Annotated in this window: 48 protein-coding genes (1 of these 48 cut by a window edge); 26 read left to right on the top strand and 22 right to left on the bottom strand. The window is 72.5% G+C overall.

The genetic code is table 11. The annotated features are described in order from the left end of the window. From Q392_RS29755 to Q392_RS29790, 8 genes are all read left to right on the top strand, one after another. Positions 1-634 carry the end of an ABC transporter permease gene (locus tag Q392_RS29755; RefSeq protein WP_038217947.1) on the top strand. 1,334 nt of this gene lie to the left of the window's left edge, so the window shows 634 of its 1,968 coding nt (coding positions 1,335-1,968); its start codon lies beyond the left edge, outside the window; it ends in the stop codon at positions 632-634. Next, positions 631-1,410 carry an ABC transporter ATP-binding protein gene (locus Q392_RS29760; RefSeq protein WP_038217949.1) on the top strand — a complete coding sequence of 260 codons (780 nt, stop codon included), beginning with the start codon at positions 631-633 and terminating at the stop codon, positions 1,408-1,410. Before Q392_RS29755 ends, Q392_RS29760 begins: the two co-directional genes overlap by 4 nt. After that, on the top strand, positions 1,407-2,144 hold the full coding sequence (locus tag Q392_RS29765) for an ABC transporter ATP-binding protein (RefSeq protein ID WP_038217957.1): 738 nt from the start codon (positions 1,407-1,409) through the stop codon (positions 2,142-2,144). The genes Q392_RS29760 and Q392_RS29765 overlap by 4 nt, the downstream gene beginning before the upstream one ends. A gap of 189 nt (positions 2,145-2,333) precedes the next feature. After that, complete coding sequence (gene pncA, locus Q392_RS29770; protein ID WP_038217958.1) at positions 2,334-3,056, top strand: bifunctional nicotinamidase/pyrazinamidase; 723 nt, start codon at positions 2,334-2,336, stop codon at positions 3,054-3,056. A 13-nt stretch (positions 3,057-3,069) separates the two neighbouring features. Then, positions 3,070-4,239 carry an ABC transporter substrate-binding protein gene (locus Q392_RS29775; protein WP_051954093.1) on the top strand — a complete coding sequence of 390 codons (1,170 nt, stop codon included), beginning with the start codon at positions 3,070-3,072 and terminating at the stop codon, positions 4,237-4,239. Beyond that, a complete protein-coding gene (locus Q392_RS29780) occupies positions 4,217-4,723 on the top strand; it encodes a (2Fe-2S)-binding protein (protein WP_038217960.1) in 507 nt (168 codons plus the stop codon). The genes Q392_RS29775 and Q392_RS29780 overlap by 23 nt, the downstream gene beginning before the upstream one ends. Continuing rightward, positions 4,720-8,445 carry a molybdopterin cofactor-binding domain-containing protein gene (locus Q392_RS29785; protein WP_038217962.1) on the top strand — a complete coding sequence of 1,242 codons (3,726 nt, stop codon included), beginning with the start codon at positions 4,720-4,722 and terminating at the stop codon, positions 8,443-8,445. Before Q392_RS29780 ends, Q392_RS29785 begins: the two co-directional genes overlap by 4 nt. 184 nt (positions 8,446-8,629) lie before the next feature. Continuing rightward, positions 8,630-9,544, top strand: coding sequence for a ketopantoate reductase family protein (locus Q392_RS29790; protein ID WP_038218132.1), 915 nt, complete (start codon positions 8,630-8,632; stop codon positions 9,542-9,544). Positions 9,545-9,706: 162 nt separating this feature from the next. On the opposite strand, the gene Q392_RS29795 is transcribed toward Q392_RS29790, so the two are convergent. Further along, entirely contained in the window at positions 9,707-10,831 is a 1,125-nt protein-coding gene (locus tag Q392_RS29795; protein ID WP_211260337.1) for a citrate synthase/methylcitrate synthase, read from the bottom strand. An 80-nt stretch (positions 10,832-10,911) separates the two neighbouring features. Between Q392_RS29795 and Q392_RS29800 the strand changes: the two genes are divergently transcribed. Further along, entirely contained in the window at positions 10,912-12,078 is a 1,167-nt protein-coding gene (locus tag Q392_RS29800; RefSeq protein ID WP_038218134.1) for a citrate synthase, read from the top strand. Positions 12,079-12,149: 71 nt separating this feature from the next. Here Q392_RS29800 and Q392_RS29805 read toward each other — a convergent pair whose 3' ends face one another. Then, positions 12,150-13,049 carry a LysR family transcriptional regulator gene (locus Q392_RS29805; RefSeq protein WP_038217963.1) on the bottom strand — a complete coding sequence of 300 codons (900 nt, stop codon included), beginning with the start codon at positions 13,047-13,049 and terminating at the stop codon, positions 12,150-12,152. A gap of 114 nt (positions 13,050-13,163) precedes the next feature. Here Q392_RS29805 and Q392_RS29810 point away from each other — a divergent pair, with 114 nt between their 5' ends. After that, the gene (locus Q392_RS29810) at positions 13,164-13,367 is read left to right on the top strand and encodes a YjiS-like domain-containing protein (protein WP_038217964.1); all 204 of its coding nucleotides are present in this window, start codon (positions 13,164-13,166) and stop codon (positions 13,365-13,367) included. On the opposite strand, the gene bla is transcribed toward Q392_RS29810, so the two are convergent. Next, positions 13,364-14,230, bottom strand: coding sequence for a class A beta-lactamase (gene bla / locus Q392_RS29815; RefSeq protein WP_038218135.1), 867 nt, complete (start codon positions 14,228-14,230; stop codon positions 13,364-13,366). The genes Q392_RS29810 and bla overlap by 4 nt on opposite strands. Before the next feature lie 204 nt (positions 14,231-14,434). Here bla and Q392_RS29820 point away from each other — a divergent pair, with 204 nt between their 5' ends. Together Q392_RS29820 and Q392_RS29825 are read left to right on the top strand one after the other, a co-directional pair. Beyond that, positions 14,435-16,060 (top strand): hypothetical protein, encoded by a 1,626-nt coding sequence (locus tag Q392_RS29820; protein ID WP_038217965.1) that lies wholly within the window; start codon positions 14,435-14,437, stop codon positions 16,058-16,060. A 220-nt stretch (positions 16,061-16,280) separates the two neighbouring features. Then, positions 16,281-17,576, top strand: a complete 1,296-nt coding sequence (locus Q392_RS29825; protein ID WP_084217492.1) for an MFS transporter — start codon at positions 16,281-16,283, stop codon at positions 17,574-17,576. Between the two features lie 77 nt (positions 17,577-17,653). On the opposite strand, the gene acuI is transcribed toward Q392_RS29825, so the two are convergent. Genes acuI through Q392_RS29840 form a run of 3 tightly spaced genes read right to left on the bottom strand, consistent with a single transcriptional unit; the run spans position 17,654 to position 20,912 of the window. Continuing rightward, entirely contained in the window at positions 17,654-18,640 is a 987-nt protein-coding gene (gene acuI, locus Q392_RS29830; protein ID WP_038217974.1) for an acrylyl-CoA reductase (NADPH), read from the bottom strand. A gap of 25 nt (positions 18,641-18,665) precedes the next feature. After that, positions 18,666-19,901: a CaiB/BaiF CoA transferase family protein gene (locus Q392_RS29835; protein ID WP_038217981.1), complete on the bottom strand. Its 1,236-nt coding sequence runs from the start codon at positions 19,899-19,901 to the stop codon at positions 18,666-18,668. Positions 19,902-19,931: 30 nt separating this feature from the next. Beyond that, entirely contained in the window at positions 19,932-20,912 is a 981-nt protein-coding gene (locus tag Q392_RS29840) for a Bug family tripartite tricarboxylate transporter substrate binding protein (RefSeq protein ID WP_038217983.1), read from the bottom strand. A gap of 100 nt (positions 20,913-21,012) precedes the next feature. Between Q392_RS29840 and Q392_RS29845 the strand changes: the two genes are divergently transcribed. Then, complete coding sequence (locus Q392_RS29845) at positions 21,013-21,957, top strand: LysR family transcriptional regulator (RefSeq protein WP_038217990.1); 945 nt, start codon at positions 21,013-21,015, stop codon at positions 21,955-21,957. Positions 21,958-21,967: 10 nt separating this feature from the next. Here the strand turns inward: Q392_RS29845 and Q392_RS29850 are convergent, their stop codons facing one another. Beyond that, entirely contained in the window at positions 21,968-23,497 is a 1,530-nt protein-coding gene (locus Q392_RS29850; RefSeq protein ID WP_038217992.1) for a CYTH and CHAD domain-containing protein, read from the bottom strand. A gap of 130 nt (positions 23,498-23,627) precedes the next feature. Here Q392_RS29850 and Q392_RS29855 point away from each other — a divergent pair, with 130 nt between their 5' ends. Together Q392_RS29855 and Q392_RS29860 are read left to right on the top strand one after the other, a co-directional pair. After that, positions 23,628-24,107 carry an FKBP-type peptidyl-prolyl cis-trans isomerase gene (locus Q392_RS29855; protein ID WP_038217995.1) on the top strand — a complete coding sequence of 160 codons (480 nt, stop codon included), beginning with the start codon at positions 23,628-23,630 and terminating at the stop codon, positions 24,105-24,107. Between the two features lie 98 nt (positions 24,108-24,205). Further along, a complete protein-coding gene (locus Q392_RS29860; protein ID WP_038217997.1) occupies positions 24,206-24,619 on the top strand; it encodes an RcnB family protein in 414 nt (137 codons plus the stop codon). Positions 24,620-24,682: 63 nt separating this feature from the next. Here the strand turns inward: Q392_RS29860 and Q392_RS29865 are convergent, their stop codons facing one another. After that, positions 24,683-25,612: a LysR family transcriptional regulator gene (locus Q392_RS29865; RefSeq protein WP_038218001.1), complete on the bottom strand. Its 930-nt coding sequence runs from the start codon at positions 25,610-25,612 to the stop codon at positions 24,683-24,685. Positions 25,613-25,731: 119 nt separating this feature from the next. On the opposite strand from Q392_RS29865, the gene Q392_RS29870 reads away from it, so the two are divergent. After that, positions 25,732-26,946 carry an MFS transporter gene (locus Q392_RS29870; RefSeq protein ID WP_038218004.1) on the top strand — a complete coding sequence of 405 codons (1,215 nt, stop codon included), beginning with the start codon at positions 25,732-25,734 and terminating at the stop codon, positions 26,944-26,946. Here the strand turns inward: Q392_RS29870 and Q392_RS29875 are convergent. The 5 genes from Q392_RS29875 to ssb all read right to left on the bottom strand — a co-directional run bounded on the left by Q392_RS29875 (position 26,897) and on the right by ssb (position 31,845). Next, positions 26,897-28,072: an acyltransferase family protein gene (locus Q392_RS29875; protein WP_157008439.1), complete on the bottom strand. Its 1,176-nt coding sequence runs from the start codon at positions 28,070-28,072 to the stop codon at positions 26,897-26,899. The genes Q392_RS29870 and Q392_RS29875 overlap by 50 nt on opposite strands. Before the next feature lie 213 nt (positions 28,073-28,285). After that, positions 28,286-30,007 (bottom strand): sulfatase-like hydrolase/transferase, encoded by a 1,722-nt coding sequence (locus Q392_RS29880; RefSeq protein ID WP_038218009.1) that lies wholly within the window; start codon positions 30,005-30,007, stop codon positions 28,286-28,288. Positions 30,008-30,229: 222 nt separating this feature from the next. Beyond that, positions 30,230-30,817 (bottom strand): DNA-3-methyladenine glycosylase, encoded by a 588-nt coding sequence (locus tag Q392_RS29885; RefSeq protein WP_038218011.1) that lies wholly within the window; start codon positions 30,815-30,817, stop codon positions 30,230-30,232. After that, positions 30,814-31,206, bottom strand: a complete 393-nt coding sequence (locus tag Q392_RS29890; protein ID WP_038218014.1) for a response regulator — start codon at positions 31,204-31,206, stop codon at positions 30,814-30,816. The genes Q392_RS29885 and Q392_RS29890 overlap by 4 nt, the downstream gene beginning before the upstream one ends. A gap of 114 nt (positions 31,207-31,320) precedes the next feature. Further along, complete coding sequence (gene ssb, locus Q392_RS29895) at positions 31,321-31,845, bottom strand: single-stranded DNA-binding protein (protein WP_038218016.1); 525 nt, start codon at positions 31,843-31,845, stop codon at positions 31,321-31,323. Positions 31,846-31,943: 98 nt separating this feature from the next. On the opposite strand from ssb, the gene Q392_RS29900 reads away from it, so the two are divergent. Genes Q392_RS29900 through Q392_RS29910 form a run of 3 tightly spaced genes read left to right on the top strand, consistent with a single transcriptional unit; the run spans position 31,944 to position 37,331 of the window. Beyond that, entirely contained in the window at positions 31,944-33,317 is a 1,374-nt protein-coding gene (locus Q392_RS29900) for a chloride channel protein (protein ID WP_038218140.1), read from the top strand. Between the two features lie 55 nt (positions 33,318-33,372). Then, on the top strand, positions 33,373-36,483 hold the full coding sequence (locus Q392_RS29905; RefSeq protein ID WP_038218018.1) for an excinuclease ABC subunit UvrA: 3,111 nt from the start codon (positions 33,373-33,375) through the stop codon (positions 36,481-36,483). Positions 36,484-36,500: 17 nt separating this feature from the next. Next, a complete protein-coding gene (locus tag Q392_RS29910) occupies positions 36,501-37,331 on the top strand; it encodes an urease accessory protein UreD (protein WP_038218020.1) in 831 nt (276 codons plus the stop codon). A 146-nt stretch (positions 37,332-37,477) separates the two neighbouring features. Here the strand turns inward: Q392_RS29910 and urtE are convergent, their stop codons facing one another. The 7 genes from urtE to Q392_RS29945 form a co-directional block, all read right to left on the bottom strand. Next, positions 37,478-38,170, bottom strand: coding sequence for an urea ABC transporter ATP-binding subunit UrtE (gene urtE / locus Q392_RS29915; protein WP_038218022.1), 693 nt, complete (start codon positions 38,168-38,170; stop codon positions 37,478-37,480). Between the two features lie 171 nt (positions 38,171-38,341). Continuing rightward, positions 38,342-39,217: an urea ABC transporter ATP-binding protein UrtD gene (gene urtD / locus Q392_RS29920; RefSeq protein ID WP_038218025.1), complete on the bottom strand. Its 876-nt coding sequence runs from the start codon at positions 39,215-39,217 to the stop codon at positions 38,342-38,344. Continuing rightward, positions 39,214-40,365, bottom strand: a complete 1,152-nt coding sequence (urtC, locus tag Q392_RS29925) for an urea ABC transporter permease subunit UrtC (RefSeq protein ID WP_038218027.1) — start codon at positions 40,363-40,365, stop codon at positions 39,214-39,216. The genes urtD and urtC overlap by 4 nt, the downstream gene beginning before the upstream one ends. Before the next feature lie 127 nt (positions 40,366-40,492). Beyond that, positions 40,493-42,019 carry an urea ABC transporter permease subunit UrtB gene (gene urtB / locus Q392_RS29930; protein WP_038218145.1) on the bottom strand — a complete coding sequence of 509 codons (1,527 nt, stop codon included), beginning with the start codon at positions 42,017-42,019 and terminating at the stop codon, positions 40,493-40,495. Positions 42,020-42,238: 219 nt separating this feature from the next. Continuing rightward, positions 42,239-43,510, bottom strand: a complete 1,272-nt coding sequence (gene urtA / locus Q392_RS29935; protein ID WP_038218029.1) for an urea ABC transporter substrate-binding protein — start codon at positions 43,508-43,510, stop codon at positions 42,239-42,241. Between the two features lie 103 nt (positions 43,511-43,613). Beyond that, positions 43,614-44,627, bottom strand: a complete 1,014-nt coding sequence (locus tag Q392_RS29940) for a response regulator transcription factor (protein WP_038218032.1) — start codon at positions 44,625-44,627, stop codon at positions 43,614-43,616. Then, a complete protein-coding gene (locus Q392_RS29945; protein ID WP_245610864.1) occupies positions 44,624-48,148 on the bottom strand; it encodes an ATP-binding protein in 3,525 nt (1,174 codons plus the stop codon). Before Q392_RS29945 ends, Q392_RS29940 begins: the two co-directional genes overlap by 4 nt. Positions 48,149-48,220: 72 nt before the next feature. Between Q392_RS29945 and Q392_RS29950 the strand changes: the two genes are divergently transcribed. The 4 genes from Q392_RS29950 to Q392_RS29965 are packed head-to-tail and all read left to right on the top strand — an operon-like array spanning position 48,221 to position 51,204. Next, a complete protein-coding gene (locus Q392_RS29950; RefSeq protein ID WP_038218039.1) occupies positions 48,221-48,523 on the top strand; it encodes an urease subunit gamma in 303 nt (100 codons plus the stop codon). An 18-nt stretch (positions 48,524-48,541) separates the two neighbouring features. Further along, positions 48,542-49,138 (top strand): HupE/UreJ family protein, encoded by a 597-nt coding sequence (locus tag Q392_RS29955; protein WP_038218040.1) that lies wholly within the window; start codon positions 48,542-48,544, stop codon positions 49,136-49,138. 14 nt (positions 49,139-49,152) lie between these two features. Next, positions 49,153-49,458: an urease subunit beta gene (locus tag Q392_RS29960; RefSeq protein ID WP_038218041.1), complete on the top strand. Its 306-nt coding sequence runs from the start codon at positions 49,153-49,155 to the stop codon at positions 49,456-49,458. Further along, complete coding sequence (locus tag Q392_RS29965) at positions 49,459-51,204, top strand: urease subunit alpha (protein ID WP_038218042.1); 1,746 nt, start codon at positions 49,459-49,461, stop codon at positions 51,202-51,204. It begins immediately after the preceding gene. A 9-nt stretch (positions 51,205-51,213) separates the two neighbouring features. On the opposite strand, the gene Q392_RS29970 is transcribed toward Q392_RS29965, so the two are convergent. Next, on the bottom strand, positions 51,214-51,612 hold the full coding sequence (locus Q392_RS29970) for a type II toxin-antitoxin system death-on-curing family toxin (RefSeq protein WP_038218047.1): 399 nt from the start codon (positions 51,610-51,612) through the stop codon (positions 51,214-51,216). Next, positions 51,609-51,836, bottom strand: coding sequence for an AbrB/MazE/SpoVT family DNA-binding domain-containing protein (locus Q392_RS29975; protein ID WP_038218048.1), 228 nt, complete (start codon positions 51,834-51,836; stop codon positions 51,609-51,611). Before Q392_RS29975 ends, Q392_RS29970 begins: the two co-directional genes overlap by 4 nt. Before the next feature lie 70 nt (positions 51,837-51,906). Here Q392_RS29975 and ureE point away from each other — a divergent pair, with 70 nt between their 5' ends. From ureE to ureG, 3 genes are all read left to right on the top strand, one after another. Beyond that, complete coding sequence (gene ureE / locus Q392_RS29980; RefSeq protein ID WP_038218049.1) at positions 51,907-52,422, top strand: urease accessory protein UreE; 516 nt, start codon at positions 51,907-51,909, stop codon at positions 52,420-52,422. Positions 52,423-52,489: 67 nt separating this feature from the next. Then, positions 52,490-53,236, top strand: a complete 747-nt coding sequence (locus tag Q392_RS29985; protein ID WP_084217495.1) for an urease accessory protein UreF — start codon at positions 52,490-52,492, stop codon at positions 53,234-53,236. A gap of 8 nt (positions 53,237-53,244) precedes the next feature. After that, positions 53,245-53,765 (top strand): urease accessory protein UreG (gene ureG, locus Q392_RS29990; RefSeq protein WP_038218050.1); only part of this gene is annotated, 521 nt, incomplete at its 3' end.

Here is a 53,765-nt window from a genome sequence, read left to right on the forward strand (position 1 = left end):
CATCGTCTACCAGTGGGACAGCTTCACCGGCGGCAGCAACGGCCTCACGGGCGTGTGGCCCTCGGACTGGCTCTCGGACAAGCGCAACTACTACTGGCTGACGCTGGTGCTGGTGGGCGCGGGGCTGTGGTGGCTGCGCCGCGTGCTGTTCTCGCCCTTCGGCTACGCGCTGCGCGCCGGGCGCGACTCGGTGCTGCGCGCCGACGCCATCGGCATCGACGTCAAGCGCATGCAGTGGGCCGGCTTCATCGTCGCCGGGCTGGTGGCCGGCGCGGCGGGCGCGCTGTTCGCCTACTCCAAGGGCAGCATCTCGCCTGAGACGCTGGCCGTGGGCAAGTCGGTCGACGGCCTGGTGATGGTGCTGCTGGGCGGCCTGCAGACGCTGGCCGGGCCGGTGGTGGGCGCCTTCACCTTCACCTGGCTGCACGACACGGTGGCGCGCAACACCGACTACTGGCGCGCGATGCTGGGCGCCATCATCCTGATCCTGGTGCTGCTGTTCCCGCAGGGCATCGCGGGCTCGATCAAGCAGATCGCCGACCGCGTGCGCGGGCGCAAGGACGACGCCGCCGCCGACGAGGCGGCCCGGCATCCGATGCAGGCCGACGCCGCCGCGGGGGAGGCCGCACGATGAGCTTGTTGAAAGTCACCAATCTGGGCAAGTCCTTCGGCGGCGTGAAGGCCGTGGACGGCATCAGCTTCGAGCTGGCCAAGGGCGAGCTGCTGGCGCTGATCGGCCCCAACGGCGCCGGCAAGTCCACCACCTTCAACATGGTCAACGGCCAGCTCAAGGCCGACCAGGGCTCCATCACCCTGGACGGCACCGAACTCATCGGCCTGAAGCCGCGCGAGATCTGGCGCCTGGGCGTGGGCCGCACCTTCCAGATCGCCGAGACCTTCGCCTCGCTGACGGTGGTGGAGAACGTGCAGATGGCGCTGCTCTCGCACGACCACAAGCTGTTCTCGATGTGGCGCCGCGCCTCGGACCACAAGCGCGACGAGGCGCTGGCGCTGCTCGACCAGGTGGGCATGAAGAGCCAGGCCGACCGGCCCTGCAGCGTGCTCGCCTACGGCGACGTCAAGCGCGTCGAGCTGGCGATCGCCATGGCCAACGACCCGAAGCTGCTGCTGATGGACGAGCCCACCGCCGGCATGGCGCCCAAGGAGCGCAACTCGCTGATGGCGCTGACCAAGCAGCTCGTGATCGACCGCGGCATGGCGGTGCTGTTCACCGAGCACAGCATGGACGTGGTGTTCGCGTACGCCGACCGCATGATCGTGCTGGCGCGCGGGCGGCTGATCGCCGGCGGCAAGCCGCTGGAGATCCGCGACCACCCGAAGGTGCAGGAGGTGTACTTCGGCACCGGCAAGACCTTCGAGAAGAAGAAGCAGACGGAGCCGACGGCATGACGAGCACCCCCGAGATCCTGCTGGAAGCCAAGTCGCTGTGCGCCTGGTACGGCGCCGCGCAGATCCTGTACGACGTGCACCTCGAGGTGGGCCGCGGCGAGGTGGTGGCGCTGATGGGCCGCAACGGCGCGGGCAAGTCCACCACGCTGAAGGCGCTGATGGGCATGCTGGCCAAGCGGCGCGGCGCGATCCGCTTCCTGGGGCACGACCTCTCGAAGGCCGAGCCGCACCATGCCGCGCGGCTGGGCCTGGGCTTCGTGCCGGAGGACCGGCGCGTGTTCACCGACCTGACGGTGACGGAGAACCTGGAGGTGGGCCGCCAGGCCGGCCGCCAGTGGGCCGACGGCAGCGCCGCGCCGCTGTGGACGCCCGAGAAGCTGTTCAAGCTCTTCCCCAACCTGGGCGAGATGCCCGATCGCCCCGGCGGTCGCATGAGCGGTGGCGAGCAGCAGATGCTGACCGTCGCGCGCACGCTGATGGGCAACCCCTACCTCGTGCTGCTGGACGAGCCCTCCGAGGGCGTGGCGCCGGTCATCGTCGAGCAGATGGCGAACATGATCCTGGAGCTGAAGGCGCAGGGCGTTTCGATCCTGCTGTCGGAGCAGAACATGCACTTCGCCGAGCTGGTCTCCGACCGTGCCTACGTGCTGGAAAAAGGGCAGATCCGCTATCACGCCACCATGGCCGAGCTGGCGGCCAACGAGGACGTACGCCGCGCGTATTTAAGCGTATGACCCCCAGTCTTCGCGGACCTTGGCCTGCCCTGAGCCTGTCGAAGGGTTCCGCTTCGCCAACCCCCTTCCAGGGGGCACACCCAGCGGCCCGGCAGAGCCGGTTCCGCGGGTGTTCGCGCATGGCCTGCTCCGCGGCCTTCGGATCAGCAGGCTGATACGCATCCCCTTTTCAACCCGGAGGGCCTTGCCATGACGAACACACCTCAACGCCGCCGCTTCCTGCGCGCCGCCGCCGCGCTGGGCATCGCAGGCGCCGTACCGCCGCTGTGGGCGGCCGGTGCGGTCAAGCCCGACGCGAAGTCGGCGCTGATCGTGGTCGACGTGCAGAACTGCTTCGTCGACGGCGGCACGCTGCCTGTCAAGGGCGGCGCCGAGGTGGTGCCGGTCATCAACGCGCTGGCGCCGAAGTTCCGCAACATCGTCGTCACGCAGGACTGGCACACGCCCGGCCACGCCTCCTTCGCCAGCGCGCACGCGGGGCAGAAGGCCTTCTCCAGCATCAAGCTGAGCTACGGCAACCAGGTGCTGTGGCCCGACCACTGCGTGCAGGGCACCGACGACGCGGCCCTGCACAAGGACCTGAAGCTGCCCACCGCGCAACTCATCATCCGCAAGGGCTTCAACCCCGGCGTGGACAGTTATTCCGCCTTCCAGGAGGCCGACCGCAAGACGGTGACCGGCCTGGCCGGCTACCTGAAGGCGCGCGGCATCAGGACCGTGTACGTCACCGGCCTGGCGACCGACTTCTGCGTCGCCTGGACGGCGCTGGACGCGCGCGCCGCCGGCTTCGACGTCTACGTGATCGAGGACGCCACCCGCGCCATCGACCTCGACGGCTCACTGGCCAAGGCCTGGAAGAACATGGCGGCCAAGGGCGTCAAACGCATCCAGTCCGCCGATGTCGCTGCCTGAAAGGCCCGTGCCCATGACGCCGTCCCTTCGTGTTTCCAGGCGTCGCGCCCTCGCCGCAGGCGGCGCGTCGCTGGCCTTCGGGCCGGCCCTGGTGCGCCGCGCGGCCGCCGCCAACGGCGTCTCCGACGACACGATCCGGCTGGGCCAGTCGGCGGTGTTCAGCGGTCCCGCGCAGGACTTCGGCGTCGACTACCGCGCCGGCATCCAGTTGAGCTTCGACCGCATCAACAAGGCCGGCGGCGTCAACGGCCGGCGCATCGAGCTGGTCTCGCACGACGACGTGTACGAGCCGGCGAAGACCGCGGTGAACACCACGCGCCTGATCGAGCAGGACAAGGTCTTCGCGCTGACGGGCTACGTCGCCACCGGCAACCTGGCGGCCGCCATGCCGCTGTGCGAGAAGGCCGGCGTGCCCATGTTCGCGCCGCTGGTGGGCACCACCTCCTTCCGCACCAGCGTCAACCGCCTGCTGTTCCACGTGCGCGCCGGCTACGACCTGGAGCTGCGCAAGATCATCAGCCACCTCTCGACCATCGGCATCCGGAACATCGCGGTGGTGTTCCAGGACAGCGCCTTCGGCACCTCCAACCTCGCCACCTGCGAGCAGCTCGCGGCCGAGTACAAGGTCCCGGTGGTGAAGAAGCTGTCGATGGCCATCGCGGCCACCGACGCCAAGGAGGTGGCCGCCGGCCTCAAGGCCGCCGCGCCGGGCGCCGTCGTGATGATCATGGCCGGCCGCATGGTCGACGTGTTCATCCGCGACTACCGCGCCAGCGGCGCGGGCGCGCAGCTGTACACGCTGTCCGTCGGCATCACCGACGCCAAGGGCTCGGCCCAGCGGCTGGAAGGCAAGCTGGCCGGCCTGGTCACCGCCAGCATCGTGCCGCCGCCGCAGTCGCTGCGCGTGCCCATCGTGGCCGACTACCAGCGCGACCGCGCCGCCTTCGGCCAGAAGATCGACAGCTACACCGCGCTGGAGGGTTACATCGTCGGCCGCGTCATGACCGAAGGGCTGCGGCGCGGCGGCCAGGCGCTCACGCGCGACAGCTTCATCGCCGGCCTGGAAAGCATCGGGCGCGCCAGCTTCGGCGAATTCCCGGTCGAGTACAGCGCCAAGAACCACAACGGCTCCACCTTCGTGGACCTGGAGATGTACACCGGTGCCGGCCAGTTGCGGCGATAGCCTGCCGCTCGCTCTTCACGTCAATGGCCGGCCGCATGCGCTGGCCGCGCCGCGCGAAGCCTCGCTGCTGCACCTGCTGCGCAACGACCTGGGCCTGAACGGGCCCAAGTACGGCTGCGGGCTGGGCCAGTGCGGCGCGTGCACGGTGCACGTCGACGGCGTGGCGGCGCGCTCGTGCGTGATCCCGGCGCACGGCGTGGCCGGGCGCCACATCACCACGCTGGAGGGGCTTGGAAGCCGGGCAGCCTTCCATCCCGTGCAGCAGGCCTTCGAGGACGCGCAGGCCGCGCAGTGCGGCTACTGCCTGAACGGCATGGTGATGCAGGCGGCGGCGCTGCTGGCGCGCGAGCCGCGGCCCGACGAGGCGCGGATCCGCAGCGAGCTGTCGGGCAACCTGTGCCGCTGCGGCACGCACGTGGAGATCCTGCGCGCGGTGAGCCTGGCCGCCGCGCGCCTCGCCGGCGAGGACCGCAGCGCCCCATGACGGACCGGCGCCGCGCCAGCCGCCCGCGCACGCGGGCCGAATTCCTCTCGGCCGAGGGCGTGCTGGTGGTGGTGCGCGAGACGCCCGCGGCGGCGGCGCCGGCGCCCGGCCAGCCCCCCGCGGTGCCGCCGAACCCGGCCGAGGGCGACGAGGTCCTGCTCGCCGTCTGGGACGACGGCAGCGTCAGCGCGCTGAACGGCCACGTGGACCTGGGCACCGGCATCCAGACCGCGCTGGCGCAGATCGTGGCCGAGGAGCTGGACCTGACGCTGGCCTGCGTGAAGATGGTGCTGGGCCACACCGCCGCCGGGCCCAACCAGGGCGCCACCATCGCCAGCGCCTCCATCCAGATCCACGCGCAGCCGCTGCGCCTGGCCGCGGCCCAGGCGCGTGCCTGGCTGCTGGCGCGCGCCGCCGAGCAGTTGGGCGCGCCGGTCGACGCGCTCGACGTGCGGCTGGGCATCGTGCGCGTGCGCGAGGAACCGGCACGCCACCTGTCCTTCGCTGCGCTGGTCGCCGGGCAGCGCACCGTGCTGCGGCTGGACACGGAGGCGAAGACGAAGCGCCCCGAGGACTACCGCATCGTCGGCACCGCGCAGCCGCGCGTGGACATCCCCGCCAAGCTGGCGGGCGAGCTGGTCTTCGTGCATGACATGCGCCTGCCCGGCATGCTGCACGGCCGCGTGGTGCGCCCGCCGTATGCCGGCGCGGACCACGGCGAGTTCATCGGCAACACGCTGGCGTCGGTCGACGAAGCCTCCATCGCGCACATCCCCGGCATCCGCGCGGTGGTGGCGATCCGCGACTTCGTCGGCATCGTCGCCGAGCGCGAGGAGCACGCCGAGCAGGCGATGCGCGAGCTGCGCGTGCAGTGGAAACCCTGGCCCGGCATGCCCGACCTCGCGGGCGAGGGGCGCGTGGCCGACGCCATCCGCGCCAACCCGGCCACGCAGCGCCTGCTGGTGGACGAGGGCGACGTCGATGCCGCGCTGGCCGCCGGCGGCGCGATGCAGCGCACCTATCTGTGGCCTTACCAGCTGCACGCGTCCATAGGACCGTCGTGCGCCGTCGCGCTGTGGGAGCCGGAGGACGGCAATGCACGGCTTCGCGTCTGGGCCGGCTCGCAGAACCCCCATGTGCTGCGCGCCGACCTCGCGAAGCTGATGGGCCTGGCCGACGTCGAGGTGGACGTGGTGCGCATGGAGGCGGCCGGCTGCTACGGCCGCAACGGTGCCGACGACGTGGCGGCCGACGCCGCGCTGCTGGCCCGCGCCGCCGGCGCGCCGGTGCGCGTGCAGCTCAGCCGCGAGCAGGAGCACCAGTGGGAGCCCAAGGGCACGGCGCAGCTCATGGACGTGGCCGGTGCGCTCTCGCCCGAGGGCGGCATCGCGGCCTACGACTTCGAGACCTCCTACCCCAGCAACGGCGCGCCGCCGCTGGCGCTGCTGCTCACCCGCGCGGTCGAGCCCGCGGCGCAGGCCTTCGAGATGGGCGACCGCACTGCGCGCCCGCCCTACGCGTACGAGAACCTGCGCGTGAAGGTCAACGACATGGCGCCCATCGTGCGCGCCTCGTGGCTGCGCGGCGTGTCGGCGCTGCCCAACTCCTTCGCGCACGAGAGCTTCATCGACGAGCTGGCGACCGCCGCCGGCGTGGACCCGGTGCAGTTCCGCCTGCGCCACCTGCCCGACCCGCGCGCGGCCGAGCTGATCCAGGCCACCGCGCAGAAGGCCGGATGGCGCATGCGCACCGGCCCGCAGGAGAACGCCGACGGCGGCCTGGGGCCGGGCGGCGACATCCTGTTCGGCCAGGGCTTCGCCTATGCGCGCTATGTGCACAGCAAGTGGCCCGGCTTCGGCGCCGCCTGGGCCGCGTGGGTGGCCGACGTCGAGGTGAACCGCAGGACGGGCGAAGTGCACGTGCGCCGCGTGGTGGTCGGCCACGATGCGGGCCTGACCGTCAACCCGGCCGGCGTCGAGCACCAGGTGCACGGCAACGTGATCCAGACCACCAGCCGCGCGCTGAAGGAGGAGGTGAAGTTCGCGCCGGCGCCGCCGTCAGCGGCGAAGGAGACGCTGCCCGGCGTGCTGCAGACCGGCGCGCTCCCGCAGGGCGTGGTCGCCAGCCGCGAGTGGGGCAGCTACCCGATCATCCAGTTCCGCGAGGTGCCGGTCATCGAGGTGCTGCAGATGCCGCGCCCCGGCGAGCCGCCGCTGGGCGCGGGCGAATCGTCCTCGGTGCCGGGCACGGCCGCCATCGCCAACGCCATCTTCGACGCCACCGGCGTGCGCTTCCGCGAACCGCCCTTCACGCCCGAGAAGGTGCTGGCGGCGCTGCACCCGCTGCCGGACGGCACGGCGCCACCGGCGACGGCCCCTGCTGCCCCTTCTCTCGCGCCGGATCTGCCCGCCACCGCCCGCTGGCCGCGGCGCAAGAGCCTGTGGGCCGGCGCCGGCGCGCTCGTCGTCGGCGGGCTGGGCATGCTGGCCGGCCTGCTCGGCTGGCGCCCCGCCATCGCGCCGGTCAGCTTCACGCAGCCCGTCTTCAGCGACCAGACCATCGAGCGCGGCCGCCGGCTCGCCGCCCTGGGCGACTGTGCGGTGTGCCACACCGCGCCGGGCGGTGTGCCCAACGCGGGCGGCCGCGCGATGGAAACCCCCTTCGGCACCATCCACACCACCAACCTCACGCCCGACGCGGAGACGGGTCTGGGCCGCTGGTCCTTCAGCGCCTTCCAGCGCGCGATGCGCGAGGGCCTCTCGCGCGACGGGCGGCACCTGTACCCGGCCTTCCCCTACACCGCCTTCGCGAAGACCAGCGACGACGACCTGCAGGCGCTGTACGCGTACTTCATGTCGCTGCCGCCGGTGAAGGCGGAAACGCCGGCCAACGACCTGCGCTTCCCCTTCAACCTGCGCCCGCTGATGGCCGGCTGGAACGCGCTCTTCCACGACGCGGCGCCCTACCAGCCCGTCGCCACGCAGACCGCCGAATGGAACCGCGGCGCCTACCTCGTCAACGGCCTGGGCCACTGCGCCGCCTGCCACTCGCCGCGCAACGCGCTGGGCGCGGAGAAGACCGGCAAGCAGTTCCTGGCCGGCGCCTTCATCGACGGCTGGGAGGCGCCTGCGCTCACCGCCCTGTCGAAGAACCCCGTGCCCTGGGACGCCGAGAGCCTGTACGCCTACCTGCGCCATGGCCACTCGCCGCGCCACGGCATCGCCGGCGGCCCGATGGCCGAGGTGGTGCGCGAGCTGCAGCAGGTGCCGGATGCCGACGTGCGCGCGATGGCGACCTACCTCGCCAGCTTCAACCCCGCGCCCGCCGCCGATCCGCAGCAGCAGGCCCGCGCCGCCGTGCAGGCCGCCGCCGCGCAGCAGGGCCGCCTGCTCGGCCCGGCGCAGCGCATGTTCGATGCCGCCTGCGCCGCCTGCCACCACGACGGCGACGGCCCGACGCTGCTGGGCGTGAACACCCCACTGGCGCTGAACAGCCAGCTCGCCAGCGACCGGCCCGACAACCTGATCCGTACCATCCTCGACGGCGTGCGCGAGCCGGCGGCGAAGGACCTCGGCTTCATGCCCGCCTTCCGCGATGCGCTGAGCGATGCGCAGATCGCCGAGCTGGCCGGCTACATGCGCGCGCGCTTCGCGCCGCAGGCGGCGCCCTGGCCCGACCTGGCCGCGCAGGTGGCGCGCGTGCGCACGACGCCGGGGCACTGACACCGCAGCGGGACCGCCACGAACCGTTCAGGCTGAGCTTGGCCTGTCCTGAGCCTGTCGAAGGGTCGAAGCGCCGCGCAAGGCTTCGACAAGCTCAGCCCGAACGGTCTTCTGGGTCGACTGAACGTCGGTACGCATCAACCCCGTGCGCGCATTTCCGCCGCACCGCTCCGACAATCCCGCCATGACCTCCTCCATCGCCATCATGGGCGCCGGCGCCGTTGGCTGCTATTTCGGCGCGATGCTCGCGCGCGCCGGCCATGCCGTCACGCTCGTCGGACGGCCCGCGCACGTGGACGCCGTGCGCCAGCACGGCCTGCGCCTGCAGACCGCGGCCTTCGACGAGCACATCCCCATGGCCGCTTCCACCGGCGCCGCCGGCGTGGCCGGCGCGCAGATCGTGCTGTTCTGTGTCAAGTCCACCGACACGGAAAGCGCCGGCGCGCAGATGCGCGAGCACCTGCCGCCCGGCGCGCTGGTGCTGAGCCTGCAGAACGGCGTGGACAACGCCGCGCGCCTGCAGGCCGTGCTGCCGCAGCAAAGCGTGGTGCCGGCCGTCGTCTACGTCGCCACCGAGATGGCCGGCCCCGGCCACGTGCGGCACCACGGGCGCGGCGAGCTGGTCATCGGCCCCTCGGCCGGCAGCGATGCCGCGGCGCAGTTGCTGGCGGCCGCCGGCGTGCCCACGCAGGTGTCGGACAACGCGATCGGCGCGCTGTGGGCCAAGCTGGTGCTCAACTGCGCCTACAACGCCGTCTCGGCCATCACGCGCCGGCCGTACGGCGAGCTGTACCCGGTGTCGGGCATCCAGAAGACGCTGCATGCCGTGGCCGACGAATGCCTGGCCGTCGCGCGCGCCGACGGCATCACGGTGCCGGGCGACGTGCATGCCGCCGTCGAAGGCATCTTCCGCACCATGCCCGCGCAGTTCTCCTCCACAGCGCAGGACCTGATGCGCGGCAAGCCCACCGAGATCGACCATATCAACGGTTATGTCGTGCGGCGCGGCGGCGCGCTGGGCGTGCCAGTGCCGCTGAACCGGCTGCTGCACGGGCTGGTGAAGCTGATCGAAGAGAGGCGGCCGGACGCGAACGCCTGAGCGTTGCCACACCCGCGACGCATGACAAGCCACTGAGCCGAAGGCCGCGGAGCAGGCCATGCACGGACATCCGCGGGACTGGCTTCGCCAGACCGCAGGATGTGCCCCCGGAAGGGGGTTGGCGGAGCGCAACGAAGTCCGCGAAGACTGGGGGTGGTTCACTTACGCCGGCAGCGGCTCGGCGCACTCCTGTCGCGCATCCGGCGCCGGTCCCACATACACCGACTGCGGCCGGATCAGCCGCCCGCCGCGCACCTGCTCGCGCGCATGCGCGATCCAGCCGCCCACGCGGCCGGCGGCGAAGATGGCGGTGAAGGCCTCGCGCGGCAGGCCCAGTGCCTCCAGCAGCAGCGCGGTGTAAAACTCCACGTTCGTCTCCAGCACGCGGCCGGGCTTGCGCGCCTGCAGCGAGGCCAGCGCGGCGCGTTCCACCGCCTCGGCCAGCGCCACGCGCTCCGGCTGCATGCCGCCGGCCTCGGCAAGTCGATGCAGCGCGCCCTTGAGCGCATCGGCGCGCGGGTCGCGCACCCGGTAGATGCGATGGCCGAAGCCCATCAGCCGCTCGCCGCGGTCCAGCGCGGCGTCGAGCCAGCGGGCCGCCGCGCCGGCGCTGCCGATGGCGTCGAGCATGTCGAGCACCGGCCCCGGCGCACCGCCGTGCAGCGGGCCTTTCAGCGCACTCAGTCCGGCCAGCACCGCGGACGCGAGCCCGGCACCCGTGGAGGCCACGACGCGTGCCGCGAAGGTGGAGGCGTTCAGGCCGTGGTCCGCCACGGTGACGAGGTAGGCATCCAGCCCGGCCGCCTGCGCCGCGCTGGCCGGCGCGCCGTGCGCCAGGCGCAGCAGGTCGGCCGCGTGCGGCGCATCGGCCTGCGGCGCCAGCGCGGGCAGGCCGGCACGCCAGCGCAGCACCGCCGCCGTGAACACCGCCGTCGCGGCGACCAGGCGCAGCGCGGTGGGCAGGTCGTCGCCGTCCGGCACGCGCGCCAGCAGGGCGCGCATGGCTTCCACGGGCGGCAGCGCGGACAGGGCTTCGCGGTCGTCGGCGCGCAGCAGCGACGCAGCCTCCACGCGCGCGCGGCCGAGGGCGCCGGCCAGCGCATCCCCGTCGGGCGCGTCCTCGAAGAAGCCGCGCCACAGCAGCGCCAGCACCTGCTCGTAGCGCCAGCGGCCGGCCACCGCGTCCAGCGAATGCCCCCGCAGCACCAGCCGGCCGGCCGCGCCGTCCACCTCGGAGAGCACCGTGCGCGCCGCCACCACGCCTTCCAGGCCGTCGTCCATCTGCATGTCCTTTCGTTACTTCGTCGTTGAAGCCTTTCATTCTGGGATTCAGAATATTGACGTCAATCTTGATCCATTCCATCAACATGACCGAACCTGCTTCCCGCCTGCCCCTGTGGCTGCCCGCGCCCGACGCGCTGGCGCTGCTGAAGGTGCGTCCGCAGACGCTGTACGCCAACGTGAGCCGCGGCCGCATCCGCACGCGCGCGGACGGCGCCGACCCGCGCCGCAGCCTCTACCACCGCGACGACGTGCAGCGCCTGGCCGCGCGCCGCCAGGGGCGGCGCAGCAGCGCGGTGCTGGCCGGCGAGGCGATCCGGTGGGGCGAGCCGGTGCTCGCCTCGGGCCTCTCGACGGTGCTGGGTGGGCGCCTCTACTACCGCGGGCAGGACGCGTGCGCGCTGGCGGAGCACGCGACGCTGGAGTCGGTGGCCGGGCTGCTGTGGGAGGGGCCGGCCGAGCCCTTCCCTGCCGGCGGCGCCGCGCCGCCGCCGGCGCAGGCGCCGCTGGCCTCGGCCCTGCAGGTGCTGGCCCGGCGCGCCGCGTCCGACCCGCCGGCGCGCGGGCGCGGCCGGGCAGCGCTGCTGGACGAGGCGCGCACGCTGATGGGCGCCCTGGCCGACGCGATGGCCGGCCCGGGCCGCGGCGCCCACCTGCACCAGCGGCTGGCCGCCGCGTGGCGCCGGCCGCGCGCGGCCGACCTGCTGCGGCGCGCGCTGGTGCTGCTGGCGGACCACGAACTCAATGCCTCCACCTTCGCGGCGCGCGTCGCCGCCTCCACCGGCGCCTCGCTGGCGGCCAGCCTGCTCGGCGGGCTGGCGACACTGACCGGGCCGCTGCACGGCGGCGCGGCGGCGGCGGTGCAGGCGCTGGTGCGCGCCTCGGAGCGCGACGGCGCCGAGGCCGCGCTGCGCGAATGGCTGGCGCTCGGGCGCCCGCCCGCCGCCTTCGGCCACCCGCTCTATCCGCAGGGCGACGTACGCTGCGGCGCGCTGCTCGCGCACTTCGAGCCCAAGCCCGCGTTCGCCGGACTGCGCGAGGCCGGCGAGCGGCTGCTGGGCGAGCCGCCCAACGTGGACTTCGCCCTGGCCGCGCTGGCCGACGCGCACCGCCTGCCGGCCGAGGCGCCGCTGGTGCTGTTCGCGCTGGCGCGGGCGGTGGGCTGGATCGCGCACGCGCTGGAGCAGCAGGCCGCCGGCACGCTGATCCGCCCGCGCGCCCGCTACGTGGGGCCGCCGCCCGGTGCGGCATGAGCCCCCCCCGGCCGTTCCGAAGGGGGCTCGCACCGCAGTGCGAAGCACGGAGGCTATCCAATGAGCGCCGGTCACTCCTTCCCGGCGCGCTCGCGCATCACCTCCACCACGCGCGCGACCGGCCCGTCCTGCGCCTCCTGCGCGCGGTAGCCGATCACCAGGTGCCGCACCAGCCGCGGCGCCATCGGCAGCACGCGCACGCGCGAGCCGGCCGGCTCCACGTGGTCCTGCCGCAGCGGCAGCACGGCGGCGCCGTAGCCGGCCTCCACCAGCGCGCGCATGGCGACGTCGTAGTTGTGCTCGATGCGCGCGCGCGGCGAGAAGCCGGCGCGGCCGAACCATTCGAGCGTGAGCGTCTGCATGCGGGTGCCGGGCTCGTTCATGACCAGCGGCTGCTGCGCCAGCCAGGCGGGCGTGGCGCGCTTGGGCAGCGCGGGCCAGGCGGCGGGCACCAGCGCGCGCATCTCGTGGCGCACCCAGGGCGTGAAGCGCACGCCCGGCAGCGCCGGCTGCGGCAGGGCGACCACGGCCACGTCCACCGTGCCGGCCGCCAGGCCCAGCGCGGAATCGACGGAGCCGACGAACATCGGCGACAACTCGATGCCGGGGTAGCGCTGCGAGAGCGTCTCGAACACCGGCGGCAGGAGGTCGACCACCACGCTGGTGGTGGAGACGCCGATGCGCACGCGCCCCTCCAGCCCCGCATGGCGGCGGCGCGCGGCCTCCACCGCCTCGTCGGCGTCGCGCAGCAGGCGGCGGCCGCGCTCCACCAGCTCGCCGCCGGCCGGCGTGGGCTGCACCCGCCGGGCGCCGCGCACCAGCAGCGGCAGGCCCAGGCGCGACTCCAGTTCGCTCACGTGCAGGCTGACGGTGGGCTGCGCCAGGTGCAGCGCCTGCGCGGCGGCCGAGAAGGTGCCCAGGTCGGCGATGGCGACGAGGGTGCGGATCTGGTCGAGGTTGAGCTGGCGCATCAGCTATTCTGATTCCAGGCTTCAGAACTCTCAACTTCCCCGATGGCTCACCGCGGCGCATGATCCGTGCACCTTCACTCGAAGCCCCGTCGAAACACGCCTCAGGAGCCGATCATGACCGCCACCGCACTACACCACCCCTCGTTCCGTTCCGCCGCCCCGCTGCGCGGCCTGGCGCGCTGGTGGCAGGGCATGGCGGCCGCGCGCCGGCTGGCCGCCGAGCGGCGCGAACTGATGGCCCTGGGGCAGCACCAGCTCAACGACCTCGGCGTCGGCCGCAGCGAGCTGCCGCGCATGCTGCGCGCCGGACAGGACTAGCCCCGCCACTGCGCGACAGCGCGCGCCGCCTCGGCGATCACGTCGTTGCGCGCCTTCGCGTCGGGCTGCCGCTGCGTGGTGTAGACCGCCAGCACGATCGGCGCACGCCCCGGCGGCCAGAGCACGCCCACGTCGTTGTTGGTGCCGTAGTCGCCGGCGCCGGTCTTGTCGCCCACCGCCCACGTGGACGGCACGCCGGCGCGGATGCGCGTGGCGCCGGTGGTGTTGCCGCGCAGCCAGGCTTCGAGCTGCGCGCGCTGCGGCGCGGGCAGCGCATCGTCCAGCACCAGGCGGCGCACGGTCCGGGCCATCGCGGCCGGCGTGGTGGTGTCGCGCGGGTCGCCGGGGATCGCGGTGTTCAGTTCCGGCTCCCAGCGGTCGAGGCGGAAGGCCGCGTCGCCCAGGCCGCGTGCGTAGTCCGTCAGGGCGGCCGGGCCGCCCAGGCGCCTGAGCATCAGGTTGGCGGCCGTGTTGTCGCTGTACATCACCGCGGCGGCGCACAGTTCCTCGTAGGTCATGCCCCGGGCGACGTGCTTCTCGGCGACGGGCGACCAGCTGGCCAGCTCGGCGCGCGTGTAGTGCACGCGCTCGGACATCAGCCGCGGCTCGGCCGTGCTGCGCGCCAGCAGGGCCGCGGCCGCCACCAGCTTGAAGGTGCTGCACAGCGGGAAGCGTTCGTCGCCGCGGTGCGCCAGCGTGGCGCCGTCGGCGGTGTCGATCGCGAACACGCCCAGGCGGCCGTCGAAGCCGGATTCGATCGCGGCCAGGCGCTCGCGGGCGCCGTGGTCGCGTGGGCCGCGCCCGGCGCAGGCGGCGGCCAGCGGCGCCGCGAGGGCGGCGGCGAGCAGGGTGCGGCGGGGCATCGGAAGGCGCGCGGGCGCCAGCCAGTCGGTCATGCGGAAAGCTCCTTGGAAGAGGATGGCCGGGCCCGAGAATGCGGGCGCGGCATGCGTGGATGAAGAAGAAGAAAAACGTCGCGACGCTTCGCATCCTAGGAAGCGCGCCGTCGCCTACCAAGCTCGCCGCCGCACCGCCCGCGCACTGCCGTAACGCCTGTCACATCGCCCATGCCGCCGCCCGCCATCACGCTCGAACTCCGCTCGCCGCAGACCGTGGACGGCCGCCGCGCGCCCTACCAGTCGCTGTGGCTGCTGCTGCGCCTGCTGCACGGCCATGCGCAGGGCGAAGCCGTGCGGCTGGACGACCTGCGCGGCCGCCTGTGCGAGCCGGGCGCGCTGCGCATGGCGATCAGCCGCGCCTTCCGCGATTTCCAGCGCTGGGGCATCGTGGCCGGCTGGGGCGAGGACGGCACGCGCGACCCGCGCTTCCTCAACGCCGCCGGCCGCAGCCAGGGCCCGTTCTGGCTGCCGGCCGCGCAGGCACGCCGGCTGAAGCCTGTGGTGGACGGCCGGCGCGCCACCCGCGCCGAGGTCGCCGCCTTCCTCGGCCTGAAGCCGCAGCGCACGCGCGCCACCGCGCAGCCGCCGGCCGATGCAGTGCACCTGCAGGATGCGCATTTCTGGCAGCAGCTCGTGACGGCCCACCAGGCGATGCAGCAGGGCCGGCTGGCCGTCAGCCCCACCGCCGGCGGCGAGGCCGGCGGCCCGAGCGCGCTGGAGGCGATGCGCCGCGCCGGCCGGCTGGCGGGCAGCGGCTTCCAGCGCGCGCTGGTGACGCTGAACGAGGCGCTGCTGTGGCGCCGCCTGGGCGACGACGCCGAGGCGCGCAAGCGCCTCAAGTCCCTGCAGCGCCAGCGCCTGGCGGTGCAGGTGGCGGGGCACGAGTACCTGGGCGCGATGGCGGCCATCGTCGCGGCCTGGTGCGACTACGCGGCGCGCGACCTGGCCGGGGCGCAGGCGCAGCTGCGCGCCGTGGCCGAGGACCCGGCGCACGGGCCGCTGCTGCGCCACCACCCGCAGGTGCGCTTCGAGTGGCACAACCTGTGGGCGCTGGCCTGCCGCTCGCAGGCGCTGGCGATGGCCGCGGACACCGCGCGCCGCGAGGCCGCCGCCGCGCAGGCCGAGGAGGCGCTGCGCCACTTCGACCGCGCGCTGGCCGCGGCCTTCGAGTCGCACGCCTTCGACGCCGCGCAGCACGTGGCGGCCAACATGGGCATGGCGCTGTGGCTGTTCGACCGCGTGGGCCTCGCGGTGGATGGCACGCGCCGCGAGGGCGAGGCGCTGCGCCGGGCGGTGCAGTGGATCGCCTTCAGCGAGTGGCTGTGCCGCCAGGCCGAGGTGCAGGGCCGCTCGGCATGGAACGCGATCTACCTGCTGCGCATCGCCCGCGGCGGCTGCGCCACGGTGCCGCACCTGCCGCTGGCGGACTTCCGCGCGCTGCGGCCGCTGCGCATGGCGCAGGCAGCGGCGCTGGCGGGGCCGCTGGCCGACGGCTTCACGCCCGCGCAGTGGCCCGCCGACTGGGTGGCGGTGGCGCGCCAGCGGCTGGAGGAGCACGCCAGCGGCCGGCGCCGCTACCCGGGCCTGCAGCGCGCCAGCCTGCTGTTCGAGCTGGCCTGGCACGCGGCGCACGGCGGCGACCTGCGCGAGGCCGCGGCGGCGCTGGCCGCGCTGCGCGGCGAGCTGCCCGCCCTGCCCGCCGCCGACCGCGCCTACTTTCGCGAGGTGTGGAACGACGCACTGCCGGCCGAGCTGCTGGCGCTGGAGGCGCCGCCGCGCAGAGCCGGTCGATGAGATGAACCTCTTGCGCCCGATCCGCAAGAACCGTTCAGGCTGAGCTTGGCCTGTCCTGAGCCTGTCGAAGGATCGAAGCCCGGGACGGCACTTCGACAGGCTCAGTGCGAACGGCTTTGTTGCTTCTTGAAAGCAGCCACGTGAGCGGAGCGTCCCGCGCGCGACGAGCAGCTTTTCGCATGGGCGGTTAGGCTCTGCGCCGAGACACCCCCGCCGACCCATGAGCTTTCGCGCCGATTCCACGCGCGCCGACCCCGCCGGCGCCGCTTCCTCCCCAACATCCGACCACCGCACCGCGCGCGCCCTCGGCCCCTGGGCCTCCCTCTTGTTGCTGACCACCGGCTTCGCGCTGAGCCAGGCCTTCCGCACGGTGGCCGCCATCATGGCCGCGCCGCTGCAGGGGGAGTTCCACCTTTCGCCGCAGCAGCTGGGCCTGTTCGCCGGCGCCTTCCACTTCGCCTTCGGCGCGCTGCAGCTCTTCATGGGCATCGGCATCGACCTGCACGGCCTGCGGCGCACGGTGCTGTTCGCTTCACCGCTGATGGTGCTGGGCGCGGCGGTGTCGGCGCTGGCGACCAGCTTCCCGCTGCTGGTGGCGGGGCAGGTGCTGATCGGTGTGGGTTGCGCGCCGGCCTTCCTGGTGTGCACGGTGTACATCGCGCGGCACTTCCCGGCGGAGCGCTTCGCCGCCGTCTCCGGCACCATCCTCGCGGTGGGCAGCGTGGGCATGCTGGTCACGGGCACGCCGCTGGCCTGGCTGATCGAGGCCAGCTCGTGGCGCATGGGCTTCTGGGTGCTGGGGCTCGCGGCGGTGCTGTCGTGGGTGGCGATCGCGCTGTGGGTGCACGAGCCGATGCCCGCGGCCGCGCCCGGCGCGCCGCGCGAATCGCTGGGCCAGGCGGTGCGCACCTTCGGCCAGCTGTTCAGGCTGCCGCACACGCTGGGCATCGTGCTGTTCTCGCTGGTGACGTATGCCTCCTTCGTCGCGCTGCGCGGGCTGTGGCTGGGCCCGCTGATGATGCAGCGCCACGGCTGGAGCCTGGTGGCCGCGGGCAACCTGGCGATCGTGCTGTCGGTGGTCTCGCTGATCGGCCCGCCGCTGTTCGGCCGGCTCGACCCGGGGCCGCGCCCGCGCCGCCGCTGGCTGTTCTGGCTGTCGATCGTCGGGGCCGTGCTGCTCGCGGCGCTGGCGCTGGTCACGCGGCCGGCGGTGGACGTGGCGCTGGTGCTGGCCTTCGGCCTGCTGTCGGGCTACATGGTGCTGCAGTACCCGGACGTGAAGAACGCCTACGCGCCGGCCGTCACCGGCCGCGCGATGGCGCTGTTCACGATGGCGATGTTCATGGGCGTGGCGCTGATGCAGTGGCTCACCGGCGCCATCGCCTCGGCGGCGCAGGCGCACGGCGTCGAGCCCTTCTCCGCCGTGTTCGGCAGCATCGCCGCGATGCTGGTGGCCGGCGCGCTGGCGTTGCGCCTGCTGCCGCAGCCGGCGAGCGTGACGAACGACGCGCGCTGAGCCCGGCAGCGCTCATTGGATAACCTCCGTGCTTCGCACTGCGGTGCGAGCCCCCTTCGGGACGGCCGGGCGGGGGCTCAGGCCGCCACGTCCACCACCACCCGCCCGCGCACCTGCCCGGCGAGCAGGCGCGGCGCCAGGCCGATCGCATCGGCCAGGCCGATGGTCCCGGTGTTGGCCGCCAGCACCTCGCGCGGCAGTTCGCGCGCCAGGCGGTCCCAGGCGCTGACGCGGCGGGCCTGCGGGGCGTAGACGCTGTCCACGCCTGCCAGCGTGACGCCGCGCAGGATGAAGGGCGCGACGGTCGCGGGGAGGTCCATGCCCTGCGCCAGGCCGCAGGCGGCCACGGTGCCGCCGTACTTCAGGCTGGCGCAGACGTTGGCCAGGGTGTGGCTGCCGACGCTGTCCACGGCGGCGGCCCAGCGTTCCTTCTGCAGCGGCTTGCCCGGCGCCGAGAGGGTGGCGCGGTCGATCACCTCGGCCGCGCCCAGCGCCTTCAGGTGCGCGGCCTCGTTCGCACGGCCGGTGGAGGCGTGCACCTCGAAGCCCAGGCGCGACAGCAGCGCGATGGCGATGCTGCCGACGCCGCCGTTGGCGCCCGTCACCAGCACCGCGCCGGCATCGGGCGTCACACCGCGGTCCTGCAGCGCCATCACGCACAGCATGGCGGTGTAGCCGGCCGTGCCGATGGCCATGGCGTCGTGCGTGGTGAAGGCGGCCGGCAGCGGCACCAGCCAGTCGGCCTTCACGCGCGCCTGCTGCGCCAGGCCGCCCCAGTGCACCTCGCCCACGCCCCAGCCGTTGAGCAGCACGGCGTCGCCCGGCTTGAAGCGCGCGTCGGCGCTCTCGACCACGCTGCCGGCGAAGTCGATGCCGGGCACCATCGGGAAGCTGCGCACCACCGGCGACTTGCCGGTGATGGCCAGCGCGTCCTTGTAGTTGACGGTGGAGTGGGCCACCGCGACGCGCACCTCGCCCTCGGGCAGCTGCGCCTCGTCGAGCGGCTGCACGGCGGCGTGGGTGGCGCGGTCGTCGGACTGGGTGAGCAGGAGGGCCTGGAACATGGGTGTCCTTTCGTCGGTTCGGCAGTCAACGCAGGCCGGCAGCATCGCACAGCGCGGCGGACGCTGCATCCTGCACCTGCCGCTGCAGCGCGGCCGTGTCGGCGCCCAGCGCCGGGGCACCGCGCGGCGAGGGCCCGCCGTCGTGGCGGAAGCGGAAGCCCAGGCCCGGCGTGCGCACCTGCGCATCGCCCTGGGCGAAGACGGCCGGCGCGAGCGCGGCGCCCTCGCCGGCCGTCGCCTCGTCGAGGAACTCCCCCAGCCGCCGCACGCGCGCCGCGGGCACGCCGACGGCGTTGAGCCGCGATTCCATGTCGGCCGCCGAGCGCTGCGCGAATGCGTCGCGGAAGAGCCGCTGCAGCCGCGGCAGGTCGCGCGCCACGACGAAGCCGCCGCCCGGCGCGTTGAAGCTCTCCAGGTCCAGCGCCGCGGCGTCCTCGCACAGCGCCTCCATGCCGAGCACGGCGGCCAGCCTGCGGAACTGCGCCGGCGTGTTGGCCGCGGTGGCGAGCCAGCCGTCGGCGCAGCGGTACGTGTCGGCGGTGGGGCTGCCGGTGTAGCCGCGGTTGCCGGCGCGGCGCGGCGCGATGCCGTGCGTGAGGTAGCTGCTGGCGTTGGGGTACATCAGCATCAGCGAGGCCTGCACCATCGAGGCGTCGATGTACTGGCCGCGCGCCTCGCCCGTCTCGCGCTCGCGGCGGTGCAGCGCGGCGGTGATCGACAGCGCACCGAGCATGCCGACGGCCACGTCGATGGCCGGGAAGCCCACCTTCTGCGGCGGCGCGTCCTCGCTGTCGCCCGACATCATCATCATGCCGGTCAGGGCCTGGATGACGTGGTCGTAGGCGCCGCGGCCCGACCATGCGCCCTCCTGGCCGTAGCCGGAGATCGAGCAGTAGACGATGTCGGGCCGCAGCGCGCGGATGCTCTCGTAGTCCAGCCCGTACTTCGCCACCACGCCGGGACGGAAGTTCTCGATGAACACGTCGGCGCCCCGTGCCAGCGCGCGCACCAGCGCGGCGCCCTCGGGCGTGCGGATGTCGGCCACCAGCGAGCGCTTGCCGGCGTTGAGCGCGGCGAAGCCGGCGGGCGTGTCGCCGCAGCCGTCATCGTGCGGCGTGCGGCTGGCGCGCATCACCTCGCCCTGCGGCGGCTCGACCTTGATCACCTCCGCGCCCAGTTGCGCCAGGTACATCGAGGCCATCGGCCCCGCGATCACGTGCGACATGTCGATGACGCGCACGCCTTCCAGTGGCTTGGCCATGGACGCTTTCCTTTTTCCTTGCTGCGGGATTCAGCTGTTCACGGTGACACCGCCCAGCCGGACGATCTCGGCCCACTTGCGGTTCTCGCTGCGCACGAACGCGGCGAAGGCCTGGGGCGAATCGCCCAGCAGGCCCGCCTCGTTGCCGGCCGCCTCGAAGGCCGCCTGCACGGCGGGCGAGCGCACCGTCTTCGCCATGGCGGCATAGAGCGTGGCGGCGATGGCGTCGGGCGTCTTCGCCGGCGCCCACATGCCGAACCACGACTCCTGCACGGCCAGCTCGTTGTCCAGGCGCTCGTGCAGCGTCGGCACATCGGGCAGCAGCGGCAGCCGGCGCCGGCTCGTCACCGCCAGCGCGCGCAGCTTGCCGGCCTTGACCTGCGGCACGCCGGTGCCCGCGACGGGAAAGGCGAACTGCGTGTCGCCGCGCAGCAGCGAGGCGGCGATCTCGACCGAGCCCTTCAGCGGGATGTGCGTGACCGTCAGCCCCGCCAGCGAGGCCAGCGTGGCCCCGGCCAGGTGGGCCGAGGTGCCGATGCCGCCGGAGCCGTAGTTCATCTGCCCCGGCTTCGCCTTCGCATCGGCGATCAGCTCGTCCAGCGTCTTCCACGGCGCGTCGGCGCGCACGACCAGCACGGTGGGCGAGGAGGCGAGGTTCGCCACCGGCTTGAAGTCGGCGACCGGGTCGAACTTCAGGTCGGGCTGCAGCGCCTTCTGGATCAGGTGGGTGTTCGAACCCATGAGCAGCGTGTAGCCGTCTGGCGGCTGCTGGGCCACGTACTGCGCGGCCAGCACGCCGGCGGCGCCGACCTTGTTCTCGATCACCACCGGCTGGCCCAGCGCCTCGCCCAGCGCCGGGCCGGCCTGGCGCAACTGCACGTCGGGGCCGCCGCCGGCCGCGTAGGGCGAGATGACGCGCACCGGGCGCGAGGGATAGGGCTCGGCAGCGCGCGCGGCCAGCGGCAGCAGCCAGGCGGCGGATGCCGCCGTGCAGAAGGTCCTGCGGTCCATCGGCTTGTCTCCTTCGTTGTGGTGCCGCCAGCTTAGGAAGCCCGTGCGATATCCGATAGTGATATGTTTTGATCAGGTGAAAACTTCTGGAGATACCCCGATGCCGACCGACCCGAGGGCTTCCGGCTTCGATCCCCGGCGCCTGGTGGCCCGGCTGCGCTTCCGCCACCTGCAACTGCTGGTGGCGCTGCAGCGCGGCGGCAGCCTACGCGCGGCCGCGGCGGAGCTGAGCCTGACGCAGCCCGCGCTGTCGAAGGCGCTGGGCGAAGTGGAGGCAGCCTTCGGCGCGCGCCTGTTCACCCGCGGCCCGCGCGGCCTGTCGCCCACGCCGCGCGGCGAGATCGCGATCCGCGGCGCGGCGCTGCTGCTGGAGGAGCTGGCCCACGTGGGTGCGGAGACCTGGGCCGAGCCGGCGATCACGCTGGTGCGGGTGGGCGCGCCGCCCTTCGTGGCGCAGGGCGTCCTGCCCGAGGTGCTGGCCCGGCTGGTGGGCGACGGGCAGACGGTGCGCGCGCAGTTGATGGAGGAGCGCGTGCCGCTGCTGGTGACGGCCCTGCTGGACGGCCGGCTCGACGCGCTGGTGACGACCTACCCCGCCGAGATGCCGGAAGCGGCCGGCCAGCCGCTGCGTTTCGAGCGGCTGTTCGACGCGGACTTCGCCGTCATCGCGCCGGCGGACCACCCGGCGGCCCGTGCGCGCCGCATCACGTGGCCGCGCCTGGCCGGCGAGCCCTGGGTGATGCCGGCCCGCAGCTCGATGGTGCGGCGGATGATGGAGGGCGTGTTCCACCGCGAGGGGCTGGCGGCGCCGCAGCCGGTGGTGGAGTCGACCAGCCCGATGAGCAACGTGCGGCTGGTGGCGCAGGGGATCGGCCTGAGCGCGGTGCCTGCGGCGACGCTGCGCGGCGCGCCGGACGCGCAGCGCGTGCGGCGGGTGCGGGTCCATCCGCCGATTCCGCCCGGGCCGGTGGCGCTGGTCTACCGCGCGTCGCCGCTCAATCCGCGGCTGGCGCTGCTGCGCCGGGCGCTGGGCCTGGACGGATGAGGAACGCGGGTCAGCCGCGGCCCTTCCAGAAGGCCGGCGCGTCGGCGATGCGCGCCAGCGCGCGCTGCGCGCGGCGGGCCAGCGCATCGCGGCGGGCATCGAGCCAGCCGAGCGCGTACCAGGCGCGCGCATCGTGCGGCACCGCCTCGGCGAAGAGAGCGCGGGCGACGACGGCGTCGTTGTAGACGCCGAGCGCGTCCTGCGCGGGGCGCAGCGCATCGAGGAAGCGGCCGGCGCGGCGCGCGCCGAACAGCGGCGCGGTGAATTCGGCCAGGTAGCGCAGCCGCTTGAGGCGCTTGCGCACGCGGTGGCGGGCCTCGTCGTCCAGCGACTCGAAGCGCGCGCCATCGCGCAGCACCTGCCGGCGCAGGCGGCGCAGGCGCTGCTGCAGGTGCGCCAGGGCCGCCTCGGCGTCCAGCGCCGCCTGCCCTTGCGCGTCCGCCGCGGCCGGCGAGGCGGCGAAGCCGACCAGGGCCACCAGCGCGGCCTGCAGGGCCGGAGCCCGCACGACCTCGGCCACACGCACCGGGGCTTCGGCGGGCGGCGGCAGGTCGATGGCGGGGGCGCCGTCCGCCTGCAGCGCGGCGAGCGCCTCGGCCAGCACCAGGTCGCGGTCGCGCTGCGCGCCGAGGGCGCGGAAGGTCTCGACCAGCGGCGCCTCCCAGGCGGGATCGAGGCCGGGCGCCAGCGCCGCCAGCTCGCGCAGCGCCACGCGCAGGCGGCGGATGCCGATGCGCAACTGGTGCACCACCTCCGCGTCCTCGCTGCCTTCGGCCACCTCGGTGGCGTTGGGCAGGATCTGCGCCAGGCAGGCGGCGACGACGGCGCGCTGCACGGCGGGGCCGTCGGGGGCCTCGCCCGCCTGCGCGACGAAGGGCGCGAAGTCCGGCGGCGCGGCCTTGACCGGCGCCGCGGGCGGATCGCCGCGCATCAGCCGCTCGCCGCGCTCGGCCTTGGAGACGGTGCTCAGCCACAGGCCGTGGCGCTGCGCCCACTGCGCGGCCAGCGCCGCCAGCGCGCTCACCGGGCCGCGCAGCAGTTCCAGCTCCAGTTCGCAGACCGGCGCCGTGCGCGGCGGGCCGCCGGCCGGGCCGGGCGCGGCGATGCGGCCGGTGTCCAGCGCCAGCTCCACCGTGGCGCCGGCGTGGCGCACGATGCGGGTGAGGCGGCGCACGTCGGTGGCGTAGGTCTGCACCAGCGGCGCACCGCCGGCGGCGGCGAGCACCTCGGCCAGGCGGTCGCCCACCGGCGTGCCGGCATGCCGCGCCGGATCGGGCAGCGCGGGCGGGGCGCCGCCGCCGAGGTCGGCGTTGTGCTCCAGGCGCTGCACCGGGCCTGCGCCCGCGGCCTTGGCGGTCTGTACCCAGCGCCGGCCTTCCTTGCGCAGGCGCAGCGCCACGCCGGCCGCCGCCAGCGCACCATCGGCGGTGTCGTGGTAGCGCGCCTGCAGGCGCGTCGTCCCGACGGCGCCGCGGCGCAGCGCCGCCTCCACGGCCTTCAGGCGCTCGGGCGGGATGCGGAACTTGAACTCGATTTCCATCGCAGGCGGTCCGGGTGCAGGTGCCGGATGCTCGCATGCGCGGCGCCCGTGCGTGATGACACCGGGCAAGGCCGCGGCGGCGATGCGACGACAATCGTGCGCCTGCTCAACGCCTTTCGCGCCCTTCACCATGAACATCACCAAAGACACCGTCGTCACCCTGCGCTACAAGGTCTGGGACGCCGCCACCGGCCAGCTCATCGAGGCCGCGAAGGAGCCGATGACCTACCTGCACGGCGGCTACGAGAACACGCTGCCCGGGATCGAGGCGGCGCTGGACGGCCAGGCCGCCGGCTACCAGGCCACCGTGACCCTGGCGCCGGAAGAGGCCTTCGGCGCGCGCGACGAATCGCTGCTGCGCACCATCCCCAAGGCCGAGTTCCCGCCCGGCGTGAAGGTCGGCGGCCAGTTGCGCGGACGGCTCGACGACGGGCGCGAGCACGTCTTCAACGTGGTCAAGATCAAGGGCCCGCAGGTGCTGCTGGACGGCAACCATCCCTGGGCCGGCAAGGCGCTGAAGTTCCAGCTCACCGTGGCCGACGTGCGCGCCGCGAGCGAGGAGGAGATCGCGCACCGGCACGTGCACGGCGCGGGCGGGCACCACCACTGACGCGCCGGCCGGCGGCAGGGGTCGCGGGTTCGGCCTACGGCGGCGCGGCGCGCAGCGTTCCTAAGATGGGGCCTTCGCCCATACACGGAGAGAACCACATGAAGAACCGTACCCTGCTGATCGCCGCGCTGGCCGCCGCGCACGCCGCCGCCTTCGCGCAGCCCGGCCCGCCGCCGGGGCGGCACGGCCCGGGCGGGCCGCCGCACATGCAGGGCCACCGGCCGCCCATGGCCGGCCCGCAGCACGCGCCGATGCACCGGCCCGGCATGCGGCCGATGCCGCACCGCCCGCCGCCGCCGGTCGCCTACCCCGAGTACCGCCGCTACAACCGGGGCGACCGGCTGCCGCCCAACCTGCGCGCGCGCCAGTACGTGGTGCAGGACTGGCGCGGCCACGGCCTGCGGCAGCCGCCGCGCGGCTACCAGTGGGTGCAGAATGGCTCGGACTACGTGCTGGCCGCCGTCGCCACCGGCATCATCAGCGCGGTGGTGATCCACGCGCTGACGCAGTGAGCGCAGCCCGCCGGGGCGGAGCCATCCGCATCCGGTGAACCCCCGGGCCGCCGGCCCGGGGCCTCACCCCATCCCGTCCAGCGCCGACACGCGCCCGCGCATCCAGGCCACGAAGGCGCGCAGCCGCGGCGAATAGTGGCTGGCGTAGGGATACACCAGGGTGACGGGCAGCGCCTCGGCCTCCCACTGCGGCAGCAGCCGCACCAGCCGGCCGGCCGCGAGATCCTGCGCCACCACCCAGGCCGAGACCAGCGCGGCGCCCGCGCCGCCCAGCACCGCCCGGCGCGTCGCATAGACGCTGTCGGTGCTCAGCCGCGGTGCGACGGCCACGGCCTGCACCCGGCCGCCGGGGCCGACGAGGCGCAGTTCGTCGCGGTAGAACAGGCTCAGCGCCACCCAGGGCAGCGCCGCCAGCGCCTGCGGCTCGGCCGGCGGCGGGCCCTCGCCCCACAGGCCGGGCGCGGCCACCACGATGCGCGAGATGCGCGCCAGCCGCACGGCGACGACGCTCGGGTCGTCCACCGCGCCCACGCGGATGGCGCAGTCGATGCCCTCGGCGATGAAGTCCGGCGGGTGGTCGTGCAGCATCCAGTCGACGCTGATCTGCGGGTGCACCGCGAGGAAGTCCAGCAGCGGCGGCATCAGCTGGTCCTGCCCGAAGGCGTGCGGCACCAGCACGCGCAGGGTGCCGCGCGGCGTGCTGCGGGCGCCGCGCGCATCGGCCTCGAAGTCCTCCCAGCGCTCCAGCAGTTCCTTGGCGTGGGCGAAGCAGCGCTCACCGTCCTCGGTGAGCTTCATCGCGTGGGTGGAGCGCTGCAGCAGGCGCAGCCCGAGCGAACGCTCCAGCGCCTGCAGCCGGCGGCTGATGGTGGGCTGAGTGGTCGCCAGCAGCCGCGCCGCGGCCGACAGGCTGCCGGCCTCGACGATGCGCACGAAGGTCTGGAGCAGTTCGAGCCGGTCGGCAGCGGGCGAAGGCACTTCTTTCATACACATTACGTATAGCTGATCTTCGCCTCAGCCGTCTACGAAGCTCATTCATTCATCAGGAGAATTCATCCATCGGCAAATCAGGGGTTAACCCTGATCTATGCGGCACACGAAAGCACCCTCCCATGTCCTCCCTGACCCTTGCCTCCTCCGGCTCCCCCGTCCCGGCCGCCGCAGGCCTGCCGCGCCCGCTGGTACTGCTGCTCGCCAGCGGCGCGGCGTTCTCGGTCGCCTCGCTGTACTACGCCCAGCCGCTGCTCGGCGTGCTGGGCGCCGACCTGCAGGCCGGCGCGAAGGCGACCGGCCTGATCCCCACCCTGACCCAGCTCGGCTACGCCGCCGGCCTGCTGCTGCTGGCGCCGCTGGGCGACCGCTTCGACCGGCGGCGCATCATCCTGTGGAAGGTGGCGGCGCTGCTCCTGGCGCTGCTGGCCAGCGCCGCCGCGCCGGGGCTCGGCACGCTGCTGGCGGCCAGCCTGGCCATCGGGCTGGCCGCGACCCTGGCGCAAGACATCGTGCCCGCGGCCGCCGTGCTGGCGCCCGAGGCGCAGCGCGGGCGGACGGTGGGCACGGTGATGACCGGCCTGCTGCTGGGCGTGCTGCTGTCGCGCGTGGCCAGCGGGCTGGTGGCGCAGCAATGGGGATGGCGCGCGATGTACCTCGCGGCGGCGGTCTCGGTGGCGCTGGTGGGCGTGGCGCTGTGGCGCGGCCTGCCGCGCTTCGCGCCGACCACGCAGGTGGGCTACGGCGCGCTGATGGCTTCGCTGCGGGACCTGTGGCGCCGCCATGCCGCCCTGCGCCGCGCCGCGTGGGCGCAGGGCCTGCTGGCGGCCGGCTTCAGCGCCTTCTGGTCGACGCTGGCGGTGATGCTGCACGACGAATTCCACCTCGGCAGCGCGGCGGCGGGGGCCTTCGGCCTGGCCGGGGCGGCAGGCGCGCTGGCCGCGCCGCTGGCCGGCCGCCTGGCCGACCGGCGCGGGCCCGGGCGGGTGACGCAGATGGGCGCGGCGCTGACGATGGCCTCCTTCGCGCTGCTCCTGCCCGGCCCCTGGCTGCCGCCGCCGGTGCGGCTGGCGCTGCTGGCGGTGGCGGCCGTGGGCTTCGATCTCGGCATGCAGTCCACGCTGGTGGCGCACCAGACGCTGGTGTACGGGCTCGACGCGCAGGCGCGCAGCCGCCTCAACGCCCTGCTCTTCACGGGCATGTTCGTCGGCATGGCCGGCGGCGCGGCGATCGGCAGCCTGGCGCTGGCGCAGGCCGGGTGGCTGGGCGTGGTGGGCTTCGCCGTCCTCACATCCGGCGCAGCCCTGGCGATCCGGCTGGCGGCCGGCCGCCGCTGAGCCGCGGGCCGGCGCGGCGCGCGCCCGCTGCGCGCAGGCGCACGGCGCGCCGCTCGGCCAGCAGGGCCGCCCGCTTCCTGCCGAGCAGCCGGCGCACCGGCCGGTCGACCCAGACCAGCGTGGCCAGCGCGACGGCCACGCAGGCCGCGAAGGCCAGCGGCCCGGCCCCCGCCCCCAGGTCCGGCCAGGCCTTCTTCAGCACGAAGCCGGCCACCCACAGGGTCGGCATGTGGACGGCGTAGAGCGGATAGGACAGTTCGCCGAACCACCGGGCCGCCACCGCCCAGCGCCCTTCGAGCGCCAGTCCCCGGCCCAGGGCGACGAGCAGCGGGAACACGCCGACCACCGTCAGGAACAGCGCCGAGGTGCCGACCGCCGCCAGCGGCAGGGCGAACAGGCCCAGGCAGCCGGCCGCCAGCACGGCCGCCAGCGCGGGCGAGTCGATGCGCAGGACCCGCCCGCCCAGGCAGCGCGCCAGCAGCACGCCGGCCGGGAAGGCGAAGGCGATGCGGCTGGCGCCGTCCAGCAGCGAGACCTCGCGGCCCGGCGCCGCCGCACCCGCCGAATCGGCGGCCCACCCCAGCACGCCCGCCGCGCCGGCCAGCATGAGCAGCAGGCAGGCCAGGTTGCCGAAGCGCCGCGTCAGCACCGTGCAGTACACGACATAGGCAGCCACCTCGAACAGCAGCGACCAGTAGGGGATGTTCAGCGGGAAGGGCTCGCCCGCCAGGTGGGGGATCAGCAGCACCGTCCGGGCGTACTCGCCCAGCAGTTCGTCGAGCCCGCCGCCCTCGGCGGCCGCCTTGGCGGCGAAGCGCAGCAGGCCGAGGGTGGCGCCCACCAGGACGACCGGCCACAGCCGGATCGCGCGCCGCAGCAGGAAGTCGGCCCGCCCGCCGGGCGCCTGGATGCGGCCGTCGCAGGCGTGGGCGATGACGAAGCCGCTGAGCAGGAAGAAGAAGTCCACCGCCGTGGTGGCCATGCCGAAGGCCGCCCGATCGTGGCCGACGAACCAGTGCAGCCAGACGACCGCGATGGCGGCGCAGCCGCGCAGGAAGTCCAGGTACAGGAAGTGGCCGTCGCCGCCGGCGCGCCCTGCCCCCGAGAACACATCTCTCCCGATCACGGATCCCCCTGAGCGTTGCCGTGCCGGCCTCCGCGGGCCGGCGATCGCCTGTTTCTAGGTCTTTTGGCTTACTTCGACGTTGGGGGATGTAACGGCCGGGACGCCGGAATGCGCGCCACTTCCGTGGCACCGCGGGCCACGCAAGCGGGTCTCAGCGAAAGTCAGTGCTTACGATATTTAACGCAACGACCGCCTGGCACCGCCCGCGGCGGCTCAACGCGCGGGCACATCCGGCACGACGACCGCCCGCACGCGCATGGCCAGCGCTTCGTCCGGCCCGTCTCCGATGCCGCGCTGCTGGACCAGCGGGTTCACGCCGTGCCAGCCCGGCTGCGTGCCGAACAGGCCGAAGATGTCGTCGGAGGCGAACTGCGGGCGCGCCGGCGACAGGCCGTGCAGCAGCGAGTCCTCGTAGACCGCGGCGATGTCCGCCGGGGCGTAGCCCATCAGCTCCAGCAGCGTCGGCGCGATGGCGAAGTGCGATGCGCGGCCCGCGGACTGCGCCGCCACCTCGGCGAAGCGCCGGCGCAGGCCCTCGTCGCCCGCCGCCACCATCAGCGGCACGATGCCCTCCTGCGGATCGACGTTGGTGTGCGAGCTGCAGTGCGTCAGGCGGCCGGGGCTGAAGTGCTGGCCGTGGTCGGAGGTGTAGACCATCGCCAGGCCGTCCCAGGGCGCCTCGCGTACCAGCCGCGCCATGGTGCGGTCGGTCGACCAGCGCACCGCCCGGGCGTAGGCCGCCAGCGTGGCCGGATCGTCGCCCACCAGCGCGCCGGCCACGCGCACGTTGCGCTCCTGGCCGCCGGGCGCGCCCTTCTCGTAGGGGAAGTGGGCGCCGTTCTTGTTGGCGTAGATGAAGACGCGGTCGCCCTGCGCGAGTTCGTCGAGCACGATGCGCACCAGCTCGTCGTCGAGCAGGTGCGTGGGGATGCCGGTGCCGAGCTTGTGCAGGCGGTCGATCGAGGCCGCCTCGGCCGGCGTCATGTAGTTCTGCAACTTGCCGTAGCTATGGATGAAGCCGGCCTGCGCGTCGATGTAGACGCTGCGGAAGCCCGCGGCCTTGGCGTACTGCCAGACGGTCGGGCTGGTGACGACGCTGCGCACCAGGTCGCGGCGCTGTGCCATGAAGCGCAGCAGCGCGTTCGAGATGTTGGAGCAGTTGCCGGCCGACACCGCCGGGCCGAAGTCCACCCAGCGGTCCCGCTGCGAGGCCATCTCGGGCGTGAACGGGTTGCCCGGCTCCAGGCTCACCGCGTCCGCGCGCACGCTCTCGTCCACCATCATGACCAGGGCCCGCACCGGTGGCACGCCCGGCGCCATGCGCACCGGCTCGCGCTCGGCGAAGGTGCCGGCGTGCAGCTTGTAGGCCGCCAGCGCCACCAGGGAGACGGGCGCGAACTGCCTGGGCATCGCGTCCGAGCCCTTGCCTTGCCGGTACAGCACCACCAGCGCGATCAGCACCACGGGCAGCACCGGCGCCAGCCCGAACAGCCACCGCAGCGGGCCGCGCAGCCGCCCGCCCGCGCCCGGCGGCATGGCGAAGGCGGCCAGGCTCAGGCACAGCACGGCCAGGGTCGGCGGCACCGCGGCCGAGAAGTACGCGAGCGCGCGGCCGGCCTCGTGCCGGGCGGCCCACAGGTTCAGCACGTCGAAGATGAAGAACTCGGACTGCTGGACGGCGTGGTAGCCGAACGCCGCCGCGCCCGCCAGGCTGAGCGGCACGGCCCACGCCAGGCGCACCGTCCAGGCCGGATGGAAGGCCGCCGCCAGCACGGCGGCCAGCGCGCACAGCCAGATCGCGCAGAACACCACCAGCGTCACCAGCCGGCGGTCGGCGACGAGCAGTTCGAGGCGATCCACCAGGCCGTGGTTCGTGAGCAGGAGGACGAGCAGCAGCAGCGCCGCCTTGGCCGTCCACAGCAGGGCCCTGTTCATCTGTTTCTCCTCCTCGGCACGGACGCCGCCGCACCGCTTGCCGGTGCGCGGACGCCCGCCTGCCCTCCCTGCCCGGCCTGTGCCTGCGGCCCGACGCATTAATTCTTATTTTTAATAATTGTCATTAAAATGTAACGCAACTGAGGTAGGAAATTGCGCGCGGCGTCCTTCCGCGGAAGGACGGTTGCTGCGATGAGAGGGGCGGCGGCGACGCCGCCCGGTTCAGCGGCGGCCGGCGGCGGCCCGCGGGAAGGGCCGGCTCAGGAAGCGCGAGCCCGCCTCGCCGAAGCGCCAAGGCACCTCGACCGCCTTGCTGATGCCGATGCGCGGCCCGGCCTCGACGACGACCGGGGCGTCGGGCGCCCCCGGCAGCAGCAGGAAGGGCGGCGCGTCCAGGCGCCGGCCGTTGAAGCCGCCGTCCACCCCCAGCGCCTGGCCGACGCGCCCCGGGCCGGCGGCCAGCAGGCGCGGCGCCTGCACGCCGCGCCGGCGGCGCATCGTCTCCAGGCCGTGCGTGGGCTCCAGCGCGCGGATCAGCACCCCGGCGCCGTGGCCTTCCTCGCGGCAGACGAAGTTCATGCACCAGTGGATGCCGTAGGAGCGGTACACATACACCCGCCCCGGCGGGCCGAACATGGCGGCGTTGCGCGCCGTCGGGCCGGCGTGGGCGTGCGAGGCCGGGTCCTCGCGGTCGTAGGCCTCCGTCTCCACGATGCGCCCGCCGACGCCGTCGACCAGCACGGTGACGCCGATCAGCGCGCGGGCGACCTCGTGGGCCGGTGCGTGGAAGTCGACCGGCAGCGCGCTCACGCCAACACGCCCATCTGGGAGGGCCGGTCGTGGGCGCAGTAGTCGAAGAAGTCGTCCAGCTCATTGGACTTGTCGAACACCGCGTCGGCGCCCAGCTCCAGGCAGCGGGCGCGGATGTCGGGCGTGGCGTAGTTGGTGAGCACCACCACGCGCTGGTGCGGCTGCCGCCGGGCGCAGGCGCCCAGCACACCCAGGCCGGAGCCTTCGCGCAGGAACAGGTCGACCACCGCCAGGTGCCAGGTGTCGGCATGCGCGCGCAGCCAGGCGGTGGCCTCGGACTCGGTCTCGGCCACGCCGACCACCGGCGCGTCGGCCAGGTCGGCCAGCGTGGGGATCAGGTTGTCCCGGATGGTGGGGTTGTCTTCGACGAGAAAGGTCAGCAGGGGCATGCGCGCGGCGCAGTGTAGGGCCGCGGCCGCGCACGGTGAAAGGCGTGCAGACCCGCATGCGCAGACCCTTCCGGCCCGCCGGCCGGCGGCGGCGGCGCGCCGCCGGAGCGAGGGTCAGAAGGGGATGTCGTCGTCCATGTCGTCGAAGCCCGTGGAGGACCTCGACGGCGCGGGCGCCGGCGGGCGCGGGGCGGGCGCGGAGCGCGGTGCCGGGGCGGAGCGGGCGTAGCCGCCGCCACCACCGCCGCCGTAGCTGCCGCCGCCACCGAAGCCGTCGTCGCCGCCCGAGGGGCCGCCCTGGCCCTGGCGGCTGCCCAGCATCTGCATCTGGTCGACGCGGATCTCGGTGACCGACTTCTCGATGCCGTCCTTGTCGTTGTACTTGCGGCTGCGGATCTGGCCCTCGACGTAGACCTGCGAGCCCTTGCGCAGGTACTGCGCGGCGATCTCGGCCAGGCGGCCGTTGAACACCAGGCGGTGCCACTCGGTGGCCTCGCGCTTCTCGCCGCTTTGCTTGTCCTTCCAGGTGTCGGTGGTGGCCAGCGTCACGTTGGTCACCTGGTCGCCGCTGGGGAAGGTGCGTGTCTCGGGGTCGCGCCCCAGGTTGCCGACGAGGATGACTTTGTTGACCGATGCCATGGCACTGCCCCTGATGATCTGAAGGAAGAGGAAGGAATGAAGAGTCGGGCATTGTGCCCGATGCCGGCCGCCCGGCCCGGCACAATGCCGCCGCAGCGATGCCTCATTCGAACCACGAGCCCGACGTCCTCGAGAACCTGCGCAGCGAGCTGTCGAACTGGCGCCCGTGGATCGACCGTGCCATCGTGCTGGGCTACGCGGTGCTGGCGGGCCTGGCCGTGGTCGGCTTCACGCTGGCGTCGGACTGGGCCTTCGGCCTGTTCGAGCGCATCCACCGGGGCCACCCCTGGCTGGTGCTGCTGTGGACGCCGGCATGCACCGCCGGCATCGTCTGGGCGACGCGCCGCTGGTTCCCGGGCGCGGCGGGCTCCGGCATCCCGCAGGTCAAGGCGACGCTGCACCCGGCCCTGCCGCCCGAGCGGCGCGGGCGCTTCGTCTCGCTGCGCCTCACGCTGGCCAAGATCGGGCTGGGCGCGGCAGGCTTCGCCGCGGGCCTGTCCATCGGCCGCGAGGGGCCCTCGGTGCAGGTGGCGGCCGGCGTGATGCAGCACGCCCGGCGCTGGCTCTCGCCGGGCTCGACCATCGACATGCGCGCCCTGCTGGTGGCCGGCGGCGCGGCCGGCATCGCGGCGGCCTTCAACGCGCCGCTGGCCGGCGTCGTGTTCGCCATCGAAGAATTGACTGGGCGGCTGGAGGCGCGCGCCAGCGGGGTGGTCATCACGGCCATCGTGCTGGCCGGCCTGATGGCGGTGTCGGTGTACGGCAACCTCAGCTACTTCGGCGTGATCCGCGTGCCGCCGCTGGGCTGGAACCTGGCCGGCCCCGGCCTGCTGGTGGCGCTGGCGGCGGGCGCGGCCGGCGGCGTGTTCTCGCGGCTGATGGCGGCCTCGCTGACCAACGCGCCGCAGCGCCTGAACGCCCTGCGCGCGCGCTGGCCGATCCGCTTCGCGGCGGCGGGCGGGCTGCTGATCGCGGTGATGGGCCTGGTCAGCGGCGGGGTGACCTTCGGCGCCGGCTCCGAGGCGGTCAAGCACATGCTCGCCGGGCAGGAGGGGCTGACGCCGCTGTACACGCTGCTCAAGTTCATCGCCACCTGGGTCACGGCCTGGGTGGGCGCGCCGGGCGGCATCTTCGCGCCCTCGCTGTCCATCGGCGCGGGCATCGGCGACGCGGTGGCCGGCCTGGCCGACCCGCACCTGGCGCCGGCGCTCATCGCCATGGGCATGGCGGCCTTCCTGGCGGCGGTGACGCAGGCGCCGCTGACGGCCTTCATCATCGTGATGGAGATGGTGGACGGCCACTCGATGGTGCTGAGCCTGATGGCCAGCGCCATGCTGGCCAGCCTGGTCTCGCGCATGATCGGCCGGCCGCTGTACGAGGTGCTGGCCGCGCACATGGTGGCCGGCGCGATCGCCGGGCCGGCGCAACCCCCGCCGCCATCGCCACCGCCACCGGAGGACGGGATGCGCTGACCCGCCCGGCGGTCTATCATGTCCGGTTCCCCGCAACGACCGCCGGCCTCTCTTCGTGAACGCCCCCCAAGACAGTGCCTACCTCGGCAGCGTGCTGGCGCAGCAGCGCATCAGCATCCGCGGCGCGCGCACGCACAACCTGAAGAACGTCGACCTGGACATCCCGCGCAACAGGCTGGTGGTGATCACCGGCCTGTCGGGCTCGGGCAAGTCCAGCCTGGCCTTCGACACGCTGTATGCGGAAGGCCAGCGGCGCTATGTCGAAAGCCTCTCGGCCTATGCGCGGCAGTTCCTGCAGTTGATGGACAAGCCCGACGTGGACCTGATCGAGGGCCTGTCGCCGGCCATCAGCATCGAGCAGAAGGCCACCAGCCACAACCCGCGCTCCACCGTCGGCACCGTCACCGAGATCCACGACTACCTGCGCCTGCTGTACGCCCGCGCCGGCACGCCCTACTGCCCCGACCACGAACTGCCGCTGCAGGCGCAGACCGTCTCGCAGATGGTGGATGCGGTGCTGGCGCTGCCCGAGCCGCGCCGGGCCGCCCCAAGCGGCGAGAGCCCCCTCGGGGGGCAGCGAGGACACGACAGTGCCGAGCGTGGGGGCGAACCGTACCAACCGCGTTTGATGATCCTGGCCCCGGTGGCGCGCGACAAGAAGGGCGAGTTCGTCGAGCTGTTCGCCGAGATGCAGGCCGCCGGCTACGTGCGCTTCCGCGTCGACGGGCAGACCTACGAGTACAACGACCTGCCCAAGCTGAAGAAGACCGAGAAGCACGACATCGACGTGGTGGTGGACCGCCTGCGCGCCCGGCCCGACATGCAGCAGCGCCTGGCCGAGAGCTTCGAGGCGGCGCTGCGGCTGGCCGACGGGCGGGCCATCGCGCTGGAGATGGGCGAAGGCGCCGAGGACAAGGAACACCTCTTCAACGCCAAGTTCGCCTGCCCCCTGTGCCACTACTCGCTGGCCGAGCTGGAGCCGCGCCTGTTCTCCTTCAACTCGCCGGTGGGCGCCTGCCCGACCTGCGACGGCATCGGCAACCGCGAGTTCTTCGACCCGGCGCGGGTGGTGGCCTTCCCCTCGCTCTCGCTGGCCAGCGGCGCGATCAAGGGCTGGGACCGGCGCAACGGCTACTACTTCAGCATGCTGGAGAGCGTCGCGAAGCACTACCGCTTCGACCTCGACACGCCCTTCGAGAACCTGCCCGCCTCGGTGCAGCAGGTGGTGCTGCACGGCTCGGCCGGCGAGGAGATCAAGTTCAGCTACACGCTGGAAAGCGGCGCCTCGGCCGGCCGCAAGCTGACGAAGAAGCATCCCTTCGAGGGCATCATCCCCAACATGGAGCGGCGCTACCGCGAGACCGACTCGGTGATGGTGCGCGAGGACCTGGCGCGCTTCCGCAACCTGCAGCCCTGCCCCGACTGCGGCGGCTCGCGGCTGCGGCGCGAGGCGCGGCACGTCTACCTGGTGGACGAAACGCGGGAGGGCGAAGCCGCGAGGATGCCCATCTACACGCTCAGCCACCTCACGCTCAAGGACAGCCTGGCCTACTTCGAGGCGCTGCGCCTGAAAGGCGCCAAGGCCGAGATCGCCGACAAGGTGGTGCGCGAGATCGGCCTGCGCCTGAGCTTCCTGAACGACGTGGGCCTGAACTACCTGAGCCTGGACCGCAGCGCCGAGACGCTTTCGGGCGGCGAGGCGCAGCGCATCCGGCTGGCCTCGCAGATCGGCTCGGGCCTGACCGGCGTGATGTACGTGCTCGACGAACCCAGCATCGGCCTGCACCAGCGCGACAACGACCGCCTGATCGGCACGCTGAAGCACCTGCGCGACATCGGCAACAGCGTGATCGTGGTCGAGCACGACGAGGACATGATCCGCGCCGCCGACCACGTGATCGACATGGGCCCCGGCGCCGGCATCCACGGCGGCCGGGTGATGGCGCAGGGCACCTACGACGAGGTGGCGGCCAGCCCCGATTCGCTGACCGGCCAGTACCTCAGCGGCGCGCGCCGCATCGAGGTGCCGGCGCGCCGCACGCCCTGGCTGCCGGTGCTGCGCAAGGACGAGCCCGAGAAGAAGAAGGCCTCGAAGTTCCCGCCCAGCCCGGCGGCCGAGCGCCGCGCCGAGCGCGAGGCGCGGCACCTGGCGACGCAGGGCGCGCTGCAGGAGATCCGCGTCGTCGGCGCCACCGGCAACAGCCTGAAGAACGTGAGCGTCGGCTTCCCGGTGGGCCTGTTCACCTGCGTGACGGGCGTGTCGGGCTCGGGCAAGTCCACGCTGGTCAACGACACACTCTACGCCGCCGTGGCGCGCACCATCTACCGCGCCCACGAGGAGCCGGCGCCGCACGAGGCGGTGGAGGGCATCGAGTACTTCGACAAGGTCATCAGCGTCGACCAGAGCCCGATCGGCCGCACGCCGCGCAGCAACCCGGCCACCTACACGGGCCTGTTCACGCCGATCCGCGAGCTGATGGCCGAGACCAACACCGCCAGGGAGCGCGGCTACGGCCCCGGGCGCTTCAGCTTCAACGTGGCCGGCGGGCGCTGCGAGGCCTGCCAGGGCGACGGCGTGGTGAAGGTGGAGATGCACTTCCTGCCCGACGTGTACGTGCCCTGCGAGGTGTGCAAGGGCCAGCGCTACAACCGCGAGACGCTGGAGGTGCAGTACAAGGGCCGCAACATCGCGCAGATCCTCGACATGACGGTGGAGGACGCGCACGAGTTCCTCAAGGCCGTGCCGACCATCGAGCGCAAGCTGCGCACGCTGCTGGACGTGGGCCTGTCGTACATCAAGCTGGGCCAGAGCGCGACCACGCTCTCGGGCGGCGAGGCGCAGCGCGTGAAGCTGGCGCTGGAGCTGAGCAAGCGCGACACCGGCCGCACGCTCTACATCCTGGACGAGCCCACCACCGGCCTGCACTTCGCCGACATCGAGCTGCTGCTGAAGGTGCTGCACCAGCTGCGCGACGCCGGCAACACCATCGTCGTGATCGAGCACAACCTGGACGTCATCAAGACCGCCGACTGGGTGATCGACATGGGCCCCGAGGGCGGCGCCGGCGGCGGCCAGGTGGTGGTGGCCGGCACGCCGGAGACGGTGGCCGCCTGCGAAGCGAGCCACACCGGGCGCTACCTCAAGCGCATCCTGCCGGCGGGCTGAACCGCCGCATCGCCCCCATGCCCTGGCACGCCTCGCTGGCACTGGACTATCGGCGGGAGGGCCCGCGCACGGTGGCGCACTTCCGCCACCAGGGGCCGCTGCGGCTGCTGCGCAGCCTCTACCCGGAAGGCGACGCCATCTGCCACAACGTGCTGGTGCATCCGCCGGGCGGCCTGGTGGGCGGCGACACGCTGGACATCCGCGTGCAGGCCGGCCCCGGCGCGCGCGGGCTGATCACCACGCCGGGCGCCACGCGCTTCTACCGCTGCGAGGCCGAGCCGGCGCGCCAGCGCACCGAGCTGGCGCTGGAGGCCGGCGCGCGCCTCGAATGGCTGCCGCAGGAGGCGCTGTGCTACCCCGGCTGCGACGCCGAGAACGCGCTGCGGCTGACGCTGGCCGAGGGCGCGGAGCTGATCGGCTGGGACGTCGCCGCGCTCGGCCTGCCCGCCGCCGGCCAGCCCTTCACCCGCGGGCAGCTGCGCCAGCACCTGGAGTGGCCCGGCCGCTGGCTGGAGCGCGGGCACATCGACGCGGGCGATGCGCGCCTGATGGACGGCCCGCTCGGCCTGGCCGGGCAGCGCTGCCTGGGCACGCTGTTCTGGCTGTGCGGCACGCCGCCGGCGCGCGCGCTGCGGGAGCAGGCGCTGGCGCTGGCGCGCGAGCGCATCGAGGCCAGCCCGCTGCGGCACAGCGCGGGCGCCACCGCCCTGCAGCCCGGCGTGGTGGTGGTGCGCGTGCTCGCGCCGCTGACCGAGCCGGCGATGCTGCTGCTGCGCGAAGTGCGCGCGGCCTGGCGCGCGGCGCTGTGGCAGCAGGACGGGCCGCCGCCGCGCATCTGGTCGACCTGAAGCCGATCAACTCGAAGCGCGCTCAACCATGACATCCGTTCACGCTGAGCTTGGCCTGTCCTGAGCTTGACGAAGGATCGAAGCGCCGCGCGAGGCTTCGACAAGCTCAGCCCGAACGGTTCTTGTCGATTGAACGCATATCCGTATCAGATGGCGACCAGCTGGCGAACGCCGCGCGCCTCCATGTCCTTGCCCTCGCCGCGGGCGATGACCTCGCCGCGTTCCATCACGAGGTAGTGGTCGGCCAGTTCCTGCGCGAAGTCGTAGTACTGCTCGCACAGCACGATCGCCATGTCGCCGCGCCCCGCCAGCATGCGGATCACGCGGCCGATGTCCTTGATGATGCTGGGCTGGATGCCCTCGGTGGGCTCGTCCAGGATCAGCAGCTTCGGGCCCGGCGCCAGCGCGCGCGCGATGGCGAGCTGCTGCTGCTGCCCGCCCGAGAGGTCGCCGCCGCGCCGGTGCAGCATCTGTTTGAGCACCGGGAACAGCTCGAACAGCGCCGGCGGGATCGGCGTGGAGGCGCTGCGGTAGGCCAGGCCCATGCGCAGGTTCTCCTCGACGGTGAGCCGCGCGAAGATCTCGCGCCCCTGCGGCACGAAGCCCATGCCGGCGCGGGCGCGCTCGTAGGGCGTCTTCCCGTGCACCGGCCGGCCGTCGAATTCGATGCTGCCGCTCTTGATGGGCACCAGGCCCATCAGCGACTTCAGCAGCGTCGTCTTGCCCACGCCGTTGCGCCCCAGCAGCACCGTGACCTCGCCCGGCCGCGCCTCGAAGCTCACGTCCCGCAGGATGTGCGAGCCGCCGTAGTACTGGTGGATGTTCCTGACGGTCAGCATGTCGAAGATCCGTGACGTCCCAAGCCGCCGGCAGCGCACGCCCCACAGGGGCACCGAAGGCCGCGGAGCAGGCCATGCGCGGACATCCGCGGGACTGGCTTCGCCAGACCGCAGGATGTGCCCCCTGAAAGGGGGTTGGCGAAGCGGAACGAAGTCCGCGAAGACTGGGGGTTATCTTCCAAGATACACCTCGATCACGCGCTCGTCGTTCTGCACCTCGTCGAGCGTACCCTCTGCCAGCACCGCGCCGTCGCACAGCACGGTGACCTTGCGCGAGATGGCGCGGATGAAGTGCATGTCGTGCTCCACCACCATCAGCGAGTGCCTGCCCTGCAGCGAGAGGAACAGCTCGGCCGTGCGCGCCGTCTCCTCGTCGGTCATGCCGGCCACCGGCTCGTCCAGCAGCAGCAGCTTCGGGTCCTGCATCAGCAGCATGCCGATCTCCAGCCACTGCTTCTGGCCGTGGCTGAGCAGGCCCGCCATGCGGTTCACGCTCGCGGCCAGGTGAATGGTGTGCAGCACCTCGGCCAGCCGGTCGGCCTGCGCCGAGTCGAGGCGGAAGCGCATCGAATGCCTGACGCCCTTGTCGGTCTTCAGCGCCAGCTCCAGGTTCTCGAACACGGTGAGCTGCTCGAACACCGTGGGCTTCTGGAACTTGCGGCCGATGCCCAGTTGCGCGATCTCGGCCTCGCGGTGGCGCAGCAGGTCGATGGTGCTGCCGAACCAGACGGTGCCGCTGTCGGGCCGCGTCTTGCCGGTGATGATGTCCATCATGGTCGTCTTGCCGGCGCCGTTGGGGCCGATGATGCAGCGCAGCTCGCCGGGCGCGATGTCCAGGCTCAGCCGGTTGATCGCCTTGAAGCCGTCGAAGCTGACGCTCACGTCCTCCAGGTACAGGATACGGCCGTGGGTCACGTCCACCTCGCCCGGCACGGCCGGGCGGCCGTAGCCGGCCTCGCGGCCGCCGGACTCGGTGCGGCCCGTGGGCGGCTGGCCGTGGTGCATCGCGTAGCGCGCGGCGCCGGCGTCCATCAGGTCGGGCGTCATGCCTTGGCCCCTCCTTGCGCTTCGGCGGCGGCGTCGGGCGCCTGCCTCTTCGCGCCGCGCCGCAGGCGCCGCACCAGGCCGACGATGCCGTCGGGCAGGAACAGCGTCACCGCGATGAACAGCGCACCCAGGAAGTACAGCCAGTACTCCGGCGCCACCACCGTCAGCCAGCTCTTGGCGCCGTTGACCAGGAAGGCGCCGACGATCGGGCCGACCAGCGTGGCGCGGCCGCCCACCGCCGTCCAGATCGCGATCTCGATGGAGGCGGCGGTGCTCATCTCGCCCGGGTTGATGATGCCCACCTGCGGCACGTACAGCGCGCCGGCCACGCCGCACATCATGGCCGAGATGACCCAGATGGCGAGCTTGTAGGGCAGCGGGTCATAGCCGCAGAACATGGTGCGCGACTCGGCGTCGCGGATGGCTTGCAGCACCCGGCCGAACTTGCTGCCCACGAGCCACTTCGCGAAGAGGAAGAAGCCCAGCAGCACCAGGCCGGTGAGCGCGAACAGCAGCATGCGCGCCTCGCGCGTGGCGATGGGCTGGCCCAGGATGCGCTTGAAGTCGGTAAAACCGTTGTTGCCGCCGAAGCCCGTCTCGTTGCGGAAGAACAGCAGCATCGCCGCGAAGGTCAGCGCCTGCGTGATGATCGAGAAGTACACGCCCTTGATGCGCGAGCGGAAGGCGAAGTACCCGAACACCAGCGCCAGCAGGCCGGGCACCGCCGCCACCATCAGCATCTGGAACACGAAGGAGTCGCTGAAGGTCCAGTGCCAGGGCAACTGCTTCCAGTCGAGGAAGACCATGAAGTCCGGCAGGTCGCTCTGGTAGTTGCCGTCGCGGCCGATCTGGCGCATGAGGTACATGCCCATCATGTAGCCGCCCAGCGCGAAGAACAGGCCGTGGCCCAGCGAGAGGATGCCGGTGTAGCCCCAGATCAGGTCCATCGCCAGCGCGCAGATGGCGTAGCACATGATCTTGCCCAGCAGCGCCACCGTGTAGTCGCTCATGTGAAACGGGCTGCCAGCGGGCACTGCGAGGTTGAGCACCGGCGCGAGCGCACACACCGCGATGAGGGCGATGAAGAAGGCAGTCCAGCCCTTGCCCGTCAGCAGCGGCGCCCTGGAAGGAAGGGAGATCGCGCTCATGGCAGCACGGGCAGCATGGGCAGAAACACTCGGCCAGGAACACCGCGGAACCGGCTTTGCCGGGCCGCTGGTGTTGCCCCCTTGAGGGGGGATTCGAGCACACGAAGTGAGCGAGAAACGGGGGTGGTCATGCTTCTCGGCCCTTGATCGCGAAGATGCCCTGCGGCCGCTTCTGGATGAACACGATGATGAACACGAGCACGGCGATCTTGGCCAGCACCGCGCCGGCCCACCCTTCGATGAACTTGTTGAGGATGCCCAGCCCCAGCGCGGCGTACACGGTGCCGGCGAGCTGGCCGACGCCGCCCAGCACCACCACCATGAAGCTGTCGACGATGTAGCCCTGCCCCAGGTCGGGCCCGACGTTGCCGATCTGGCTGAGCGCGCAGCCGGCCAGCCCGGCGATGCCCGAGCCGAGCGCGAAGGCGTAGGTGTCGATGCGCGCGGTGTTCACGCCCATGCAGGAGGCGATGGGCCGGTTCTGCGTGACGCCGCGCACGAACAGGCCCAGCCGCGTGCGGCCGATCAGCCAGCCCATCGCCAGCAGCACCAGCGCGGCGAAGACGATGATGCCGATGCGGTTCCAGGGCAGCGTGAGGTTGTTCATGAGCTGCACGCCGCCGCTCATCCACGAGGGGTTCTCCACGCCCACGTTCTGCGCGCCGAAGAGCGAGCGCACCCCCTGCTGCAGCATCAGGCTGATGCCCCAGGTGGCCAGCAGCGTCTCCAGCGGGCGGCCGTAGAGGAAGCGGATCACGCCGCGCTCCAGCACCGCGCCCACCAGCGCCGAGGCGAGGAAGGAGGCAGGGATCGCCGCCACCAGGTACCAGCCGAACAGCGACTCGGGCAGGAAGCGCTGGAACAGCCCCTGCATCACATAGGTAGCGTAGGCGCCGATCATGATCAGCTCGCCGTGCGCCATGTTGATCACGCCCATCAGCCCGTAGGTGATGGCCAGGCCCAGCGCGGCCAGCAGCAGCACCGAGCCGAGGCTGACGCCGCTGAAGATGGCGGCCAGGCGCTCGCCCCACACGAGCGAGGCGTCGATGGCGGCGATGGCCGACTTCAGCGCGGCCTGCACCTGCGCATCGGTCTCGGACGCGAGGCGCTCGTTGAGCAGCAGCTTGGTGTCCGGGCTCCTGCTGTCGGCCAGCAGCTTCGCGGCCTCCAGGCGGCGCGCCTGGTCTTCGCTGCCGATCAGGGCCGCGGCGCGGGCCATCTCCAGCCGCGCCTTCACGGCGCTGCTGCGCTCGGCGGCCAGCGCCTTCTCGATCAGCGGCAGGCGCGAGGCGTCGGGGTCCTTGAACAGCGCCCCGGCCGCCTGCGCCCGCGCCTGCTCGTCGGGGCTGGCCAGCCGCAGCGCGGCCAGGGCCGCGTCGAGCGCGCCGCGCATGTAGTTGTTGTTGACCACGTCCTCGGCGTCGTCGGGCACCGCCACCTCGGCGCCGCTCACCGGGTCGTAGCCCTTGTCGCCGCGGATGACGAAGACCTGCCCGCCCGCCACCTTCACCGCGTCGTCGGCCAGGGCCTGGATGAAGGCGGCGGTCTTCTCGTCGGCGTCGAGCACCGCCTGGTTGAGCGCCGCCACGCGCTCCTCGCTGTCGCCGTCGGCGATGGCGCGCGCCTGCCCGGCGGTGAGGGCCTGGGCCTGCATGGCCCCACCCAGCCACAGGGCGAGCAGCAGATACAGGAAGGAGCGAAAAGACAGCTTCACGACGTGGAGTGCAACAGGACGAACGACCCCATCAGAAGGCCGCGGAGCAGGCCATGCGGGAACCGCCGCGGAACTGGCTCTGCCAGGCCGCTGGCGGTGCCCCCTTGAGGGGGGATTGCATCGGCCACACGCAGTGAGGCCGATGCAAACGGGGGTGGGTCACACCTTCGACTTGCCGTCCGGCTCGTCCTTCTTCTTGTCGTTGCCCTCGATGAACGGGCTCCACGGCTGGGCCCTGATCGGCTCCTTGGTCTTCCACACCACGCTGAACTGGCCGTCGGCCTTGATCTCGCCGATGAGTACCGGCTTGTGCAGGTGGTGGTTCTTCTCGTCCATCTTCACGGTGAAGCCGTCCGGCGCCTTGAAGGTCTGGCCGGCCATGGCGGCGATCACCTTGTCGGTGTCGGTGCTCTTGGCCTTCTCCACCGCCTGCTTCCACATGTGGATGCCGATGTAGGTGGCCTCCATCGGGTCGTTGGTCAGCGGCTTGTCGGCCTGGCCGGGCAGCTTCCTGGCCTTGGCGTAGTCGCTCCACGTCTTGATCCACGCCGTGTTGGCCGGGTTCTTCACCGACATGAAGTAGTTCCACGCCGCCAGGTGGCCCACCAGCGGCTTGGTGTCGACGCCGCGCAGCTCTTCCTCGCCGACCGAGAAGGCGACCACCGGCACGTCCTTGGCCTTCAGGCCGGCGTTGCCCAGCTCCTTGTAGAAGGGCACGTTGGAGTCGCCGTTGATGGTGGAGATCACCGCCGTCTTGCCGCCCTGGCTGAACTTCTTGATGTCGGCCACGATGGTCTGGTAGTCGCTGTGGCCGAAGGGGGTGTACTTCTCGTCGATGTCGGCATCCTTCACGCCCTTGCTCTTGAGGAAGGCGCGCAGGATCTTGTTGGTGGTGCGCGGGTACACGTAGTCGGTTCCCAGCAGCACGAAGCGCTTGGCGCCGCCGCCCTCCTTGCTCATCAGGTACTCGACCGCGGGAATGGCCTGCTGGTTGGGCGCGGCGCCGGTGTAGAAGACGTTCTTCGACAGCTCCTCGCCCTCGTACTGCACGGGGTAGAACAAGAGGCCGTTCATCTCCTCGACCACCGGCAGCACCGACTTGCGCGACACGCTGGTCCAGCAGCCGAAGATCACCGCCACCTTGTCCTGGCCGAGCAGCTGCTTGGTCTTCTCGGCGAACAGCGGCCAGTTGGAGGCCGGGTCCACCACCACGGGCTCCAGCTTCTTGCCCATCACGCCGCCCTTGGCGTTGATCTCGTCGATGGTCATCAGCGCCATGTCCTTGAGCGCCGTCTCCGAGATGGCCATGGTGCCCGAGAGCGAGTGCAGGATGCCGACCTTGATGGTGTCGGCCGCGAAGGCCGGCGCGGCGCCCAGGCTCGCGAGGGCGACGCCGGCAGTCAGCGCCTTGAGGGTGAAACGACGTTGCATGAGCTCTTTCTCCAGGGGGTGAAAACGTGGAGGCAGTCTCAGTTGAACGACGTATGGCGCAAATACGCCGGGTGGCGTACGCGCGGCGCGGCGGCAGCCGCCGCTACACCTCGAAGTGCGGCTGGATCATGCGGATGCGCTTGATCGCCACGCCCGCCGCCGCGGTGCGCGTCTCCACGCCCAGCTTCACGAACACGCGCTCCAGATGCTTCTTGGCGGTGGCCGGGCTGCTGCCGAGGATCTCGCCGATGTCCTTGTTGGTCTTGCCCTTGACCACCCAGTACAGCACCTCGGCCTCGCGCGCGGTGAGCTTCAGGGCCAGGCTCATCGCCTCGATGACGGCGGCGTCGCTCACCTCGCGGATGATGATGAGCCAGTCGCCCGCGGCACCTCCTTCCTCCTCGCCGTCGCCGGTCTGCCGGTGCAGCCGCAGCTGCAGGTACTGCGCGCCGTGCTCGATCTTCAGCGGCGGCGGCTCCACGCCCTGGCGCGTGCCGGGCAGGTGGGTTCGCAGCCAGTCCACCACCGCGGGCGGCGTGTGCGGCGCCGCGGTGCCGCAGTAGCGCGCCAGCAGCTCGCGCGCCAGCGAGGTCTGCCAGATCAGGCGCCCCTGCGGCATGCGCACGGTGATGCTGGCGTAGCCGAAGGCGTCCAGCGCGTTGCGCGCCTGGCCGGCCTGCCGCGCCTGCTGGCGCGCGGCGCGGGCGCCCTGCAGGTGCACGTTCATGCGGGCCAGCACCTCGCGAGGCTTGAGCGGCTTGGTCACGTAGTCCACGCCGCCGGCCTCCAGCGCGGCGACCAGGTGCTCGGTCTCGGTCAGGCCGGTCATGAAGACGATGGGGATGTGGGCGGTGGCCGCATCGGCCTTCAGGCGCCGCGCGACCTCGAAGCCGTCCATGCCCGGCATCATGGCGTCGAGCAGCACGATGTCGGGCTGGGCCTGCGCGGCGCGCGCCAGCGCCGCCTCGCCGCTGGTGGCCACCAGCACCGTGTAGCCCGACTCGTCCAGGGCATCGTGCAGCAGGGCCAGGTTGTCGGGGACGTCGTCGACGACCAGCACCAGGTCGCCGCGGGCGGTCTGCTCTCGCAGGCTGGCGGCCAGCGGCGGCGCGGTCATGGCGCGACCTCCGCGCCGGCCAGGGCGCGCTGGATGGCCTCGGCCTGCGCCTCGAAGCGGAACTGCTTCGCCAGCGCGCGCTGGCGCCCGGTCCAGTCGGCGCAGTCGGGGCGCGCGGCGTCGATGGCGTCGAGCTGCGCCAGGATGCCGCGCAGGTAGCCGAGGCCGACGGCCTCCTCCAGTTGGCGCAGCAGGTGTACGTCGGGCACGGCGCCCTGCGGGGCGGGCCGCGCGGGCGGCGCGGCCGCGGCCGTCCAGCGCAGGCCGAGCCGGCGCTCCAGCCAGTCCAGCAGCTCGCTGTGGCGCACGGGCTTGACGAAGAAGTCCTCCGGCGCGATGCCGACGTCGTTCTCGAGCCGCTTGTCGAAGGCGTTGGCCGAGACGATCGCCGCGTGGCCCGTCCAGCCGAGCGCGCGGGCGCGGCGCAGCGTCTCCCAGCCGTCGATGCCGGGCATCGCCAGGTCCACGAACAGGGCGTCGGGGCGGTGGCCAGCGGCCAGCAGGTCGAGCGCGTCGTGGCCGCTGGCGGCGGTGCGCAGCGCGAAGCCCAGGGGCTCGAGCAGGTGGACCAGGAGCTGCCGGTCGGTCTCCTCGTTGTCCACCACCAGCAGCTGGCGGCGTTCGCCTTCGTAGCCGCGGCGCACCGCGGCCTGCGGCGGGGCGGCCGGGCGGGCCGCAGGCGCCTCGTGCACGCGCGGCAGGAACAGGCGCACGCTGAACACCGAGCCGCGCCCGGGCTCGCTGCGCGCCCGCATCTCGCCACCCATCAGGTCGGCCAGCATCTTGGCCATCGTCAGGCCCAGGCCCGCGCCGGCGGCGCCGGCCGCGGACTGGCCGCGCGCGAAGGGCTCGAAGATGCGCGACAGCTCGGCCTCGTTCATGCCGGGGCCGGTGTCCTCGATCTCCAGCGTGGCGATCTCGCGCGCGTAGCCGGCGCGCAGCACGACCTGGCCGCGCGCGGTGAACTTGATGGCGTTGCCCAGCAGGTTGATGAGGATCTGGCGCACGCGCTTCTCGTCGGCACGCACCAGCTCCGGCAGCGCCGGGTCGGGCTCGAAGCGGAAGGCCAGGCCCTTCTCGCTGGCCTGCAGCTCGAACATCTCGGCCAGTTCCTGCAGCAGGCCGACGAAGCGCATCGGCCGCGCCTGCAGGGTCAGCTTGCCGGCCTCGATGTGGGCCAGGTCGAGCGTGCCCTCGATCAGCGAGAGCAGGTGCTCGCCGCCGCGCTGGATGACGGCCACCGCCTGGCGCCGGTGCGGCGGGACGGCGGCGTCCTCGCCCATGAGCTGCGCGTAGCCGAGGATGGAATTGAGCGGCGTGCGCAGCTCGTGGCTGATCGCGCTGATGTAGCGGCTCTTGGCCTGGTTGGCCGCTTCGGCGGCGCGGCGCGCCTCTTCCGCGTGCTGCTTGGCGGCCTGCAGGGCGCGGTCGGTCTCGCGGTGCGACTCGATCTCGCGCATCAGCAGGTGGGTCTGGCGGTTGGACTCCTCCTGCGCCACCTTGCGGCTCTGGTGCGCCAGCACCAGCCACCAGGCGACGATGCCGGCGATGAGCAGCAGCGCCATGTACGCCTTGAGGAAGCCGCCGCGCAGCGCGCCGGCCGCGTCGGCCGGGGTGCTTTCGGCCAGCGCGCGCAGCTCCTGCTGGTAGAACACCCCGAACACCGCCGCCAGCAGCGGCACCACGATCAGCATGAGCAGCAGGAAGTGGCCGAGCCCGGTCTCGACATAGGGCCACACGCGGCGCGGCAGCAGCCAGCGCAGCATGCCGGACCATTGCGCGGCCAGGCTCGCGTGCGGCTTGCACAGGTCGCCGCAGCGCGCGTCGAGCGTGCAGCACAGCGAGCAGATGTCGCCCTGGTAGGCGGGGCAGTGGGCCATGTCCGGCCCCTCGTACTCGCGTTCACAGATCGTGCAGCGGCGCAGGGCCAGGCTGGCGGGGGCGGCTTCGACGCGAGCCCAGTGCACCTCCACGCCGCGGGCCGGCCCTTCGACAGGCTCAGGGCGAACGGCTGGTGGATCGCCGGGCGTCCGGGCCAGGTAATAGCGCCCCTTCGTCGCCCAGGCGATCAGCGGCGCCGCGACGAAGGCGGTGGCCAGCGCGATCACCGCCGAGAACGCCTCCGCCATCGGCCCGAAGACGCCCAGGTACGCCGTGATCGACAGCGCCGAGGCCAGCGCCATCGCGCCCACGCCGACCGGGTTGATGTCCCACAGGTGCGCGCGCTTGAACTCGATGCCCGGCGGCGACAGGCCCAGCGGCTTGTTGACCACCAGGTCGGCCACCACCGCCATCATCCAGGCGATGGCGATGTTGGCGTACAGCCCCAGCACCGCGCCCAGCGCCTCGAACACGTTCATCTCCATCAGCATGAAGGCGATGAGCGTGTTGAACACCACCCACACCACCCGGCCGGGGTGGCTGTGGGTGACGCGAGAGAAGAAGTTGCTCCATGCCAGCGAGCCGGCATACGCGTTGGTGACGTTGATCTTGAGCTGCGAGATCACCACGAACAGCGCCGTGGCCGCCACCGCCCAGCCGTAGTGCGGGAAGACGTACTCGTAGGCCACCAGGTACATCTGGTTCGGGTCCACCGCCCGCTCGGCCGGCACCATGTGGCTGATGGCCAGCCAGGCCAGCAGCGCGCCGCCCAGCATCTTGACCACGCCCAGCACCACCCAGCCCGGCCCGCCGGCCAGCACGCCCAGCCACCAGCGGCCCCGGTTGGCGGCGGTGCGCGCGGGCATGAAGCGCAGGTAGTCGGCCTGCTCGCCCATCTGCGTGATGAGCGCGATGCCAACCGTGAGCGCCGCACCAAACAGGGGCAGATGGAAGGCGGCCGACCCGCCCTTTTCACCACCATAGTGCGTGATGCCAACGAACGCACCGGGATCGCGCACCAGCACGAAGGCGAAGGGCACCACCAGCATCAAGAGCCAGACCGGCTGCGTCCACACCTGCAGCCGGCTGATGGCCGAGACGCCGTGCGTCACCAGCGGGATGACCACCAGCGCGCAGGCCAGGTAGCCCCAGGCCGGCGGGATGCCCAGCGCCAGATCCAGCGCGTAGGCCATCACGGCCGCCTCCAGCGCGAAGAAGATGAAGGTGAAGCTGGCGTAGATCAGCGAGGTGAGCGTCGAGCCTATGTAGCCGAAGCCGGCGCCGCGGGTGAGCAGGTCCATGTCCACCCCGTAGCGCGCGGCGTACACGCTGATGGGCAGCCCCGCCAGGAAGATGATCAGCCCCGTCGCCAGGATCGCCCAGAAGGCGTTGGCGAAGCCGTACTGCACCAGCAGCGTGGCACCCACCGCCTCCAGGATCAGGAAGGAGGCGGCGCCGAAGGCGGTGTTGGCGACCCGCCACTCCGACCACCTGCGGAAGCGCTGCGGCGTGAACCGCAGGGCGTAGTCCTCCAGCGTCTCGCGCGCGACCCAGGCGTTGTAGTCGCGCCGGACCTTGACCACGCGCTGGGGCGCGCCGTCGGCGCTGGCGTCGGCGATCGGTGGGGCGGGCGAACTCACGCCCTGCCGGTGCAACTGCCGTGCCACGGCACGGGTGTTGCAAGAAGGCGGGGCTGCACCCGATCATCGACCATGGAACTCACGCCCCGAGAGAAAGACAAGCTGCTGATCTTCACCGCCGCCCTGCTGGCCGAGCGGCGCAAGGCACGCGGGCTGAAGCTGAACTACCCCGAGGCCGTCGCGCTGATCTCCGCCGCCGTGATGGAGGGCGCCCGCGACGGCCGCAGCGTGGCCGAGCTGATGAGCGAGGGCCGCGCCGTGCTCACCCGCGAAGACGTGATGGAGGGCGTGCCCGAGATGATCCCCGACATCCAGGTCGAGGCCACCTTCCCGGATGGGACGAAACTCGTCACCGTCCACCAACCCATCGTCTGAACCCGGAGACTTCACGCCATGCGCCTTGCCCGCCCCGCCCTCGCCCTGCTGCTGACCGCCGCTGCGCTGCCCGCCCTGGCCCACACCGGCGCCGATGCCGGCACGCACCACCACGGCTTCCTGGCCGGCTTCATGCACCCGCTCACCGGCGTCGATCACCTGGCTGCGATGCTGGCCGTCGGCCTGTGGAGCGCCCTGGCGGCGCGCAACGGCCGCGAGCTGCTGGCCGCGCCGCTGGGCTTCGCGGCCATGCTGCTGGCCGGCGCGCTGATGGGGCTGGCCGGCGTGGCGCTGCCGGCGGTGGAGCCGATGATCGCGGCCTCGCTGCTGGTGCTGGGGCTGCTGGTGTTCACGCGCAGGCGCCTGCCCGCCCTCGTCTCGGCGGCGCTCGTCGGCGTGTTCGCCGTCTTCCACGGCCTGGCGCACGGGCAGGAGCTGGCCGGCGAATCCGATGCCGCGCTGACGCTGGCCGGCATGCTGGCCGCCACCGTGCTGCTGCATGCCGCCGGCATCGGCCTGGGTTGGGCGCTGCGCCATGCCAACCGCTGGCTGCCGCGCCTGGCCGGTGTGGCGGTCGCCCTGCTGGGCGCCGCGCTGCTGGGCGGCGTGGCCTGAGCCGGGGCAGGGCGATGATTCCCGGCGAACTGCTCGTCGACGACGGCGACCACGGCCTCAACCCCGGCCGCCGCACCCTGGCGATGGTGGTGAGGAACACCGCCGACCGGCCGATCCAGGTCGGCTCGCACTACCACTTCGCCGAGACCAACGGCGCGCTCGACTTCGACCGCGGCGCCGCGCGCGGCATGCGCCTGAACATCGCCTCCGGCACCGCCGTGCGCTTCGAGCCCGGCCAGCAGCGCACCGTCGAACTGGTGGACTACGCGGGCGAACGCACCGTGTACGGCTTTCGCGCGCTCGTGCAAGGAAAACTCTGAATGGCAACGATCGAACGCCGCGCCTACGCGGAGATCTTCGGCCCCACGGTGGGCGACCGCGTGCGCCTGGCCGACACCGGCCTCGTCATCGAGGTCGAGCAGGACTTCACCCTGCGCGCCGGCGGCTACGGCGAGGAAGTCAAGTTCGGCGGCGGCAAGACCATCCGCGACGGCATGGCGCAAAGCCAGCGCACGCGGGCCGAGGGCGCGGTCGACACGGTGCTGACCAACGCGCTGATCCTCGACCACTGGGGCATCGTCAAGGCCGACATCGGCCTGAAGGACGGCCGCATCGCCGCCATCGGCAAGGCCGGCAACCCCGATACGCAGCCCGGCGTGGACATCGTCATCGGCCCCGGCACCGAGGTCATCAGTTGCGAAGGCAACATCGTCACCGCCGGCGGCATCGACAGCCACATCCACTTCATCTGCCCGCAGCAGATCGAAGAGGCGCTGGCCAGCGGCGTGACCACCATGCTCGGCGGCGGCACCGGCCCGGCCACCGGCACCTTCGCCACCACCTGCACCCCCGGCCCCTGGCACATCGAGCGCATGCTGCAGGCGGCCGACGCCTTCCCGATGAACCTGGGCTTCCTCGGCAAGGGCAACGCCAGCCTGCCGGCTGCGCTGCACGAGCAGGTGCACGCCGGCGTGATCGGCCTGAAGCTGCACGAGGACTGGGGCACCACGCCCGCCGCCATCGACAACTGCCTGGCCGTCGCCGAACTGGAGGACGTGCAGGTGGCGATCCACTCCGACACGCTCAACGAGTCGGGCTTCGTCGAGAACACCATCGCAGCGACGAAGGGCCGCGCGCTGTGCGCCTTCCACACCGAGGGCGCCGGCGGCGGCCATGCGCCCGACATCCTGAAGGTGGTGGGCGAGGCGAACTTCCTGCCCTCCTCCACCAACCCCACGATGCCCTACACGCGCAACACGCTGGACGAGCACGTGGACATGCTGATGGTGTGCCACCACCTCGATGCAGCCATTGCCGAGGACCTGGCCTTCGCCGAATCGCGCATCCGCAAGGAGACCATCGCCGCCGAGGACATCCTGCACGACATCGGCGCCATCAGCATGATGAGCAGCGACTCGCAGGCCATGGGCCGCGTGGGCGAGGTCGTCATCCGCACCTGGCAGACGGCGCACAAGATGAAGGCCCAGCGCGGGTGGCTCGCCCCCGATGCCGTTCGCGCCGAGCCCGTCGAAGCGCTTTCCCGCAACGACAACTTCCGCGCCAAGCGCTACGTCGCCAAGTACACGATCAACCCCGCCATCGCGCACGGCATCAGCCACGAGGTGGGCAGCCTGGAAGCGGGCAAGTGGGCCGACATCGTCATCTGGAAGCCGGCCTTCTTCGGCGTCAAGCCCTTCTGCATCCTCAAGGGCGGCAGCATCGCACTGGCCGCGATGGGCGACCCCAACGCCAGCATCCCCACGCCGCAGCCGGTGCACTACCGCCCCATGTTCGGCGCCTTCGCGGGCAGCAATGCGAGGAGCAGCCTCAGCTTCGTCTCGGAGGCGGCGCTGGCGGCCGGCGTGAAGGAGCGTTACGGCCTGGCCAAGACGCTCAGCGCGGTGAAGAACATCCGCAACGTGCGCAAGAAGGACCTGGTCCACAACGGCCTCTCGCCGAAGATGGAGATCGATCACCAGACCTACGCCGTGCGCGCCGACGGCGTGCTGCTGACCTGCGAGCCGGCGACGGTGCTGCCGATGGCGCAGCGGTACTTTCTGTTTTGAGCGTGGCCTTCAATGCCGCTCGGCATGCGCCCGGATCCAGGCCGCCAATGCATCTTCTTCCAGTTGGCCGGCCGCCAGTTGCAGGATCGTCGTCACACAATCCTCGTCGCCGGCAGTGAGCGACCAGCCGTTGAGTTCGAGAAAGACCTCCATCGCCACGAATGCCGCACGCTTGTTGCCATCGACAAAAGGATGATTGCGTGCCAGGCCGAAGGCATAGCTGGCAGCCAGGTCCGCCACATCGGGAGTGCCATACAGCGCACGATGCTGCGGGCGAGCCAGCGCGGACTCGAGCATGCCCGGATCGCGCACGCCGCCCGGCCCGCCATGCTCGGCCAGTTGCTCCTCGTGCGCGGCCAGGATCAGGCGCGTGCCCAGCCACACCCAGCTTTCGTTGGCTGCGCTCATTTGGCCAGTTCCCGCAGCACGTTCCGGCGCTTCTTCATGACGCGGCGGGCCGCCTCCATCTGCCGCGCGAATTCATCGTCGTACGGCGAGAGGTGGTAACCCCCCGCGGCCATCTTGGTGACATACACGGTATCGCCCTTGCCAACATTCATGTCCGCCAGCATTTCCTTGGGGAAGATCACCCCGGTGGAATTTCCGATCTGGGTCAACTTGAGTGCGGACATGGCAGGCCTCGACGCGTGAAGTTATAACAATCGTTATATTATTCCTTCCTGCCATCTTCCGCAACCGCCCATGCTCATCGCCAACAAACTCATGCCCCAGGGCCGCGGCCTCGCGCCCGTGCTGCTCAAGCGCGCCGCCACCGTCGAGCTCGACTGGGACGTGCGCCAGAAGAGCCGCTTCGACGCCACCGACTCGCAGGGCCGGCAGATCGGCGTGTTCCTGCCGCGCGGCACGGCCGTGCGCGGGAGCGACGTGCTGGTGGCCGAGGACGGCTCGCTGATCCGAGTGATCGCAGCGCCGCAGGCGGTGCTGCGCATCACGCACTGCGGCGAGCACGGCACGCCCTTCGACCTGACGCGCGCCGCCTACCACCTGGGCAACCGGCATGTGCCGATCGAGCTCACGCCCGGCCATCTGCAGATCGAGCCCGATCACGTGCTGGCCGACATGCTGCGCGCGATGCACCTGATCGTGACCGAGGTACAGGCGCCCTTCGAACCCGAGGGCGGCGCCTACGGCGGCCATGTGACGAACCACAACGGCCATGGACACCATCACCATCATGGGCATGATCACGGGCACTGATGCCACGCCGCCCAACGGGTTGGCTCCTCTCCCCGCTGGGGAGAGGCGGGGGGAGGGGCCAACGGCGATGGATGCGGAGCCGGCGCACCAGCCGCCGCGTGGCCCTCACCCTGGCCCTCTCCCAGAGGGAGAGGGAGAAGGAAGGCGGGACGGGAGAACGCTGCTGCAGTTGATCTGGCTCGCCTCGCCGGCGTTGCCGGTGGGCGGCTTCTCGTATTCCGAGGGCGTGGAGGCCGCCGTGGAATGGGCCGGCGTGCGCGGCGAGGCCGATGCCGCCGGCTGGCTGGCCGACCAGCTTCACCTGAGCCTGGCGCCGGCCGACCTCGCCGTCGTGGCCGAAGCCATCCGCGCCTGGCAGGCCGGCGACGGCGAGCGCGTCCGCGCGCTCAACACCTGGGTGCTCGCCACCCGCGAGTCCGCCGAGTTCCTGCTGCAGACCGAGCAGATGGGCCGCTCCTTCCTCGAATGGCTCAAGCTGCATCACACGGATGCCGCCGCCTGCTTCGACGGCCTGCCGGCGACCTACCCCGTGGCCTTTGCCTTCGCCGCCGCGAGGAGCGGCGCCGGCGTGGCCGACGGCTGCCTGGCCTACGCCTTCGGCTGGGCCGAGAACATGACCGCCGCCGCCGTGAAGGCCGTGCCGCTGGGCCAGAGCGCCGGCCAGCGCATCCTGGCGCGGCTGGCGCGCGAGATCCCTGCCGCCGTGCAGGACGCGCTGGCCCGCACCGACGACACGCGCCAGGCCTTCAGCCCGATGCTCGCCGTCCTCTCGGCGCGGCACGAGACCCAGTATTCCCGACTCTTCCGCAGTTGAGCCGCACCATGACCACCGCCGCCACCTCCTCCGCCCTGCACCACATCCCGAACCGCACCAAGAAGCTGCCGCCGCTGCGCGTGGGCATCGGCGGCCCCGTCGGCTCCGGCAAGACCACGCTGCTGGAGATGCTGTGCAAGGCGATGCGCGAGCGCTACGACCTCGTCGCCATCACCAACGACATCTACACCAAGGAAGACCAGCGCCTGCTCACCGTCAGCGGCGCGCTGCCGGCCGAGCGCATCATGGGCGTGGAGACCGGCGGCTGCCCGCACACCGCGATCCGCGAAGACGCCTCGATCAACCTCGAGGCCATCGACCGCATGCTGGCCGACTTCCCGGACGCGGACATCGTCTTCGTCGAGAGCGGCGGCGACAACCTGGCCGCCACCTTCAGCCCCGAGCTCTCGGACCTGACCATCTACGTGATCGACGTCGCCGCCGGCGAGAAGATCCCGCGCAAGGGCGGCCCCGGCATCACCAAGAGCGACCTGTTCGTCATCAACAAGACCGACCTGGCCCCGCACGT

It is taken from the genome of Xenophilus azovorans DSM 13620 (assembly GCF_000745855.1).
GTDB lineage: Bacteria > Pseudomonadota > Gammaproteobacteria > Burkholderiales > Burkholderiaceae_C > Xenophilus > Xenophilus azovorans.

Coding starts and splice junctions, on each gene's coding strand:
- Q392_RS29760 (WP_038217949.1), top strand. CDS start 631: ATGAGCTTGTTGAAAGTCACCAATCTGGGCAAGTCCTTCGGCGGCGTG.
- Q392_RS29765 (WP_038217957.1), top strand. CDS start 1,407: ATGACGAGCACCCCCGAGATCCTGCTGGAAGCCAAGTCGCTGTGCGCC.
- pncA (WP_038217958.1), top strand. CDS start 2,334: ATGACGAACACACCTCAACGCCGCCGCTTCCTGCGCGCCGCCGCCGCG.
- Q392_RS29775 (WP_051954093.1), top strand. CDS start 3,070: ATGACGCCGTCCCTTCGTGTTTCCAGGCGTCGCGCCCTCGCCGCAGGC.
- Q392_RS29785 (WP_038217962.1), top strand. CDS start 4,720: ATGACGGACCGGCGCCGCGCCAGCCGCCCGCGCACGCGGGCCGAATTC.
- Q392_RS29790 (WP_038218132.1), top strand. CDS start 8,630: ATGACCTCCTCCATCGCCATCATGGGCGCCGGCGCCGTTGGCTGCTAT.
- Q392_RS29795 (WP_211260337.1), bottom strand. CDS start 10,831: ATGCAGATGGACGACGGCCTGGAAGGCGTGGTGGCGGCGCGCACGGTG.
- Q392_RS29800 (WP_038218134.1), top strand. CDS start 10,912: ATGACCGAACCTGCTTCCCGCCTGCCCCTGTGGCTGCCCGCGCCCGAC.
- Q392_RS29805 (WP_038217963.1), bottom strand. CDS start 13,049: ATGCGCCAGCTCAACCTCGACCAGATCCGCACCCTCGTCGCCATCGCC.
- Q392_RS29810 (WP_038217964.1), top strand. CDS start 13,164: ATGACCGCCACCGCACTACACCACCCCTCGTTCCGTTCCGCCGCCCCG.
- bla (WP_038218135.1), bottom strand. CDS start 14,230: ATGCCCCGCCGCACCCTGCTCGCCGCCGCCCTCGCGGCGCCGCTGGCC.
- Q392_RS29820 (WP_038217965.1), top strand. CDS start 14,435: ATGCCGCCGCCCGCCATCACGCTCGAACTCCGCTCGCCGCAGACCGTG.
- Q392_RS29825 (WP_084217492.1), top strand. CDS start 16,281: ATGAGCTTTCGCGCCGATTCCACGCGCGCCGACCCCGCCGGCGCCGCT.
- acuI (WP_038217974.1), bottom strand. CDS start 18,640: ATGTTCCAGGCCCTCCTGCTCACCCAGTCCGACGACCGCGCCACCCAC.
- Q392_RS29835 (WP_038217981.1), bottom strand. CDS start 19,901: ATGGCCAAGCCACTGGAAGGCGTGCGCGTCATCGACATGTCGCACGTG.
- Q392_RS29840 (WP_038217983.1), bottom strand. CDS start 20,912: ATGGACCGCAGGACCTTCTGCACGGCGGCATCCGCCGCCTGGCTGCTG.
- Q392_RS29845 (WP_038217990.1), top strand. CDS start 21,013: ATGCCGACCGACCCGAGGGCTTCCGGCTTCGATCCCCGGCGCCTGGTG.
- Q392_RS29850 (WP_038217992.1), bottom strand. CDS start 23,497: ATGGAAATCGAGTTCAAGTTCCGCATCCCGCCCGAGCGCCTGAAGGCC.
- Q392_RS29855 (WP_038217995.1), top strand. CDS start 23,628: ATGAACATCACCAAAGACACCGTCGTCACCCTGCGCTACAAGGTCTGG.
- Q392_RS29860 (WP_038217997.1), top strand. CDS start 24,206: ATGAAGAACCGTACCCTGCTGATCGCCGCGCTGGCCGCCGCGCACGCC.
- Q392_RS29865 (WP_038218001.1), bottom strand. CDS start 25,612: ATGTGTATGAAAGAAGTGCCTTCGCCCGCTGCCGACCGGCTCGAACTG.
- Q392_RS29870 (WP_038218004.1), top strand. CDS start 25,732: ATGTCCTCCCTGACCCTTGCCTCCTCCGGCTCCCCCGTCCCGGCCGCC.
- Q392_RS29880 (WP_038218009.1), bottom strand. CDS start 30,007: ATGAACAGGGCCCTGCTGTGGACGGCCAAGGCGGCGCTGCTGCTGCTC.
- Q392_RS29890 (WP_038218014.1), bottom strand. CDS start 31,206: ATGCCCCTGCTGACCTTTCTCGTCGAAGACAACCCCACCATCCGGGAC.
- ssb (WP_038218016.1), bottom strand. CDS start 31,845: ATGGCATCGGTCAACAAAGTCATCCTCGTCGGCAACCTGGGGCGCGAC.
- Q392_RS29900 (WP_038218140.1), top strand. CDS start 31,944: ATGCCTCATTCGAACCACGAGCCCGACGTCCTCGAGAACCTGCGCAGC.
- Q392_RS29910 (WP_038218020.1), top strand. CDS start 36,501: ATGCCCTGGCACGCCTCGCTGGCACTGGACTATCGGCGGGAGGGCCCG.
- urtE (WP_038218022.1), bottom strand. CDS start 38,170: ATGCTGACCGTCAGGAACATCCACCAGTACTACGGCGGCTCGCACATC.
- urtD (WP_038218025.1), bottom strand. CDS start 39,217: ATGACGCCCGACCTGATGGACGCCGGCGCCGCGCGCTACGCGATGCAC.
- urtC (WP_038218027.1), bottom strand. CDS start 40,365: ATGAGCGCGATCTCCCTTCCTTCCAGGGCGCCGCTGCTGACGGGCAAG.
- urtB (WP_038218145.1), bottom strand. CDS start 42,019: ATGCAGGCCCAGGCCCTCACCGCCGGGCAGGCGCGCGCCATCGCCGAC.
- urtA (WP_038218029.1), bottom strand. CDS start 43,510: ATGCAACGTCGTTTCACCCTCAAGGCGCTGACTGCCGGCGTCGCCCTC.
- Q392_RS29940 (WP_038218032.1), bottom strand. CDS start 44,627: ATGACCGCGCCGCCGCTGGCCGCCAGCCTGCGAGAGCAGACCGCCCGC.
- Q392_RS29950 (WP_038218039.1), top strand. CDS start 48,221: ATGGAACTCACGCCCCGAGAGAAAGACAAGCTGCTGATCTTCACCGCC.
- Q392_RS29955 (WP_038218040.1), top strand. CDS start 48,542: ATGCGCCTTGCCCGCCCCGCCCTCGCCCTGCTGCTGACCGCCGCTGCG.
- Q392_RS29960 (WP_038218041.1), top strand. CDS start 49,153: ATGATTCCCGGCGAACTGCTCGTCGACGACGGCGACCACGGCCTCAAC.
- Q392_RS29965 (WP_038218042.1), top strand. CDS start 49,459: ATGGCAACGATCGAACGCCGCGCCTACGCGGAGATCTTCGGCCCCACG.
- Q392_RS29970 (WP_038218047.1), bottom strand. CDS start 51,612: ATGAGCGCAGCCAACGAAAGCTGGGTGTGGCTGGGCACGCGCCTGATC.
- Q392_RS29975 (WP_038218048.1), bottom strand. CDS start 51,836: ATGTCCGCACTCAAGTTGACCCAGATCGGAAATTCCACCGGGGTGATC.
- ureE (WP_038218049.1), top strand. CDS start 51,907: ATGCTCATCGCCAACAAACTCATGCCCCAGGGCCGCGGCCTCGCGCCC.
- Q392_RS29985 (WP_084217495.1), top strand. CDS start 52,490: ATGGATGCGGAGCCGGCGCACCAGCCGCCGCGTGGCCCTCACCCTGGC.